The 56,101-nt window shown below is 72.0% G+C and carries 32 protein-coding genes, 1 other RNA gene and 48 pseudogenes; 40 read left to right on the top strand and 41 right to left on the bottom strand.

All coding sequences use genetic code 11. The features are described 5' to 3' along the window. Nucleotides 1-302: 302 nt before the first annotated feature. The 6 genes and pseudogenes from UK94_RS69625 to UK94_RS69595 form a co-directional block, all read left to right on the top strand. Nucleotides 303-815: DNA methyltransferase (locus UK94_RS69625; RefSeq protein WP_235490524.1), on the top strand; the 513-nt coding region annotated here is incomplete at its 3' end. 374 nt (nucleotides 816-1,189) lie between these two features. Next, a pseudogene (locus UK94_RS69620) lies at nucleotides 1,190-1,634 on the top strand (recombinase); the annotation flags it as partial. 34 nt (nucleotides 1,635-1,668) lie between these two features. Beyond that, nucleotides 1,669-1,876, top strand: a pseudogene (locus UK94_RS69610) (recombinase); the annotation flags it as partial. Beyond that, on the top strand, nucleotides 1,873-2,076 hold the full coding sequence (locus UK94_RS29330) for a hypothetical protein (protein ID WP_055752375.1): 204 nt from the start codon (nucleotides 1,873-1,875) through the stop codon (nucleotides 2,074-2,076). The pseudogene UK94_RS69610 and the gene UK94_RS29330, both read left to right, overlap by 4 nt. A gap of 382 nt (nucleotides 2,077-2,458) precedes the next feature. Continuing rightward, a pseudogene (locus tag UK94_RS69605) lies at nucleotides 2,459-2,654 on the top strand (recombinase family protein); the annotation flags it as partial. 24 nt (nucleotides 2,655-2,678) lie between these two features. Continuing rightward, nucleotides 2,679-3,674: pseudogene (locus tag UK94_RS69595) on the top strand (recombinase family protein); the annotation flags it as partial. A 462-nt stretch (nucleotides 3,675-4,136) separates the two neighbouring features. On the opposite strand, the gene ssrA reads toward UK94_RS69595, so the two are convergent. After that, nucleotides 4,137-4,507: a transfer-messenger RNA gene (gene ssrA / locus UK94_RS31905) on the bottom strand. Nucleotides 4,508-4,724: 217 nt separating this feature from the next. Between ssrA and UK94_RS75405 the strand changes: the two are divergent. The 3 genes and pseudogenes from UK94_RS75405 to UK94_RS29310 all read left to right on the top strand — a co-directional run. Further along, a pseudogene (locus tag UK94_RS75405) lies at nucleotides 4,725-4,771 on the top strand (hypothetical protein); the annotation flags it as partial. A 1-nt stretch (nucleotide 4,772) separates the two neighbouring features. Then, on the top strand, nucleotides 4,773-5,198 hold a 426-nt coding region (locus UK94_RS29315; protein WP_235490522.1), incomplete at its 5' end, for a VOC family protein. A 247-nt stretch (nucleotides 5,199-5,445) separates the two neighbouring features. Next, nucleotides 5,446-6,093, top strand: coding sequence for a YoaK family protein (locus UK94_RS29310; RefSeq protein WP_235490520.1), 648 nt, complete (start codon nucleotides 5,446-5,448; stop codon nucleotides 6,091-6,093). 177 nt (nucleotides 6,094-6,270) lie between these two features. On the opposite strand, the gene UK94_RS29305 is transcribed toward UK94_RS29310, so the two are convergent. From UK94_RS29305 to ftsE, 5 genes and pseudogenes are all read right to left on the bottom strand, one after another. Further along, nucleotides 6,271-7,644 carry a class I SAM-dependent methyltransferase gene (locus UK94_RS29305; RefSeq protein ID WP_011602561.1) on the bottom strand — a complete coding sequence of 458 codons (1,374 nt, stop codon included), beginning with the start codon at nucleotides 7,642-7,644 and terminating at the stop codon, nucleotides 6,271-6,273. 62 nt (nucleotides 7,645-7,706) lie between these two features. Then, nucleotides 7,707-7,995 (bottom strand): annotated as a pseudogene (locus UK94_RS69590) (SsrA-binding protein); the annotation flags it as partial. Between the two features lies 1 nt (nucleotide 7,996). Then, a partial coding sequence (locus tag UK94_RS69585) for an SsrA-binding protein (protein ID WP_235490519.1) occupies nucleotides 7,997-8,186 on the bottom strand: 190 nt, incomplete at its 3' end. 149 nt (nucleotides 8,187-8,335) lie between these two features. Next, nucleotides 8,336-9,191, bottom strand: an 856-nt coding sequence (ftsX, locus tag UK94_RS29295) for a permease-like cell division protein FtsX (protein WP_235490517.1), incomplete at its 3' end; no start/stop codon positions are given. Beyond that, a pseudogene (gene ftsE, locus UK94_RS29290) lies at nucleotides 9,191-10,043 on the bottom strand (cell division ATP-binding protein FtsE); the annotation flags it as partial. The gene ftsX and the pseudogene ftsE, both read right to left, overlap by 1 nt. A 324-nt stretch (nucleotides 10,044-10,367) precedes the next feature. On the opposite strand from ftsE, the gene UK94_RS29285 reads away from it, so the two are divergent. From UK94_RS29285 to UK94_RS69565, 5 genes and pseudogenes are all read left to right on the top strand, one after another. Further along, nucleotides 10,368-10,553, top strand: coding sequence for a hypothetical protein (locus UK94_RS29285; RefSeq protein ID WP_011602557.1), 186 nt, complete (start codon nucleotides 10,368-10,370; stop codon nucleotides 10,551-10,553). 267 nt (nucleotides 10,554-10,820) lie between these two features. Further along, nucleotides 10,821-11,250, top strand: a pseudogene (locus tag UK94_RS76630) (PQQ-dependent sugar dehydrogenase); the annotation flags it as partial. Nucleotide 11,251: 1 nt separating this feature from the next. Further along, a pseudogene (locus UK94_RS69575) lies at nucleotides 11,252-11,360 on the top strand (PQQ-dependent sugar dehydrogenase); the annotation flags it as partial. A 1-nt stretch (nucleotide 11,361) separates the two neighbouring features. Continuing rightward, nucleotides 11,362-11,448: pseudogene (locus UK94_RS69570) on the top strand (hypothetical protein); the annotation flags it as partial. Nucleotide 11,449: 1 nt separating this feature from the next. Beyond that, nucleotides 11,450-11,930, top strand: a 481-nt coding sequence (locus tag UK94_RS69565; protein WP_235490515.1) for a PQQ-dependent sugar dehydrogenase, incomplete at its 5' end; no start/stop codon positions are given. A 45-nt stretch (nucleotides 11,931-11,975) separates the two neighbouring features. Here the strand turns inward: UK94_RS69565 and UK94_RS29275 are convergent. The 9 genes and pseudogenes from UK94_RS29275 to UK94_RS69535 form a co-directional block, all read right to left on the bottom strand. Next, nucleotides 11,976-13,004 (bottom strand): hypothetical protein, encoded by a 1,029-nt coding sequence (locus UK94_RS29275; RefSeq protein WP_011602555.1) that lies wholly within the window; start codon nucleotides 13,002-13,004, stop codon nucleotides 11,976-11,978. A 308-nt stretch (nucleotides 13,005-13,312) separates the two neighbouring features. Continuing rightward, nucleotides 13,313-13,707: pseudogene (locus UK94_RS69560) on the bottom strand (SAM-dependent methyltransferase); the annotation flags it as partial. Nucleotide 13,708: 1 nt separating this feature from the next. Continuing rightward, nucleotides 13,709-14,143, bottom strand: a 435-nt coding sequence (gene cobA / locus UK94_RS69555) for a uroporphyrinogen-III C-methyltransferase (RefSeq protein WP_235490534.1), incomplete at its 3' end; no start/stop codon positions are given. 237 nt (nucleotides 14,144-14,380) lie between these two features. After that, a pseudogene (gene nirD, locus UK94_RS29265) lies at nucleotides 14,381-14,648 on the bottom strand (nitrite reductase small subunit NirD); the annotation flags it as partial. Nucleotide 14,649: 1 nt separating this feature from the next. Further along, a pseudogene (locus UK94_RS75400) lies at nucleotides 14,650-14,722 on the bottom strand (nitrite reductase (NAD(P)H) small subunit); the annotation flags it as partial. Continuing rightward, nucleotides 14,719-15,521, bottom strand: a pseudogene (locus tag UK94_RS69550) (nitrite reductase (NAD(P)H)); the annotation flags it as partial. The pseudogenes UK94_RS69550 and UK94_RS75400, both read right to left, overlap by 4 nt. Nucleotide 15,522: 1 nt before the next feature. Further along, nucleotides 15,523-15,895: pseudogene (locus UK94_RS69545) on the bottom strand (nitrite reductase (NAD(P)H)); the annotation flags it as partial. 1 nt (nucleotide 15,896) lies between these two features. Beyond that, nucleotides 15,897-17,295, bottom strand: a pseudogene (locus tag UK94_RS69540) (FAD-dependent oxidoreductase); the annotation flags it as partial. Between the two features lies 1 nt (nucleotide 17,296). Continuing rightward, nucleotides 17,297-17,379: hypothetical protein (locus UK94_RS69535; protein ID WP_235490532.1), on the bottom strand; the 83-nt coding region annotated here is incomplete at its 3' end. Nucleotides 17,380-17,761: 382 nt separating this feature from the next. Between UK94_RS69535 and UK94_RS69530 the strand changes: the two are divergent. The 4 genes and pseudogenes from UK94_RS69530 to UK94_RS75395 form a co-directional block, all read left to right on the top strand. Next, nucleotides 17,762-18,292: pseudogene (locus UK94_RS69530) on the top strand (uroporphyrinogen-III synthase); the annotation flags it as partial. A gap of 1 nt (nucleotide 18,293) precedes the next feature. Further along, nucleotides 18,294-18,432: pseudogene (locus UK94_RS69525) on the top strand (uroporphyrinogen-III synthase); the annotation flags it as partial. Nucleotide 18,433: 1 nt separating this feature from the next. Beyond that, a pseudogene (locus tag UK94_RS69520) lies at nucleotides 18,434-18,823 on the top strand (winged helix-turn-helix domain-containing protein); the annotation flags it as partial. A gap of 1 nt (nucleotide 18,824) precedes the next feature. Continuing rightward, the coding region (locus UK94_RS75395; RefSeq protein WP_268761708.1) for a hypothetical protein at nucleotides 18,825-18,880 on the top strand (56 nt) is incomplete at its 5' end. Nucleotides 18,881-19,083: 203 nt separating this feature from the next. On the opposite strand, the pseudogene UK94_RS69515 reads toward UK94_RS75395, so the two are convergent. The 5 genes and pseudogenes from UK94_RS69515 to UK94_RS29245 form a co-directional block, all read right to left on the bottom strand. Continuing rightward, nucleotides 19,084-19,399 (bottom strand): annotated as a pseudogene (locus UK94_RS69515) (polysaccharide deacetylase family protein); the annotation flags it as partial. A 1-nt stretch (nucleotide 19,400) separates the two neighbouring features. Next, nucleotides 19,401-19,489: pseudogene (locus tag UK94_RS69510) on the bottom strand (polysaccharide deacetylase family protein); the annotation flags it as partial. Nucleotide 19,490: 1 nt separating this feature from the next. Further along, nucleotides 19,491-19,920: polysaccharide deacetylase family protein (locus UK94_RS69505; protein WP_235490513.1), on the bottom strand; the 430-nt coding region annotated here is incomplete at its 3' end. Between the two features lie 569 nt (nucleotides 19,921-20,489). After that, nucleotides 20,490-20,771, bottom strand: a pseudogene (locus UK94_RS69500) (peptide chain release factor-like protein); the annotation flags it as partial. Nucleotide 20,772: 1 nt separating this feature from the next. Further along, a partial coding sequence (locus tag UK94_RS29245) for a PCRF domain-containing protein (RefSeq protein ID WP_235490511.1) occupies nucleotides 20,773-21,590 on the bottom strand: 818 nt, incomplete at its 3' end. 780 nt (nucleotides 21,591-22,370) lie between these two features. Here UK94_RS29245 and UK94_RS69495 point away from each other — a divergent pair. Further along, a pseudogene (locus UK94_RS69495) lies at nucleotides 22,371-22,903 on the top strand (hypothetical protein); the annotation flags it as partial. Between the two features lies 1 nt (nucleotide 22,904). Next, nucleotides 22,905-23,489: pseudogene (locus UK94_RS69490) on the top strand (hypothetical protein); the annotation flags it as partial. On the opposite strand, the pseudogene UK94_RS29235 reads toward UK94_RS69490, so the two are convergent. After that, nucleotides 23,431-23,847, bottom strand: a pseudogene (locus UK94_RS29235) (pilus assembly protein TadG-related protein); the annotation flags it as partial. The pseudogenes UK94_RS69490 and UK94_RS29235 overlap by 59 nt on opposite strands. Nucleotides 23,848-24,085: 238 nt before the next feature. Here UK94_RS29235 and UK94_RS69485 point away from each other — a divergent pair. Then, nucleotides 24,086-24,448, top strand: a pseudogene (locus UK94_RS69485) (protein kinase); the annotation flags it as partial. A gap of 1 nt (nucleotide 24,449) precedes the next feature. Then, nucleotides 24,450-25,633, top strand: a 1,184-nt coding sequence (locus tag UK94_RS29230) for a protein kinase (RefSeq protein ID WP_235490509.1), incomplete at its 5' end; no start/stop codon positions are given. 235 nt (nucleotides 25,634-25,868) lie between these two features. Here UK94_RS29230 and UK94_RS75390 read toward each other — a convergent pair. From UK94_RS75390 to UK94_RS75385, 4 pseudogenes are all read right to left on the bottom strand, one after another. Beyond that, a pseudogene (locus tag UK94_RS75390) lies at nucleotides 25,869-25,925 on the bottom strand (hypothetical protein); the annotation flags it as partial. Nucleotide 25,926: 1 nt separating this feature from the next. Next, a pseudogene (locus UK94_RS69480) lies at nucleotides 25,927-26,184 on the bottom strand (TetR/AcrR family transcriptional regulator); the annotation flags it as partial. A 1-nt stretch (nucleotide 26,185) separates the two neighbouring features. After that, nucleotides 26,186-26,400: pseudogene (locus UK94_RS69475) on the bottom strand (TetR/AcrR family transcriptional regulator C-terminal domain-containing protein); the annotation flags it as partial. Between the two features lies 1 nt (nucleotide 26,401). Beyond that, nucleotides 26,402-26,567: pseudogene (locus UK94_RS75385) on the bottom strand (TetR family transcriptional regulator); the annotation flags it as partial. 314 nt (nucleotides 26,568-26,881) lie between these two features. Here UK94_RS75385 and UK94_RS29220 point away from each other — a divergent pair. The 3 genes and pseudogenes from UK94_RS29220 to UK94_RS29215 all read left to right on the top strand — a co-directional run. Beyond that, nucleotides 26,882-27,895 carry an ATP-binding cassette domain-containing protein gene (locus UK94_RS29220; RefSeq protein WP_011602543.1) on the top strand — a complete coding sequence of 338 codons (1,014 nt, stop codon included), beginning with the start codon at nucleotides 26,882-26,884 and terminating at the stop codon, nucleotides 27,893-27,895. Nucleotides 27,896-27,971: 76 nt separating this feature from the next. Beyond that, nucleotides 27,972-28,093: pseudogene (locus UK94_RS75380) on the top strand (ABC transporter permease); the annotation flags it as partial. Nucleotide 28,094: 1 nt separating this feature from the next. Further along, nucleotides 28,095-28,697: ABC transporter permease (locus UK94_RS29215; RefSeq protein ID WP_235490507.1), on the top strand; the 603-nt coding region annotated here is incomplete at its 5' end. 140 nt (nucleotides 28,698-28,837) lie between these two features. On the opposite strand, the gene UK94_RS34180 is transcribed toward UK94_RS29215, so the two are convergent. The 7 genes and pseudogenes from UK94_RS34180 to UK94_RS29195 form a co-directional block, all read right to left on the bottom strand. Continuing rightward, complete coding sequence (locus UK94_RS34180; protein ID WP_193790323.1) at nucleotides 28,838-29,191, bottom strand: hypothetical protein; 354 nt, start codon at nucleotides 29,189-29,191, stop codon at nucleotides 28,838-28,840. A gap of 311 nt (nucleotides 29,192-29,502) precedes the next feature. Next, nucleotides 29,503-29,728: pseudogene (locus UK94_RS69460) on the bottom strand (TAXI family TRAP transporter solute-binding subunit); the annotation flags it as partial. 1 nt (nucleotide 29,729) lies between these two features. Continuing rightward, a pseudogene (locus tag UK94_RS69455) lies at nucleotides 29,730-29,962 on the bottom strand (C4-dicarboxylate ABC transporter substrate-binding protein); the annotation flags it as partial. 1 nt (nucleotide 29,963) lies between these two features. Further along, a pseudogene (locus UK94_RS69450) lies at nucleotides 29,964-30,182 on the bottom strand (TAXI family TRAP transporter solute-binding subunit); the annotation flags it as partial. Between the two features lies 1 nt (nucleotide 30,183). Beyond that, nucleotides 30,184-30,438, bottom strand: a pseudogene (locus UK94_RS69445) (C4-dicarboxylate ABC transporter substrate-binding protein); the annotation flags it as partial. Next, complete coding sequence (locus UK94_RS69440; RefSeq protein WP_268761706.1) at nucleotides 30,435-31,472, bottom strand: HAMP domain-containing sensor histidine kinase; 1,038 nt, start codon at nucleotides 31,470-31,472, stop codon at nucleotides 30,435-30,437. The pseudogene UK94_RS69445 and the gene UK94_RS69440, both read right to left, overlap by 4 nt. A 538-nt stretch (nucleotides 31,473-32,010) precedes the next feature. Continuing rightward, nucleotides 32,011-32,673: a response regulator transcription factor gene (locus tag UK94_RS29195; protein ID WP_011602538.1), complete on the bottom strand. Its 663-nt coding sequence runs from the start codon at nucleotides 32,671-32,673 to the stop codon at nucleotides 32,011-32,013. 2,003 nt (nucleotides 32,674-34,676) lie between these two features. Between UK94_RS29195 and UK94_RS76625 the strand changes: the two are divergent. The 6 genes and pseudogenes from UK94_RS76625 to UK94_RS29185 all read left to right on the top strand — a co-directional run. Beyond that, a pseudogene (locus tag UK94_RS76625) lies at nucleotides 34,677-35,278 on the top strand (hypothetical protein); the annotation flags it as partial. Nucleotide 35,279: 1 nt separating this feature from the next. After that, a pseudogene (locus UK94_RS75375) lies at nucleotides 35,280-36,150 on the top strand (hypothetical protein); the annotation flags it as partial. Between the two features lie 339 nt (nucleotides 36,151-36,489). Next, nucleotides 36,490-36,650 (top strand): annotated as a pseudogene (locus UK94_RS69425) (WD40 repeat domain-containing protein); the annotation flags it as partial. Nucleotides 36,651-36,725: 75 nt separating this feature from the next. Beyond that, nucleotides 36,726-36,910, top strand: a pseudogene (locus UK94_RS69420) (hypothetical protein); the annotation flags it as partial. Between the two features lies 1 nt (nucleotide 36,911). Beyond that, a partial coding sequence (locus UK94_RS69415) for a hypothetical protein (RefSeq protein ID WP_235490505.1) occupies nucleotides 36,912-37,127 on the top strand: 216 nt, incomplete at its 5' end. Nucleotides 37,128-37,330: 203 nt separating this feature from the next. Next, a pseudogene (locus UK94_RS29185) lies at nucleotides 37,331-39,314 on the top strand (protein kinase); the annotation flags it as partial. Between the two features lie 1,457 nt (nucleotides 39,315-40,771). Here UK94_RS29185 and UK94_RS29175 read toward each other — a convergent pair. The 5 genes and pseudogenes from UK94_RS29175 to UK94_RS69395 form a co-directional block, all read right to left on the bottom strand. After that, entirely contained in the window at nucleotides 40,772-41,065 is a 294-nt protein-coding gene (locus UK94_RS29175; RefSeq protein ID WP_055752358.1) for a hypothetical protein, read from the bottom strand. A gap of 439 nt (nucleotides 41,066-41,504) precedes the next feature. Next, nucleotides 41,505-42,059 (bottom strand): annotated as a pseudogene (locus tag UK94_RS69410) (RCC1 repeat- and reductase domain-containing protein); the annotation flags it as partial. A 1-nt stretch (nucleotide 42,060) separates the two neighbouring features. After that, nucleotides 42,061-42,335 (bottom strand): annotated as a pseudogene (locus UK94_RS69405) (RCC1 repeat- and reductase domain-containing protein); the annotation flags it as partial. A 1-nt stretch (nucleotide 42,336) separates the two neighbouring features. Then, nucleotides 42,337-42,452, bottom strand: a pseudogene (locus UK94_RS69400) (RCC1 domain-containing protein); the annotation flags it as partial. A 1-nt stretch (nucleotide 42,453) separates the two neighbouring features. Next, a pseudogene (locus UK94_RS69395) lies at nucleotides 42,454-42,674 on the bottom strand (RCC1 domain-containing protein); the annotation flags it as partial. A 2,131-nt stretch (nucleotides 42,675-44,805) separates the two neighbouring features. Between UK94_RS69395 and UK94_RS75370 the strand changes: the two are divergent. Together UK94_RS75370 and UK94_RS69385 are read left to right on the top strand one after the other, a co-directional pair. Continuing rightward, nucleotides 44,806-45,657, top strand: a pseudogene (locus UK94_RS75370) (aminoglycoside phosphotransferase family protein); the annotation flags it as partial. Between the two features lies 1 nt (nucleotide 45,658). Further along, nucleotides 45,659-46,463, top strand: a pseudogene (locus tag UK94_RS69385) (aminoglycoside phosphotransferase family protein); the annotation flags it as partial. Between the two features lie 219 nt (nucleotides 46,464-46,682). Here the strand turns inward: UK94_RS69385 and UK94_RS29160 are convergent. The 3 genes from UK94_RS29160 to UK94_RS69380 all read right to left on the bottom strand — a co-directional run. Next, nucleotides 46,683-46,876 (bottom strand): 4-oxalocrotonate tautomerase family protein (locus UK94_RS29160; protein WP_235490502.1); only part of this gene is annotated, 194 nt, incomplete at its 3' end. Nucleotides 46,877-47,051: 175 nt separating this feature from the next. Further along, a complete protein-coding gene (locus UK94_RS29155) occupies nucleotides 47,052-47,318 on the bottom strand; it encodes a hypothetical protein (RefSeq protein ID WP_055752355.1) in 267 nt (88 codons plus the stop codon). A gap of 396 nt (nucleotides 47,319-47,714) precedes the next feature. Continuing rightward, a partial coding sequence (locus UK94_RS69380) for a hypothetical protein (protein ID WP_235490499.1) occupies nucleotides 47,715-47,927 on the bottom strand: 213 nt, incomplete at its 3' end. 938 nt (nucleotides 47,928-48,865) lie between these two features. On the opposite strand from UK94_RS69380, the gene UK94_RS69375 reads away from it, so the two are divergent. The 7 genes and pseudogenes from UK94_RS69375 to UK94_RS29095 form a co-directional block, all read left to right on the top strand. Continuing rightward, the coding region (locus UK94_RS69375; RefSeq protein WP_235490496.1) for an AAA family ATPase at nucleotides 48,866-49,693 on the top strand (828 nt) is incomplete at its 5' end. Continuing rightward, complete coding sequence (locus tag UK94_RS29140) at nucleotides 49,690-50,073, top strand: hypothetical protein (protein ID WP_055752353.1); 384 nt, start codon at nucleotides 49,690-49,692, stop codon at nucleotides 50,071-50,073. The genes UK94_RS69375 and UK94_RS29140, both read left to right, overlap by 4 nt. A 76-nt stretch (nucleotides 50,074-50,149) precedes the next feature. Next, entirely contained in the window at nucleotides 50,150-50,284 is a 135-nt protein-coding gene (locus UK94_RS75365; protein WP_268761705.1) for a hypothetical protein, read from the top strand. A gap of 1,479 nt (nucleotides 50,285-51,763) precedes the next feature. Continuing rightward, nucleotides 51,764-52,462 (top strand): hypothetical protein, encoded by a 699-nt coding sequence (locus tag UK94_RS29115; RefSeq protein ID WP_055752348.1) that lies wholly within the window; start codon nucleotides 51,764-51,766, stop codon nucleotides 52,460-52,462. Then, complete coding sequence (locus UK94_RS34175; RefSeq protein ID WP_157734492.1) at nucleotides 52,459-52,617, top strand: hypothetical protein; 159 nt, start codon at nucleotides 52,459-52,461, stop codon at nucleotides 52,615-52,617. Before UK94_RS29115 ends, UK94_RS34175 begins: the two co-directional genes overlap by 4 nt. A 1,924-nt stretch (nucleotides 52,618-54,541) precedes the next feature. Beyond that, nucleotides 54,542-54,783, top strand: a pseudogene (locus tag UK94_RS69370) (pentapeptide repeat-containing protein); the annotation flags it as partial. Nucleotides 54,784-54,910: 127 nt separating this feature from the next. Continuing rightward, nucleotides 54,911-55,583: pseudogene (locus UK94_RS29095) on the top strand (pentapeptide repeat-containing protein); the annotation flags it as partial. Between the two features lie 200 nt (nucleotides 55,584-55,783). Here UK94_RS29095 and UK94_RS29090 read toward each other — a convergent pair. After that, a partial coding sequence (locus tag UK94_RS29090) for a GNAT family N-acetyltransferase (RefSeq protein WP_157734491.1) occupies nucleotides 55,784-56,101 on the bottom strand: 318 nt, incomplete at its 5' end.

Here is a 56,101-nt window from a genome sequence, read left to right as displayed (position 1 = left end):
CACGAACCCCGCGAGCACGTCCGTCTCGAACGTCGCCAACTCCTCAGCGGACGCCGCCGACTGCCGCGCGTCCCGAATATCGCGTACCACCGCGAGCGCCAATCCGAGCACCTCACCTTCACGCAGACAGCGGAGAACGCAACCCACGTGAGGAACCTTCAAGAAGTCCGAGGCCGCGTCAACACGGCACGCAGGCCCGCCAAGAGCCAGAACCACCTGGACCACAGCACCTACGGCTACCCGCCGCAGATGAACCCCAGCGATGTCGGACTACCGGTGCCGCCGACGGGGGGCGCGGCCCGATGACCGCCGACGGCGAGACGTGGCGCGGCGACGCGCGGTGGGCGACGGTCTGGCACACCGGCCGGCACAACACTGCCACCCACCAGACCGGGCGACCGCCGGCCGATGCGCCGCACGGCGACGCGGCGGTGTCAGCGGCGGTCGCCGCCCACGCGATCGCGGCCTACAGCCGGCCCGGCGACACGGTGTGCGACCCGGACTGCGGGCGGGGAACGGTCGTGGCCGAAGCCGTGCACGCCCGCCGCCACGGCATCGGCATCACCACCGACCCCGAGCGGTGGGAGACCGCCCGCGCCGCGCTCACCCTGGCGAAGGCCCGCGGCGCCCGCGGCGACGGGATGATCCTCGACGCGCTGCCCGACGGCGAGTCCTGGACCGGACTCGGACCGATCGACCTGGTCCTGACCGCGATCGGACCGGCCGACCCTGCCGAGCCGACCGGTCCGGCCAGGGACCGGCTACGCGCACGGCTGGCCGCCTACCGGGACCTGCCCCGGCCCGGCGGCCACCTCNTCGTCATCNCCGCCTACCACATCGGCGGCGGGNTGGACCTGGCCAGCCAGGTCGCCGCCGCCGGCCGGGACGTCGGCTGGCGGCCGGTGCAGCGTGCCGTCGCGCTCACCGCCGTCCCCTACACCCGGGCCCTCGGCACCCACCGCCCGCACGGGCGGCCACGCGCCTACCCGGTCCACCAGGACGTGATCGTCTTCCGTGCCGACGGCCAACCAGTCCGGCGACCGCGCCCACCGGACCCGCCGCTCCCCCCGGCGCCGCACGCCGCGCTCGACGCCTCGCACCGCCCGGCCGCCTAGCACTCCCGTGCCGGCCGGGCCCGTGCGCGCACCGCACCGCCGCGGCCGGCCCCACCTTCTGGTTGGAGCCCCGCATGTCTGACCTGCTGCCCATCCCCGCGCTGCCCCCCGCCCCGCCCGTGCCGCAGCGCCGGCCTGGCTGGTGGTGGCGGCTCACCCACCTCCGCGCCGCCCGGCAGGCGCGGCTGCTCGCCGCCCACCACGTCTGGACCACCGAACGCGCCCGCGCCGCCCAGATCGACCTCGTCCGCGCCGGCTTCCACCTCGGACCGATCCCCTTCGGCTACCAGGCCCACCGGGTCACCGTCCCCGACGCCGATGGCCAGCTCCGCCGCCGTGTCCGCCTCGTCCTCGACCCCGGACCCGCGACCGTTATCGCGACGATCTACCGGTGGCGGGTCGACGACCGGCTCAGCCCTCTGTCCATCGCCATCCGCCTGCACGGTCTCGGGAACCTGTTCTTCGCCCTGGTCGACCCGGCGACCGGACTCCCGCGGCCGTGGACCTCGACCGCGATCANCCGCGTGCTGGCCAACCCCGTCTACACCGGTGNCACCGTCTGGGGCCGCACCCACGCCGGCCAGCCCGTCTCGCCCGAACACTGGATCATTTGCCAGCACGCCCACCAACCGATCATTGACGGGCGGACGTTCTTCCGCGCACAGCTCCTCGCCACCCCCGGGACCGCAATCCTCAGCCCGCATCTGCCGCCCTGGGAGTTCCCCGCCGACCCCCGTCGCCCCGAAACGGGAACGGAATGAGCCGCACGCCCGCCGCGGACGATTCCGAGCCGCTTTCCACTGGACGGCGGGACGTGGCTCGCCAGGTCGAAATCGAACGGATCGAGACCGTCGACATGACCGCCGAAGAATACGACGCGGCGGTGTCCGCTCTGGCGGAACTCGTCCTACAGTGGGAGAGGAACGGAGCGCCGAACACGGCTCCGAAAAAAGCGGCCTGAAACCTACACCGACCCTCCCTTCAGGTGGGCCGCCGTCAACCCATCCGAAAAAGGAGCGTCGGTATGCCGCGCCCATTTCCCACCCGACAGTCCCCCGAGAAGGCGGCGATGAACACCGTTGCCGGTGCCGTGCCGGTCGTCCTCTACGTCCGGCACGGCACCGGCGACGGATGCCAATCCATAGCGGCACAGCAGGAGAAGGCCCTGGCCTTCCTCGCGACACGTGCCACGAACGTCCAGATCTGCGACCCGGCCGGCGACACCGGCAGCCGGTTTCCGGCACGGCCAGCCCGCCGCCGAGGAATCCGGCGCCGCCGACGCCACGAATAGCCCGCCCGTCTCAGCAGAAACGCGTCCAGGGGGAAGGAAAGGAACAGCCGCCATGCCGCGCTCGACCGCGCGCCGCACCACCACGAAACGAACCCAGCAGGCCGTCCTCGAACCGCTCGACACCGTAAGAGTCGGGATCTACCTACGCCGCTCCACCGACGACGAGAACCAGCCCTACACCATCGAAGCCCAGGAAGAACGGCTGCGTTCCTACGTCGACTCCCAACCCAACTGGGTCGTGGCCCTGCNGTTCGCCGACGACGCCTCCGGCNCCACCATCGAACGCAAGGACCTCCAGCGGGCCCTGTCCGCCGCCCGCAATGGGCTCATCGACGTCCTGCTCGTCTACCGCGTCGACCGGCTCTCCCGCAGCCTGCGTGACACCGTCCACTTGCTCGAAGAACTCGACCAGGCCGGGGTGGTGTTCCGCTCGGCCACCGAGCCGTTCGATACCGCCACGCCCATCGGCCGCATGCTGCTCCAGATGCTGGCGATGTTCGCCCAGTTCGAGCGCGACATGATCATCGACCGGGTCATCGCCGGGATGGAACGCAAAGCCGCCAAGGGCCTGTGGAAAGGCGGCCGGCGCCCGTTCGGCTACCAGGTCGACAAGACCGCCAAGAAACTGATCATCGACGAGACCGAAGCCGCGATCGTCCGGCTGATCTTCGACCGGTACGTCCGCGACCGCCTCGGGACGAAGAGCATCGCGAACGTCCTGAACAACCGCGGCCTGCGCACCACCGTCGGCGGCCCCTGGTCCGGCCACAAGATCCTGCGCATGCTCGACAACCGGATCTACCTCGGCGAGCTGACCTTCCGCGAGATCACCGTCGAAGACACCCACGACCCGATCATCAGCGAGGAGACGTTCGACGCCGCCCAGAAGATCCTCACCGAACGCAGCGAGGAAACCTCACGCCGGGCCTCCAACCCCTCCGACTACTACCTGACCGGCCGGATGCGCTGCCCCCAATGCGGCACAGCCCTCATCGGCACCCGCGCCACCGGCCGCAACCACACCTACCGCTACTACACCTGCCACACCCGCAACCGCTACAACCGCCGCGAGTGCAACGCCCCCCGCCTCGACGCCGACGCCGTCGACTACGCCGTACTCACCGCGCTCGCCAGCTTCTACCGCGACCACCAGCACCTCATCGCCGACGCCGTCACCAAAGCCCAGCGCCACCACCGCGACGCCCGCTCCGACCGCACCGACGAACTCACCATCATCGAAACCGAACTCACCCAGACCGACCAGGCCANCGATCGCTACCTGGGCGCCTTCGAGCGCGGTACCCTCGACGAGGAGATCCTCGCCACCCGGCTCGAAGCCCTGCGCACCAAGCAGAAGCAGCTCCGCCAGAGGCAGGCCGAACTCACCGAAGAACTCGACGACGAACCGGCCATGCCGGCCCGCTCCACCCTCCGCACGATCGTCAAGCACATCGAGACAATCATCGAAACCGGCGACGACCTCCGCCGCAAGGCCCTCATCGAAGCCCTCATCGCCGAAGTGAAGATCACCGGGCCGGACCGGCTCGTACCGATCTTCAAAATTCCTGGGGCCAACGCTTCCAGGGACGCCGCCAACGTAGAGACTGGAGAAGACACAGATCGACCCAAGTCGACCCGACCAGCGACGCCCGCCGCCCCCCGCGGGGGCGCCGCAGCCGTCCTACCAGCCACAACGCCCCCGAAGGGAGCGGTTCGCGCAATGCCTACATTGGTGGAGGTGGCGGGAATCGAACCCGCGTCCTCCGGCACCGACACAGGGCTTCTCCGGGCGGAGCCTGCTACTTGTTTCTCAGCCCCGTCGGACCCACAGGCAAGCCGACGTAGGCTCAGTCGCTGTTTGATTTTCCAACTGGCCCCGCGACCGGGTCAGTCGGTGATCCTCCTAGCGACGTCAGATCCTGGGCCGGAGGCACTCCCAGGCTGACGGTTACCTAGTCCCTACGCCGCGAGGGCGTACAGGGGGGTAACAGGCTGCGTCTTGTTGGCAGCTATTTTTTTGAACGGATCGTTAACGAGATAACCGTTCATCCTCGGCCCGCTTCCCCTGCCTCGACGTCCGAAGTCGAAACCGATCACCCCCAGGTACGGTTGTCTTGCCTACCGTCTCATGCTACCGCAGGACGCGGGCGATCGGAGCGATGCGCCGCGGCCGGCGGACCCGGTCCGCGTCGGCNGCGGAGGGCGTCGGCGCCCGGCCCGACAGACGCGGAATCGAGGAGCGAAGGCGGGCATGCCGGGCCCCGCGTGGTAGTTGTACGTACAACGGCATCCCGTCCGCCAGCCCCGGGGAGACCACTGTGGAGATCAAGGAACTGGGACATCTCGTCCTCTACGTCCGCAACATNGAACGTTCGGTCGCGTTCTACCGGGACGTCCTCGGCTGGCGGCAGGTGTTCCCGGACCCGGCGGCCTCCGCCGACGGTCCGCTGCGGGTGCCCGCGGCCGGCTTCTCCGCCGGCCGCACGCATCACGAACTGCTGCTCATCGAGGTCGGCGAGGACGCGGCGGCGGTGCCGGCCGGCCGGCGGATCGGGCTCTACCACTTCGGGCTGAAGGTCGGCGACACCGACGACGAGTTGCGCGAGGTCCTCGCCCGCATCCGGGAGGCTGGCGTCGACATCGTCGGGGCGTCGGATCACACGATCACCCACAGCCTCTACATCCTCGACCCGGACGGCAACGAGATCGAGCTCTACATCGACGTGGCGGGCGTCGACTGGCAGTCGCAGCCGCACCTGATCGCCGCCCCGATCCGCCCCCTGCGCCTGTAACGGCACCCGTCGCCGGCACCGCGAGCCGCACCCCACCTCCCCGCGGCCCCCGCCTCCCCCGCGGCCCCCTCGCTGCGGCACCCACCGGCTCGGGTGGTCGTCCGGTGGCCAAGGGTTGCGAGGCCCGCGACTCGGCATCGGTGACACTGAGCCGATGACGCCGTCGACGCCACCCCTGCCGTCGGCCGGTCCCCCGCCCCCGCCCCCGCGGCCGCCCGCGCCGTCGACGGGGTGGGATCGGCGGGAGGTGGCGTTGCTGCTCGCGATGGCGAGCCTGACGGGGCTGGTCGACGCGACCAGCTTCCTCGGGCTCGGCCGGGTGTTCGTGGCGAACATGACCGGCAACGTCGTGTTGCTCGCGTTCGCGCTGGCGGGGGCGCCCGGGTTGTCCGCGGACCTGTCCGCACTCGCGTTGACCGGCTTCCTGACCGGCGCGGTCCTCGCCGGGCGGACCGGCAGGGCCCCGGGGCTGCGCCAGGGGCGCGGACCCCGCTGGCTGACGGTCGCGCTGGCCCTCCAGACCGGGCTGATCATCGCGGCGCTGGCCGCCGCCTCGGTCACCGGCGACACGGACCGGCCTTATGCGATCATCGTGCCGCTGGCCGGCGCCATGGGGCTGCAGCACGCGACGGCACGGCGGGTGGCTGTCCCGGAGGTCCCGACCAATGTGCTGACCACTACCCTCACGGGGCTGGTCATCGACTCACGGCTGGCCGGCGGCCCCGGCTTCCACGCCCCGCGCCGGTTGGCCGCGCCCCTGGCCATGTTCATCGGCGCGCTGGTCGGCGGCGCGCTTCTGCTGCACGTCGACCGGATCGTGCCGCTCGCCCTGGCCGCCGCCATCGCCGCCGGCTGTCTCACCGCCGCCGCCGCGGGCCTGCTCATCGCGCCTTGACGATCCGCTCCACGCCCAACCGATCGTCGATGGTCGACCCGGCTCCGCACCCGCCTTCGGGCTTCCTCCGCGAGGACCGCCTCATCACCAGCCGGACCTCCGGCTGTCGTCCCGCGGCCAGATTGCGGTCAGATCGTGNCGAGGGCTGTGACGCACAGGTTGGGACCGGAATCGGGTTCATTCGATGACGGACGGGCGCGGCGGGGTGTGGTCGTCCGCAGGCCAGTTCGTGCAGAGGAAGGCCCAGGGCTCGTCCCGCACCCTGGTCATCACCAGGGTGATGGCCGGACCGCCGGCGACCAGATCGCGGCGGCGTGGCAGCAGGCGGCGGCGCAGCTCGTCGACGTCGCCCGCGAGCCCACGACGACGGATCTCCAACGCTCCGATCCCGCGCCCGCGTAGCTCGGCGGCGAGCCGGCGGACATCGAACGGCAGACTCGCGGAGATCTGCAGCAGCCGGGCGAACGGGGTGGCGACGGGCGTGTCCGAACTGAGGAAGGCGATCATCGGGTCGAGCTGCCAGGCACCGAGCTGGCGCGCGAGCTCGCCTACCAGGCCGGCCCGGGTCACGGCCGGGCTCGGGTCGTAGAGGTACCGCCCAGGGGCGGCGACCGGGCCATCGGGCTCCGCCGGGTCCGCAACGCCCACCAGGCTGACCGGCCCGTCGGGGAAGGCGATGCCGGCCTCAGCCGACCCGAGCGCCGCGAGATGCGCCGGCGACCCGAGATGCGCCCCCGACGCGGGGTGCGCCGACGATGCGGGGTGAAGCACGGTCGCGCGGCGCTCGGTCGTGGCCAGCGCCGGGGAGAACAACACGGCCTCCTTGAGGTCGCGGCCGTCGGCGACGAACTCGATCTCCCAACCCTGCGGGACCTGGTCTGTCGCGAGGCCCGGGGCCGCCTTCACCGCCACCGCCGCGACTCGGTCGGCGAGGGCGAAGCACCAGGGCAGCGGCGGCTCGCTGGCCCGCGAGGCCAGCCGGCGGTCCCCGGTGCGCCGGGCCGGGTCGACGAAAACTCCGTCGTAGCCGGTCAGGTCGGCCGCGCGGACGTCGGCGAGCAGCGTGTCGACCCGGTGCGCCCCGTGGACTGCGACGTTCAGCGCCGCCATCCGCAGGTGGACCGGGTCCCGGTCGACGAGCAGGATCTCCCGGCCCGGGGCCAGGGCGAGGGCGTCCCCGCCGATCCCGGTGCACAGGTCGGCCAGGCGGCTGCGGCCGGCGAACCGCGCCGCCCGGTGTTCGGCCGCGGCCTGGGAGGACGCCTGCTCCAGCCCGGCACGGGTGAAGAACATCTCCTCGGCACGGGCGAACTTGGCCGCCGCCCGATGCCGCAGCTCCGCCTGCGTGAAGGCGGCGGCGACCAGCTCGGCGGGCACACCCTCGGCCCGCAGCCGCGCGCCGACGGCGAGCTCCCGCGCCGCGCTCCCGCCGGACCCGCCCCTACCGGACCCGCCCGTGCCAGACGTGCTCCGGCCGGGACCGCCTGCCCCGGAGCCGCTCCCGCCGGGGCCGTCACCGCCGGTGTACACCGCGGCAGCGGCGGCGAGCACCGCGCCGCCGTCGGCGGTCAGCAGGGCGTCGAGCTGGGCCAGGCGCTCGGTATCGGTGCCGGTCAGCGGTAGCGGCCCTTGACGCGGCGGCCCATCTCCCGGCTGATCTCGCGGGCGGCATCCCGCTCGGCGAGGGCGTGCCGCTTGTCGTAGGACTTGCGACCGCGGGCCAGGGCGATCTCGATCTTTGCGCGGCCATCCTTCCAGTAGAGGGCGAGCGGCACGAGGGTGAGGCCGCCCTCCTGGGTCTGGCCGATCAGCTTCTCGATCTCGGCCCGGTGCAGCAGCATCTTGCGCTTGCGCCGCGGGGCGTGGTTCGTCCAGGTCCCCTCGGTGTACTCGGGGATGTGCNCGTTGTGCAGCCAGATCTCGCCGTCGCTGACCTGGGCGAACCCGTCGACCAGGGAGGCCCGCCCGGCCCGCAGCGCCTTGACCTCGGTGCCGCGCAGCACGAGCCCGGCCTCGTACGTGTCGAGGATGTCGTAGTCATGCCGGGCACGCTTGTTCTGCGCGATGGACTTGCGCCCCGTCTCCTTCGGCACCGTCTGCGACCCTCTTCCCACTTGCCACACGTTCGCNCGAACGTCCCCGAACCTACGTCCTGGCTGCGCCCCACGCCCGCACGGCGCTGGGCCGGCAGCCATCCACCATTGTATCGATCATGCGGGGGCGGCTCAGACGCGCAGGTGGNGGCGCAGTGCGATCGACGCCATCACCGCGGCGGCCACCACGCCGGCGGCGAGGACCACGACCGCCGACTCCCAGACCGCGGACCAGCCGAACAGCGGGAACATCGTCTGCCGCGCGAACTGGCCGTCGACCAGGAACACCTTCGCCGCGACCAGCACGCCGGCGGCGAGCAGCCCACCGGCCAGCCCCGCGACGGCGCTCTCCAGCACGAACGGCGCCCGGATCGTCCCGTTCGATGCCCCGACCAGCTTCATGATCGCCGTCTCCCGGCGGCGGCCGTGCGCGGAGATCCGGATCATCGTGTAGATCAGCGCGAACGAGGCGAGCGCCTGCACGGCGGCCAGGGTGAAGGCGCCGACGGTGAAGGCGTCGAGGAAGCGGTAGAGCGGATCGAGCAGGGCACGCTGGTCCCGGACCGCCTCCACCCCGTCGAGCCCGGTGTAGGTGACGACGATGTCGCGCGACGCCCGAGGATCGGCCAGGGTCAGCCGCAGGGCCGCGGGCAGATCCTCGGGGCCGACCCCGGCGACGACGTCGGGCGAGCCCCGGAAGTCGCGGCGGAACCGCTCGTACACCTGCTTCTTCGTCTCGTAGTGCACACCGACGATCAGCGGGTCACGGCGCATCTCCGCCTCCAGTGCGGACCGCTCGGCGGGGGTGATGCCGTCGGAGAGGTCGACGACGACCTCGATCTGGTCGAGCAGGAAGCCGTCGATGGTGTGCACCTGGGCCCGCAGCAGCAGGCCCGCGCCGAGCATCGCCAGGCAGATCGTCACCGTGACGATCACCGCCCCGGTCATCGCGAGGTTGCGGCGCAGCCCCGTCCACAGCAACGAGGCCAGCGGGCCCGGGCGCATCAGCCGACCGGGCCGTTGCGCGTCGGCGCCGCCCACGGGCTGCGGGGGCCGCCGTCGGGCGCCCCCCCGGTCGGCTGGGCGGGCACCACCATCGCAGGCACCACCATCGCAGGCACCAGCGGCGCTGGCTCGGACGGCGCTGGCTCGGACGGCGCTGGCTCGGACGGCGGCAGGGGCTGCGGCGCGGTCTGGTCGTAGCGGCCGTCGGCCTCGTCGCGGATCAGTGCGCCGTCGCCGAGCTCGAGCACCCGGCGCCGCATCGCGTCGACCAGGGACGCGTTGTGGGTGGCCATGACGACGGTCGTGCCGGCGCGGTGGACGGCGTCGAGCAGGCTCATGATCTCGATGCTGGTGGCCGGGTCGAGGTTCCCGGTCGGCTCGTCGGCCAGCAGCACCCGCGGCCGACCGACGAACGCCCGGGCGATCGCGACCCGTTGCTGCTCGCCGCCGGACAGCTCGTCGGGATAGCGGTCCGCCTTCTCCCCCAAGCCGACCAGCTCCAGCACTTCGGGGACGACGCTGCGCACGACATGTCGGGGACGGCCGACCACGTCGAGGGCGAACGCGACATTGGCCGCCACGGTCCGGTTCGGCAGCAGCCGGAAGTCCTGGAACACGCAGCCGACGATCCGGCGCAGCTGCGGAACCCGCCGATCCGGAATCCGGGCGACGTCCCGGCCGGCGACGACGACCTGCCCGCTGGTCGCGCGGTCCTCCCGCAGCAGCAGCCGCAGCAGCGTCGACTTGCCGGATCCGGACGGCCCCACCAGGAACACGAACTCTCCGGCACCGATTTCGGCGCTGACGTCGATCAGGGCGGGCCGGGCGCCGTTGGGGTACCACTTGCTCACCNAGCTCAGGACGATCACCGCACATCCTCACGTCGAGCACCAGGTCATCTACATTCCGTGACAGAGATGGTAGGACGTGACCGGAGCCGCACGGCGCCGCACGCGAGGGCGAGCCGCGCCAGCCCGGCTACCCACCGTCCGTCGGCAGGGCGAAGGGGCGCCCGCGGGCGTACCGTAAGAGGGAGTCGATCGTCCGGATCCCGTTCCGGNGGGCGAGCGGGGGACGACCGNCACGGCGCCGGGCCCGGCTCCCCGGAGGGACTGTGGGGACGATCCCTCAGATCCGCGGTCGACGTGCCGCGGCGGGAAGCGGGAAGGAGGCGGCATGGGCAGCGAGGATCTGGTCTGCGCGCGCTGCTCGGGTCTGGTGATCGAGGGTCGGTGCCCCACCTGCCGCGCGTCGCGCGAGTACCTGCGCCGGAACTCCGTCACGATCTCCCCGCAGCTCATTCTCGCGATCATTGCGATCGTCATGATGCTCGCGGCCCTGGCCGTCCGCCACGCCACCTGAACCTGAGGCCCGGGCGGGCCACGACACGTCCACCTTCCGGCCATGGCGCACCCTCGTCCGAAGGCGGCCGGGCCGGGCGCCCAGGTGACCCGGCGATCGTTGGCCTTGAGGAAGTCCGGGCGTACTGTCTCCGTCGATGCCCGCAACCTGCCGCCTGGAGCGTCGATGGTCCCAGCTGTGCCCGTCCGGCGCCCCGGGCGAGTCGGNCCACGCCGCGGTGGCCGAGAGTGGTTGCGCCGGCTGATCCTGCTCACCACGGCACTCGCCGTGGCCGCGGTCGGGGTGGTCGCGTGCGGCGGTGGCTCCCAGCCCTCCGCCGCCGGTGCGTCCGCCCTCGCGGCGCCGGCCGCAGGTCCGTCGGCCGGTGATGCGGCGAGCACCCGTCCGGGGGCGACCGGTGCAGGGGCCGCGGCAGGGCTGCGCACCGTGGTCACGGGGCTCGCCGCGCCGTGGGACGTCGCCTTCCTGCCGTCCGGCGAGGCTCTGATCAGCGAACGCGACAGCGGGCGGATCCTGCGGCTGCCGGCGGGCGGCGGGCGGGCGACCGAGGTGACGAGGCTGCCCGGCGTGGTCCACCACGGCGAGTCGGGGCTGCTGGGGCTCGCGGTCTCCCCGGCCTTCGCGACCGACCGGCTCGTGTACGCCTACTACACCTCGGCCACCGACAACCGGATCGTGCGCTTCCGGCTGTCCGGCGNCCACGCCGAGGCGCCCACCCCGATCCTCACCGGGCTCGCCGACGCCACGTTCCACAACGGCGGCCGGATTCGGTTCGGACCCGACGGCCTGCTCTACGCCAGCGTCGGGNACGCCACGGTGCGCACGCGCGCGCAGGACCGGTCGAGTCTCAACGGCAAGATCCTGCGGATGCGACCCGACGGCGGCGTCCCGCCGGNCAACCCGTTCCCCGGCTCCCTCGTCTACAGCCTCGGCCATCGCAACGTCCAGGGCCTCGCCTGGGACTCCGCCGGCCGACTATGGGCGTCCGAGTTCGGCCAGGACCGGCTCGACGAGATCAACCTGATCGTTGCGGGCGGGAACTACGGCTGGCCCGGCGTCGAGGGCGCCGGCGACACCGACGGCGGCCGGTTGCGCAACCCGCTGGTCACCTGGCCCACCGCGCAGGCGTCCCCGAGCGGGATCGCCATCCGCGGCAACACCCTCTACGTGGCGGCGCTGCGCGGGCAGCGGCTGTGGGAGCTCACCCTGGCCGGGGCGAGTGTGCAGGGCCGACCGCGGGCGCTGTTCACCGGCGAGCTGGGCCGGCTGCGCGCGGCGGTGGCCGCTCCCGACGGCTCGGTGTGGCTGCTCACCAACAACACCGACGGCCGCGGCGCCCCGAAGCAGGGCGACGACCGCATCGTCGCCCTGCGCTAGCCGCCGCGGCATCGTCGAGCCGGCGACCCCGGCACGCGGGGCCACTCAGCGGCTGCCGAACAGCTCTCGGTAACGCTTCGAGGAGTTCGGATTCAGATCCGGTCGATACAGCGACGACCGGACGTTCGCCGGCTCGGAGGTGTTGAAGTAGGCCTCGTAGGCCAGGTCCGCCGCATGCGCCACGAACGTCTCGTGCATCTTGCCGATGTAGAAGGGGTTGTCCTTCCCACCGCCGTTCGACCAGGCCACCCCCCACTCCGGGACGGCGAACTTCTTCCCGTGATCACGGGCGAACCGGATCACCGTGCACAGCCCGGACCGCTGGTGGCACTGCAGGTCCCAGCTTTTCTGGTCGACCGACGGGGGGTAGAAGTCGTACGCGTCGATGCTGACGACGTCGACGTACCGGTCACCCGGATACGCATCCCACACGTCCCGCCCGCTACCAGGCAGCCTGTCGGCGTGGGCGTTCATGTTCCAGTCGATTCTGACTTCCGGCGCGGTCGACCGGATCGCGGTCACCGTTCGACGGAAGCATGTCTTCCAGGTCTCGACGTCGCGCACGTGCCAGTAGTTGAAGGCGCCGTTGAACTCCCAGCCGAGGCGGACGTAGGCGTCGGCCCGACCGAACTTCGTCAGCGTCTCGCCGAAGGTGCGCCAGTAGCCGTCGTAGGCGCCGCCGGCGCAGGTGGCCTCGTCGCCGTCCTCGGGGAACGGCGGCTGCGCGATCGACAGTGCGCCGGGGAACCTGTCCCGGGTGAAGGCCGCCGTCGGCCAGTCCGCCGAGACAAGGTTGTACCAGTCCTTGCGGCTGGTGAAGACGACCGCCAGCCCGATCCCGCGGCCGGTGAACGTGGACCAGGCGTTCACGTCGGCCGGGTAGTTGCCATTGGTGCCAGACACCCAGTGCACTCCCGCCGGCTTCGGCTCCGGCGCCGGTTCCGACGAGCCGGAGCAGGCACCGAGCCCCTCGGCCAGCAGCCCGAGGATCAGCAGCCCGAGGATCAGCGGCAGCGGCGGGCGCGGCCGGCGGAAGCGCCGGTCGCGGCCCCGCAGATGCGGGCCTGGCGCCACTGCCCGGCCGCCCCGCGCGCAGAGGATCCGGGAGCAGGGTCCCCCCGTCGGGCAGGAGGACCTCCCGCAGATGATCATCTGACGGCCCCCCGTGTGGTCTCCACGACCGCACACCCCCCTCGATCGGAAGCGGCCCACGTCCTGCTGGCCGCGCCCCGGCACACCACCTCGAAGGGTAAACCCTAACGTAAGGGTCAATTTCCGGCTTGTCCGGATCCCCGATGATCACCCTTACCCGGCGGGACGCCGGGCTCGGACAGAGGCTGCCCCGTCCCGGGGGTGGACCGGCAAGCTGGACGAGGCGGCGGTCAGCTCCGCTCGTCGGCCGGGTGGATCAGGCCGGGTGGATCAGCCGGGTGGTCCGCACCGCGCCGGGCCGACCTGACGCCGACGATCTGTTCGCGCAGGCCCACCACGTCGCCCACGACGATGACGGCGGGCGAGCCGATGCCGGCCTCGGCGGCCTGCTCGGCGATGTCCGACAGCGCGCCGGTCAGGACGACCTCGTCGGCGGTGCCCCCGGCGTGGATGACCGCGGCCGGCGTGTCCGGGCGCCGGCCGCGCTTGACCAGCTCCCGGCTGATCCCCGCCAGCGCCGCCACCCCCATCAGCACGACGACCGTCCCCGGCCCGGTGGCCAGCGCGTCCCAGTCGACGGTGGAGCCGGGATGGGAGGGATCGACGTGCCCGCTGACGAAGGACANGTCCTGCGTGATGCCACGGTGGGTGACCGGGATGCCGGCGAGCGCCGGGACGGCGACCGCGCTCGTCACCCCGGGGACGATCTCGCACGGCAGTCCGGCCGCGGCGCAGGCCAGGGCCTCCTCGCCGCCGCGGCCGAAGACGAACGGGTCGCCGCCCTTGAGCCGCACGACTCCGAGTCCGCGCCGGCCACGGTCGACGATCACCGTGTTGATCTCGTCCTGGGTCAGGTTGTGGCCATGCGGGGCCTTGCCGGCGTCGATGATCTCGGCGTCGGGGCGGGTCTCGGCCAGCAGCTCGCGGGGGGCGAGGCGGTCGACCACCACGACGTCCGCGATCCGCAGCAGACGCAGGCCGCGCACGGTGATGAGATCCGCCCGGCCGGGCCCGCCGCCGACGAGCGCCACCCAACCCTCGGAGGGTCTGTCCACGCCGATCACCTCCGTCGCTGTCGCCCTGCCGGGCCCGTCTCGGCTGCCGGCGCGCGAGCCCCGGGCGCGACGACTCTCCCAGTGTGCGGCCTGACCAGCCCGTTCGGGGCGGATCGCGCGGTCCGTCTGGACCTGCCCAGGCCGGACGGACGCGACCAGACCGGATGCGGCCAGACCGGACGTGCTCAGACCGGCAGGCCCAGGTCGGCAGGCCCAGACCGGGCAGGCCCAGACCGGGCAGGCTCAGCCATCGCGCCGGTCCGCCGCCGGGCCGACAAGGACGCGACCGGCCCGCACCTCGACCGGGTGGACCGGGATGCACACGCCCTCGGCGTCCAGGCAGACACCGGTGACCAGGTCGAACGCCTGCTTGTGCAGCGGGGAGAAGACGACGGCGCGCTCGCCACGGGATCCGACGAGACCGCGGCAGAGCACGTTGGCCCGGGAGATCGGGTCGGTGTTCCCGACCGCGACGACCGGCCCGTCGCTGAGCCGGAACACGGCGACCTGCNCGCCGTCGACGAGCGCGCCGGCCCCCCGGTCCGGGGTGAGATCCTCCAGGGCACAGACATCGGTCCAGTTCACGCTGACCTCCAGGTGGTCTCGGCGGGGTCCGGCAGAGCGAGTGCCGGCGTCGCGGCGGGGGCGGGGGCGGCGGCGGACTCGGGCGGGCCGGGCTGGCGCACGACCGGCAGGGTCGTCCCGGCGATCAGCGCCACCCGCTCGGCGTCGCGGGCCGGCCGGGGCTGGCCACGGTCGAGCACGTGGAGGATGTCCGGGTCGGGCGTGTCGGGGGCGTTGACGAACGAGGTGAACCGGCGCAGCGCCACCGGATCGGCCAGCGTCGCCTTCCATTCGTCCTGGTAGGTGTCGACGTGGTGCTCCATGGCCGCGTCCAGCTCGGCGCAGATGCCCAGCGAGTCCTCGACGATCACCTCGCGGACGTGCGCCAGGCCGCCGTCGAGGCCCTCCACCCACGGCGCGGTGCGCTGCAGGCGGTCGGCGGTGCGCACATAGAACATGAGGAACCGGTCGATGTAGCGCACGAGGGTCTCGGTGTCGAGGTCGGCGGCGAACAGCTCCGCGTGCCGCGGCCGGTGACCGCCGTTGCCGCCCAGGTAGAGGTTCCAGCCGAGCTCCGTGGCGATCACGCCGACGTCCTTGGAACGCGCCTCGGCGCATTCGCGGGCACAGCCGGAAACCGCCATCTTGATCTTGTGGGGGGAGCGCAGCCCGCGGTAGCGCAGCTCCAGGTCGATGGCGAGGGTGGTGGAGTCCTGCACGCCGTAGCGGCACCAGGTCTCCCCCACGCAGGACTTCACCGTGCGCAGCGACTTGCCGTAGGCGTGCCCGGACTCCAGCCCGGCATCGGTGAGCCGCTTCCNGATCTTCGGCAGGTCCTCGGCACGGGCGCCGAGCAGGTCGATGCGCTGACCACCAGTGATCTTGGTGTAGAGGTGGAAGTCGCGGGCCACCTCGCCGATGAGGATGAGCGCCTCGGGGGTGACCTCGCCGCCCGGCAGCCGGGGGATGACCGAATACGTCCCGTCCTTCTGCATGTTCGCCAGCAGGTGGTCGTTGGTGTCCTGCAGCGCGGCCCGCTCGCCGTCGAGGATGTAGCCGTTGTGGATCGAGGCGAGGATCGACGCGACCACCGGCCGGCAGACCTCGCAGCCCCGGCCCCGCCCGTGCTCGCCGATGAGCTGGGAGAACGTCGTGATCCCGCGGACGCGGACGAGCTCGAACAGCTCGGCCCGGNTGTGGTCGAAGTGCTCGCACAGGGCCGTGGAGACCGCGATGCCGGCGGCGGCGAGCTGCTGGCCGAGGATCGTCTTCAGCATCGGCACGCAGCTTCCGCAGCTCGTGCCCGCGTTCGTGCAGCCCTTGAGGCCGGCGACGTCGGTCAGCCCGTGGTCGCCGATCGCCGCGCAGATCTGGCCGTGGGTGACGTTGTTGCAGGAGCAGATCTGCGCCTCGGCGGGCAGCGCCACGCCGGCACCGTCGCCGTCGCCGGCCGGCAGGATCAGCCGCGCCGGGTCGTCCGGGACCGCACCGGCGGCGCCGACCAGCGCCCGCAGGGTGCCGTACTCGCCGGCGTCGCCGACGAGGATGCCGCCGAGCACGCTGGCCGCATCGTCGGAGAGCACCAGCTTCTTGTAGACCCCGGTGACCGGGTCCGCGAAGGTGATCGGCAGCGCACCGGGCGTCGCGGCGAAGGCGTCGCCGAAGCTCGCCACGTCCACGCCGAGCAGCTTGAGCTTGGTGGACAGGTCCGCGCCGGTGAAGGTCGCCGCGCCGCCGAGGAGCCGGTCGGCGACGACCTCGGCCATCGCGTAGCCGGGGGCGACCAGCCCGTAGACCCGCCCGCCGGCCGCCGCACACTCGCCGATCGCGTAGACGTGCTCGTCGCCGGTGCGGCAGCCCTCGTCGACGACGACGCCGCCCCGCTCGCCGACGGGCAGGCCGCACGCGCGGGCCAGCTCGTCGCGGGGGCGGATACCCGCGGAGAACACGACGACGTCGGCGTCAAGGCCGGCCAGGCCCTCGGGGTGGCGACCGAAGACGAGCCGGGCGACCCGGCCGTCGGCGTCGGCCTCGATCCGCTCGGTGGCGGTGTCGGTGTGCACGCCGATCCCGAGCCCGGTGATGTGGGCGCGCAGCGTCTGGCCGCCGGCATCGTCGACCTGCGCGGGCATCAGCCGGGGGGCGAACTCGACGACGTGGGTGGTCAGGCCCAGGCTGCGCAGGGCGTTCGCCGCCTCCAGGCCGAGCAGGCCGCCGCCGATGACGACGCCGGTGCCGGTGCGGCTCGACCGCGCCGACGCGCTGATCGCGTCCAGGTCCTCGATGGTGCGGTACACGTGGCAGCCGGCGGCCTCGCGCCCGGGGACCGGCGGCACGAACGGCGAGGAGCCGGTGGCGAGCACCAGGGCGTCGTACCGGTAGCTGTGCCCGGGGGCGGTGCGCACCGTGCGGGTGGCCCGGTCGACGGCGACGACGGGTTCACCGAGCCGGACCCGCAGCCGGGGATGGTCGAGGAAACCGGCCGCGACCAGGCTCAGGTCGTCCGCCGTCGACCCGGTGAAGTACGCCGACAGGCCGACCCGGTCGTAGGCCGGCCGTGGCTCCTCGGCCAGGACGGTGACGTCCCAGACCTGNCCGGCGTCCCGTTCCCGCAGCGCCTCGCACAGCCGGTGGCCGACCATGCCGTGACCGACGACCACCAGCGACCGAGCAGACATCCGCGCACCACCCATGTCCCATATCCGATCCAGGGATCCGCCACCGTCGGAGGGAACCCGCTACGGTGGCTGACCGTACGAGCGGTGGATGTCGCCGCCGACTCAGGTCGACGTCGTCGCGGAAACAAGGCACGCACCCTCGGCCGCGGCCCGATGTGAGACTCCGTCGGCCCGGACCGGACAGGCCTCACAGGACCGAAACGACGCCGGTTAACCGCGCCGTTGCCAACCGGTAAGCGCCCGGACATCGGGGTGCCTGATCCTTCCAGGGACCTGAGATCGGCGTGGGTCCACAGGCCAGGAGGTCGTCATCTTGCCAACCCCCAGTTCCGCGCGGCCCNAATCCGGCGAGATCGCCGACGGTGCGTCGGTGACGGAACGGATGCCGGTGACGGAGCTGCCTCCGCTGCTCGGGTTCACCGTCGGGATCACTGCGGCCCGGCGCCGCGAGGAGCTCGCCAGCCTGCTCGAACGGCGAGGCGCCCGGGTGGTGCAGGCACCGGCGCTGCGCATCGTCCCGCTTGCCGACGACGGGAAGCTGCTCGCCGCCACCCGGGCCTGCCTCACCGAGCGCCTCGACGTCGTGATCGCCACGACCGCGATCGGCTTCCGTGGCTGGCTGGAAGCCGCCGAGGGCTGGGGTCTCGGCGACGGTCTGCGCGACCGCCTGGCGCAGGCCCGGCTGTTCACCCGCGGGCCGAAGGTGACCGGCGCGGTCCGGGCGGCGGGGCTGACCGAGTGCTGGTCGCCCCACTCGGAGTCGGGCGCGGAGCTCATGGCCCATCTCCTCGGCACCGACCTCGCCGGCCTGCGCATCGCCGTGCAGCTGCACGGCGAACCGCTGCCGGACATGGTCGAGGGGTTGCGCGCCGCCGGGGCGGAGGTGGTCGAGATCCCGGTGTACCGGTGGGAGNCGCCCGAGGACCTGCGCCCGGTCGGGCGGATGGTGGAGCTGATCGTCACCGGCGGGGTGTCCGCGGTGACCTTCACCAGCGCGCCGGCCGTGCTGAGCCTGCTGGGGACCGCGCGGGAGGCCGGCCGTCTCGACGAGACNCTGGCCGCGCTGCGCGCCGACGTGCTGGCCGCCTGCGTGGGACCGGTGTGCGCCGCGCCCCTCGTCCGCGCGGGGATCCCCGTCGTGACGCCGGAGCGTTACCGTCTGGGGGCGCTGGTGCGCACGCTGTCCGACGAGCTGCCGCGCCGGCGGGTGCGCACCGTCGAGGCCGCCGGGCACGTACTGCGGGTGCAGGGCGCGGCGGTGATCGTCAACGGGGAGCCGGTGATGCTGGCGCCGAAGACGGCGGCGGTGCTCGACGCACTCGCCGAGCGTCCCGGCCGGGTGCTGTCCCGCGCGGAGCTGCTGCGCCGCACGGGCACCGCGGGGCTGACGGACGAGCACGCGGTGGAGATGACCGTCGCCCGCCTGCGCACAGCGCTCGGCCCGNCCGGCCGCGCAGTGGAGACCGTCATCAAGCGGGGCTACCGGCTGGCGATCGCCTGAGCCGGAGCGCGACCTTCTCCGATTCCTCTGCCTGACCACCGTCGCCCCGACGTCATCGGACGCCCCCGCCGGACGACGCCATCCGACAACAAGGGACAACAGCGCACGACAGCGTCGGACACCTCGTCCGACGACGTCATCCGGGAATGGTGGCGCGCGCCTGCGCACGGGCGCGTTTTCGCCGCGCCGTTGCGGACCCGCGGTCAGCCGTCCCGGCCGAGCCGCCAGCGCGCCGCGCGATATGCCCGCCAGCCGGACCGCAACCCGCGCCGGGCACTCGTGAGCGCATCGCGGTGCCCGAGGGAAACCAGGCGCAGGATGTCGGCCGCCCCGGCCGCCCGGTCCACCACCAGCCGGCTGATGCCGAAACGGGACTGGGTCGGCTGATGCAGCCGGTAACCGACCTCGCAGGCCGAATCGAATCCCGCCGCCGCGACCACGTGCCGAACCGACGCGCAGTGGTATCCGAAGGGGTAGGAAAAGCTGTCCGGGCTGCGCCCGGTCTTCTCCTCGATCATGNGCCGGCTGGCGGTCACGTCATAGCGGGCCAGCGCCGTGGGCACCACGTCCAGTTCGAGATGGCGATGACCGTGCGAGCCCAGTTCGATGNCCTCCCCCGCGAGGTCGGCCAGGTCGGACCAGCCCAGCAGGGGGAGATTTCGTTCGGTGTAGTCGTCCAACCAGGTGGCGCGCCGGCCGGCGTAGGCGGTCGGGATGTAGAGGGTGGCCCCGGCGTCGGCCGTCTGCAGGGCCGGCAGGGCCGTCGTCACGAAGTCCTCGAAGCCGTCGTCGAAGGTGATGGCCACCTGCCGGCGGTGCGGATGCGCGAGCGCGTCGGTGAGCCCGGTGAGGTGGTAACCGCTGGCCGCGAGCGCGCCGAGCTGCTCGGCGAACAGGCCCGGCGGGACCTCCCAGCGCCGGAAGTCGGCACTCACGGAGTCACCCACGCTGTGGTACATCAGGACGGGCAGGGGCATCGGAGGCGCTTCGTCCAGCACGCCGGAGGCGGCACCGGGCAGCGCGGTCGCCAGGGTGGTCACCTCGTTCCCGTACCCGCGACGATCGCCGTCATGCCCGGATCGAGCCGGAAATTTCCGTGCATATACCTGTGTGCATTCATCTGCAGGGACACAGGCCGTACTCCCTCCGCGACGACGGTGCGCAATCGTGGACGAACAGGTGACACGGGCGAACATCCCATCGAGTGAAGTAGTGCGCGAACCAGCTCAGGAGGCCGAAACTAAAACATCGAACGGTCCGCGAACTACCCGGGACTCTACACGCGCATACCGGGCGTGCCAATGGCATCGGGAGATCCGCCGGAGACGTCACCCAGGGGTGGTCTACACGGTCCCGACCCACTCGCCGGACGGTCCGGATCAGGCCGCCGGCCGGATCACTGCCATTTCACCGGGCGTTCACCGCGGATACGGTCGAATTCAAAATCGTCCGGTAAATCGGGGGAACACGGATGGGTAGCCCCGCGGAAGGCATGAACGACAAACGTGAAGGCCGCCGGCCACGGCGGAGAACAGGTCTTTCGATCGATCGATCCGCGCAGGCGCGGAGAACCGACGCCGAACAGCACCGGGCGACGGGGCTGGCGCCCTCACGCCTGGTTCTCGACGGCCCGCCGCCACCGAATCTCGGCATCGATGAAATTGTCGAGCTCGCCGTCGAGCACACCGCCGGTGTTCGAGGTCTCGGTGTCGGTACGCAGGTCCTTCACGAGCTGGTAGGGGTGCAGGACGTAGTTGCGGATCTGCGATCCGAAGGAGACGTCCTGAGGGCCGCCGGTGATGCGCTGCTTGGCCGCGGCCTCCTCGGCGCGACGCCGCTCCAGGAGCTTCGCCTGCAACACGATCATCGCGGCGGCCTTGTTCTGGAGCTGNCTGCGCTCGTTCTGGCAGGTGACCACGATGTTGGTGGGCAGGTGGGTGATACGGACCGCCGAGTCGGTCGTGTTGACCCCCTGGCCGCCCGGGCCGGAGGACCGGAAGATGTCGATCCGCAGGTCCTTGTCGTCGATGTCGACGTGGTCGGACAGCTCGACGACCGGGGTCACCTCGACACCGGCGAAGGAGGTCTGCCGCCGGTTCTGGTTGTCGAACGGCGAGATGCGCACGAGCCGGTGCACTCCGTGCTCGCTGCGCAGCGTCCCGTAGGCATAGGGGGCCTTGACCTGGAAGGTGGCGGATTTCAGGCCCGCCTCCTCGGCCTCGGAGGTGTCGAAGACCTCGGTGGGGTAGCCGTGGCGCTCGGCCCAGCGCAGGTACATCCGCAGCAGCATCGCCGTCCAGTCGGCGGCGTCGACGCCGCCGGCACCCGCGGAGAGCTGCACGATCGCGTCCCGCTCGTCGAACTCGCCGGACAGCAGCGTGCGCACCTCCAGCGCGGAGATGTCGCCGTTGAGCGCCGGCAGATCGGCCGCAGCCTCGGCAAGCAGGTCGTCGTCGCCGAGATCCGCGGCGGCGGCGATGTCGTCGAGCCGGCGGCGCAGCCCCTCCACGCGGGAGATGTCGCCGCGGGTCGACGACAGGCGCCGGGTGACGACCTGCGCCCGGTCCTGGTCAGACCACAGGTCGGGGTCCGCGGCCTGCCGCTCCAGCTCCTCGGCGCGACGGCGCAGCCCCTCCACGTCGAGAACGGACTCGATGCCGCTCAGCGTGGCATCGAGCTGCTTGATCTCCTCGGACAGGTCGACGGCCATGGTGTTCACCTTACCGGCGCCTCCCGCGACCACGGGCAGGACTGATCTTGACCCGACGCGCGACGGACCACAGCGGCCGGGCTGGCCGTCCCCCGGCGCGGGGCCGACCGGGGCGGCGGGAGGTCGTCCGCCTACGAACCAACCGGCCGCCGAGGACGGTCGGCGGCCACGTCCGACACCGTCCNCCGCCGTCGCGCCGACACCGGGCTGCGGTCGTGAAAAGCCACGTCGATGAAACATGNAAAGGCATGGAGACATCAGCCTGAAACACGGGATGCGGGCTCGCGAATATCCGGCCAACCGACACCCGCACCGCGGACAATCCGAACGGTAACCGCACCACCTACCCGGGCAGGCCACCGCCCGGACGTCGATCGACGCCAATCCACGAAGAGACCTGTCCCACATCGCTGAGCGCACACGATCCCGCGCGTTCGTCGCCCCCGAACGATATCTTTGACCGCGGCGCTTCGCCGGCGAATTCGCCGGGCATCTGGCTCCGCGGGGCAACGTGGTCCCGCCGNCTGCCGGGCTGCCACCAGGTCATGGTCAGGAGACCAACGAACACGGACACACGGTTAATGCGGGCCGCCAGGGGGCGGAACAGTCAGTGCCGGGCCGCGTGACAGGGAAAGCGAGGGAGGCCGCCATGGGAACCCAGCTCAGTCAGCAGACCGACCGGGGCGCGCAGTTAGACCTGGCGGTTCACCGTCCCGTCGCGCTTCGCCGGCAGGCAGACGGCGGCGCGATCACCCCCACCCGAGCACGAAGGGTGCCACCGTGTCCGAAGCCTCGAACCGGCGGTCCGTCCTGGTCGCTACCGGCCTCGCGGCGGTGGGCTCCATGAGCCTGGGAGCCGACGCCGCCGCGGACGCCGCCGGACTGCATGACGCCTGCGCCGCCGCGCTGGACGCTGCGGTGGACGCCTATGAGACCACCGATCTCGGCGCGACCGCCGCCGCCCTCGTCCCCCTCGAACGCACGACCAGGACGGTGCCGCGCGAGCACCGGCTGCGCGGGCGGGCCGCCCTGGACTGGATGCGCCTGCACGCCGCCGTGACGACCGCCGCGGCGGCCGTGGCCTACGACCGCGGCCAGCACGCCGACGCCGCCACCCGGGCGGACCGCGCCGCCGCCCTCGCCCGCGCCGCCGGCGACGGACCACTCGCCGCGCGGGCGCTGGCCCTGCGCGCACGGATGGTCCGCCCGCACAGCCCGGCGGTCGCCCTGCAGATCGCCGGGGTGGCCGCGCGGATCGCCGGGTTCAGCCCCACCCGCGCGCTCATCGCCGGCAAGGTCGTCACGAGCGCCTGNGCGGCCACCGGCGACACCCCCGGAGTACGCGACGCGGTGGCCCGTGCCTGGCAGACGATGGAACGCCTCGGCGACGACGACTTCGGCTCCCCCGGGTTCGCCCTGGAGACGTACTCCCCGGCGGACCTCGCGTTGGCCTGTGCCGAGGCGCTGACCACCGTGGGCGCCGCGGACGAGGCCACGCCGCACCTGGAGCGGGCCGAGACGCTCATCGCCGGCTCCGGCCAGACCGGAATGGTGGTCTCGGTCCGGATGGCGCAGGCCCGCGCCGCGCTCGCCCGGGAGATCCCCGACCGGGACGAGGCCGCCGCCTACGCCGGCCAGGCGGTGACCCTGTCGGCGGACCGGCCGGCGCAGTGGCTGGCCCGGCTCGTGCGTGACGTCTCCGAGCTGGCCGACCTGCGCACCGGGCAGGGCCTGGACGATCTCGTCGACGCCACCACGCCCTGGCTGCGCGAGAGCTGGGAGGCCGACCGGGATCCCCAGCGGCCGGCGGCGCGTTTCGGCGCCCCCGGCCCGAGCGGCGTCATGGTGCAGCGGGCTGGCGGACCACCGACTGTGCCTGTGCCCCGGCCCGCACGGTGACCGGCCCGACCCCGAGGTAGCCCACGACCGGCAGGTCGACCAGGCGCGAACCCTCCACCTCCACCGTCGTCGCGTCGACGAGGTTGGAGGTGAGGGTCGTGCGGCCGCTCGGGTCGGACTGCTGCTGGTACTGCGCGACGGTCGCGTTGATGTCCGCGAGCGGGAGTTCCTGGAAGGCGTCCCTCGCCGTGTAGATCGCGTTCTCGTCGATGCGCTGCGCGGCCGCGAGCGCCGCGCCGTCCGCGGCCGAGGCGACCGACCGGCGAGCCAGGTAGACGGCGGACACGTCGGTCACGACGACAACCAGCATCGCGGCGACCATCAGGTAGCCGAGCGTGAGGATGAGGATCGTCCCGCCNTCGGCGCCGCCGGTCGCGGCCCGCTCACCGGTCGCGGCCCGCTCACCGATGCCGGCCCGCTCACCGGTCGCCGGGTTCCGCCGCAGGTCACCAGGCATGTGCTTCTCCCCGTCCGGGATCGCCGGGCACCCCGCACCGGCGTCCTTCGCCGATCCGCCGCCCGGCATCCCCGCATTATAGGAGAATGCGCCACGTACGGATCATGCGGCGCGCATACCTCCCCGGGGGGGAAGGATCATGACTGAAGGGTCACCGGGGGCGCTCGTCGCGGAGCGTTTCCGGCTGGTCGAGATGCTCGGCCGGGGCGGGTTCGGGACCGTGTGGCGGGCATTCGACGAAAAGCTGCGGGCGGACGTCGCCCTGAAGGGAATTCGGCGCCCAGCCGACCTGTCCGAGGCCGAACGGGACGAGATCGAGACCCGGCTGGAAAGAGAATGCCAGATCTCCGCCGCGCTGCGGAAATGCCCGCATGTCGTCACGACCCTCGATGTCGTCCGGGATGTGGATGACGATCCGTGGATTGTCATGGACTATTACCCTTCCCAGTCGTTACGGGCGGTGCTCGACCGGGAGGGGCGGCTGGCGCTGGCCGAGACCGCGNCCATCGGAACGTGTGTACTGGCGGCCCTTGTGGCCACGCACGCGGCGGGGGTCGTGCACCGCGACGTCACCCCGGCGAACATCCTGCTGGGTACGGACGGCTCGGCGCGGCTGACCGACTTCGGGGCGGCGTTGCGCACGACCGATCAGCGGATCACCGTCGGCGCTCTCGGCGTGCCCGGCTTCGTCGCGCCGGAGGTGCTGACCGGGCGCTCCCCGCAGCCCGTCGCCGACGTGTTCGCGCTCGGGGTCACGCTGTTCACCGCCGCCGAGGGCCGGCCGCCTTTCGACTCCGTGACCTGGGCCGAGGCCGCGTCGGCCCAGCCCGGACGGGCGGCGGCGACGACGGCCCGGTCCGGCCCGCTCGGCCCGCTGTTCGACCGGATGCTCATGCCCGACCCGGCCGCGCGGCCCACCGCGGAACAGGCGCTCGCCGCGATCTGGGAGTTCCTCGACGGCGCCGCCGGCGACGTGACCGCAGACCCGTTCGCCACGGAGACCCTCGACAGCACAGAGACCCTCGACAGCACAGAGGACCTCGGCCGGGCGGAAGACCCGGATGGAACGGACGGAACGGACGACCTCGACGGAACGGGGGCCGCGGAAGACCTCGGCTTCACGGAAGACCCTGCCGGGACGGGCGAGCTCGATAGGAGGGAGGCCACGAAAGGGCGGGCGCTGCAGGGGCTGGGCGAGGGTGCGGCGAGTTTTCCCGAGCGGCGCCTGTCGCGGGTCGTGCTGCTCGCGGTGGGCCTGATCCTGCTGTTCGCGTCCGGAATCGTGCCTGCCGGTCTCGGCGGTGGTTTCAACCTCTGGGATCCCTGGCATCTGCTCTCGGTCGCGGTGCCGGTCGTCGCCGCGTTCGCGTTGTTCTGGCGGGCCGCGCAGCCCACGGGACATCTCGCGATCGACGCGGATCGGATCTCGACGGAACGCGGGTGGTACCACTTCACCATTCACTGGAGCCGGATTGACACGGCTCGGGTGGCAGCCGGAAAGCTCGCCGTCACCCTGGTGGAAGGGGACATACCCGTACAGACTTCCCAGTACGAGCGGATCTGGCCGCTGCCGCGCTACAACGCCCGCACCGGCGTGCTCACCGTCTGCCGGCTCTCCCGTTTCCGGGGCGCCACCCCGGCGGCGGTCTCCGCGGCTCTCGACGCCACCGCCTGGCCGCACGTCTGACGATCAACCCTCAAGGCAGCGGCGTCACGATTCCGCCGGTCGAGTCGCTCACCGTCGGAGGCCCGCTCCAGCACGGCGACGACCTCGCTGCGACCGCGGTCCCGGTCGCGGAACAGCGACACCGCCCCGTCGGACCTTGAAGTTCGATCATCGAAAACAACATCGACGCAGCTCATGGCGCAACTATCCATGATCGCGTGACGCATCTGCCGGCCTGGGGCGTCTGCCGGGACCTTCAGGGCGTGGCGAGGCGGTCGACGAGCACGGCGATGCCGTCAAGCAGGCGGGCGAGNCCGAAGTCGAACTCGCCGTCCATGTCGTCGTCATCGTCGAGCGAGCCGGAATCGATCGCGCGTTGCAACGAGGGGAACACCGCGGGATCGATGAGCCGCGAGAGTAGCGCGCCGTAGCCCGGCATCATCTTCTCCCCGCCGGAGGCCGCTTTCAGGTCGGCAGACAGCGTGGCCTCGTTGCGGACGAAACCGCTCAGCAGCAGCACCGAGGACAGTTTCTGCTGCTCCGTCAGGGGGGTGTGCGCCAGGCATCGCAGGNCGTCGTCCATCCAGGCGACCATGTTCGGGCCGAGCGGCGGGGTGCTGATCGGGACGCGCAGGGCCCAGGGATGACGGTCGTACGCCGCCCGCGCGCCCTGCGCCCAGCGACTCAGACCCGCCCGCCAGCCGTCGTCGGGCTCGCGCGGGCCGGGCGGGCTGCCCATCGCAGCGTCCACCATCAGCAGCAGCAGTTCGTCCTTGGCGGCGACGTACNGGTAGAGCGACATGGTCGCGGCGCCGAGCTCCGCGGCGACGCGGCTCATCGACAGCGCGCCGATGCCGTCGGCCTGGGCGACGTCGACCGCCGCGGCGACGATGCGCTCCAGGCTGAGCCCTCGGCGGGGTCCGCGGCTCGGCCGCTCCCTGATCCCCCAGAGCATCTCGACGGCCGGCGGAAGGGCGAAGACGCCGGGCGCCTGCGGCCTGGCGCCCACAGCGGAGGCCGCGGGCACGCTGCCCGAGCCCGAGGGCACGCCGGCGGATGCCGCGGGCGCGACGCCGGATGCCGCGGGCGCGCTGGCCGGGTCGCCTCCCGGTCCGGGGCTGCCGGCCATCGTCACCTCCGCGCACGTCAGGGATCCGACAGCCGCCCTTCGCCGCACCGCCGTTGACGCCATCCTAGATCTGCGTACCATCTACGCTATTCAACGTACGTCATACGCAGTTCGACCTCGCGGCGAGGAGTACCCTCACGATGTCCACTGACCTGGCGATCGAGGCCGTCGGGCTGGCCAAGTCCTACGGCTCGACCTCCGTGCTCGACCATGTCGACCTGCGGGTGTCCCGCGGCGGCGTGTTCGCGCTGCTCGGCCCGAACGGCGCGGGCAAGACCACCACCGTGCGGATCCTGGGCACGCTCACGCGCGCCGACGCCGGCCGCGTCCGGGTCGCCGGCCACGACGTCGGCACCCAGCGTCGCGAGGTCCGGCGGCGGATCAGTCTGACCGGCCAGTACGCGGCCCTCGACGAGGCGCAGACCGGCGAGCAGAACCTGCGGATGATGGGCCGGCTGCTGCACCTGCCGCCCCACCTGGCCCGCCGGCGCGCCGCGGAGCTGCTGGAACGGTTCGACCTGACCGCCGCCGGCCGGCGCCGGGTCGAGACCTACTCCGGCGGGATGCGCCGCCGGCTGGACTTGGCGGCAAGCCTCGTCGGCGAGCCAGAGATCATCTTCCTGGACGAGCCGACGACCGGGCTGGACCCGCGCAGCCGGGCCGCGATGTGGGAGATCGTCAGCGAGCTTGCGACCGCCGGCGTCACCGTCTTCCTCACCACGCAGTACCTGGACGAGGCCGACCGGCTCGCCGACCGCATCGCGGTCGTCGACGGCGGGCGGGTGGTCGCCGAGGGGTCCGCGGCGCAGCTCAAGGAGCAGGTCGGCGGGCGCCGCCTCGACGTGGAACTGACGGCCGCCGCCGGGCCCGAGGCGTTCGCGACGGTCGTGCACCAGCTCGGCTCGCGCGCCGTCACCGCCGATCCGGCCCGGCGCACCCTCGGCATCGCCACCGACGGCACGGCGGCCCACGTGCGCGCCCTACTCGACGAGATCGACGCCGGCCGTGACCGCGTCGCCCGCTTCGACGTGCACGGCACCACCCTGGACGACGTCTTCCTCGCCCTCACCGCCCGCCCGGCGCCCACTGAGACCCGCCCGACGCCCACCGAGATCCGCCCGACCGCCATCGAGAAGGGAAGCACTCGTGTCTGAGCTGACCTTGGCCCAAGCGACCGTCCGCCCCACGCCCCGGCCGGCGTTCGTCGACGCCGCCGGCCACGCGGCGACGATGATCGGCCGCAGCCTGCGGCTGTCCGCGCGCAGCGTCGACGGCATGATCACCGCACTCGCACTCCCGATCATGCTGATGCTGATGTTCGTCTACCTGTTCGGCGGGGCGCTGCGGACCGGNATCGACTACGTGGACTACGTCGTGCCCGGCGTGCTGCTGGTCTGCGCCGGCTTCGGGGCGGCGACCACCGCTGTCACCGTAACCAGCGATCTGACCACCGGCGTGATCGACCGGTTCCGATCGATGGACGTCTCCGGCGCCGCGCTGATCTCGGGGCACGTGGTGGCGAGCGTGGTGCGCAACCTCGTCTCCACCGCGCTGGTGGTCGCCGTGGCCCTCGCGATCGGCTTCCGCCCGTCCGCCGGGGTCGGCGGCTGGCTGGTGGCCGGGGGCGTGCTGGCGCTGTTCGTGCTGGCGCTGTCCTGGCTGTCGGCGACGATCGGGATCGTCGCCGGTTCACCGGAGGCGGCGAACGGGTTCACCTTCTTCGTCAGCTTCCTGGCCTACCCGAGCAGCGCGTTCGTCCCGGTCGACACGATGCCGTCCTGGCTGCGGGGCTTCGCTCGCGACCAGCCGGTGAACACCGTGGTCGAGACGACCCGCGCGGCGCTCACCGGCGAGCCGGTCGGCTCCATCGCCTGGCACGCGGTGGCGTGGAGCCTGGGCATCATCGCGGTGTCAGTCGTGGCTTCGAGCGTGTTGTTCAACCGCCGGATCCGCTGACGGGCAGCTCGGCGACCGCCCAGGCCGCCGCCGGGCCCGTCACGGGGCCCGGGGGTGGCCCTTAGCCTGGTCGCGGATCGCCCGCGTTGGTCAGGTCGCCCGGTCGAGCGGCGCGGGCGCCGGCGCCTGGGCGGCGCGNTTCACCTGTCCGCCGCGTTGCCGGCGGACGGATGGGCTGCACCATTTCCACCCGCGTTGGCCGCGTTGCCAGAGAAGGGGGCGGACGGATGCGTCACACCCTTCCCGCCCGCGTTGGCCGCGTTGCCAGCGTTCGGCGGCGGCGGGTTGGTCAGCGCGAGAAAGTTCAGCCAGTCCTGCAGTTCGTGGGTGGACAGCCAGTCGACCAGCGCGGCCAGGGACGCGTTGTCCGCGTCGCTTGCATTGCCTGCGTTGCCGGACTCCGTCCCGGCGCTGGCCGGCGTCGCCACTCCCGCCACCGCCGCCGCCGAGAGCGTGAACGCGAGCCCCAGGCCCGCCAGACGTGATTTGCGCACGTGAACGTCCAACCTTTCCGAGTAGGCATCGAAGGGTGAACAACCGGCTCAACGCTGCATAAAGACTTCCTCCCGCTGCCTGACTGAGGACCCTCCGAGGCGCTGGAGCGCCCCGAGTCTCCCATGGGGGAGGTTACTACGTCTCGGGTATTACGTGACGTTCTGTCGTGGAACTCAGCACGGCTCACCCTCGGTGCCGACGTGGTGTGAGGCATCCGAACGGCATGGACGTGGGCGGGCGCGCCCGGTGCCCGTCTACTCACACCGCCCGGGCCGCGGACAGCCGCTCGCCGCGCGGCGCCCAGGCCGGGCTATCCCCGCAGCGCCCGATAGGTCTCGGCGGCGGCCGGGTGCAGCGGCAGCGGCTCGGTGTTGATGAGGTTGCCGACGTCGAGGTACTGGGTGCCCCGGGCCTGCTTCGGCACGAGCTGCCCGGCGTGCTCGACCAGCACCCGCACGGTGTTGCGGACCACCCGATCCGGGCAGTGCGGCCCGGTGACCAGCAGGTTCGGAACGCCGACCGTATGCACGGCGCCCNCCGCCCGGTAGGTGCCGGCGGGCAGGGCGACCTCGTTGTAGTACCGGCCGTAGCGGCGGCGCAGTTCGGGGACGTAGGCGCCGAGCTCCAGCAGCCGGATGCCCCACTCCCGGTCCGCCTGGGCCAGGACCTCCGTCGGAACGCCGCCCGACCACAGCATGGCGTCGATCATGTCCTCGCGCAGCGCGCCCACGGCGTCCTTGAGGGACAGGTGGCGCGCCTGGCCGAGCATCNCCCCCGCCGTGGCGAACAGGCGCTCGCCGAACAGTGCGGCGCCGGAGCCGTTGGCACCCAGCGACACGGCCCGGCCGGCCAGGTCGGGCACGGCCCGCACCGGACTGTCGGCGCGCACGACGAGCTGCATGTAGTTCTCGTAGACCCGGCCGAGCGCGGAGAGCCGCACCGGGCGGCCGAAGGCGGGCAGACCCTTCTGCGCGGCATCGAGGGCGTCGGNGAGGGCGAGCCCGAGGTCCGCCGTGCCGGCCGAGACGCTGCGGATGTTCTGCACGCTGCCGAGCGTCGGAACCACCTGGGCGTGCAGCAACGGGCGGAGCAGGTTCGCGAACTCGATGTAGAAGCCGTCGGGTTCCCCGGCCGCGATCGAGACCGTGGGGTCGTCCGACGAGCAGCCGCCGGCACTGGCGACGGTGACGGCGGTGGCCCCGACTGCCAGGGTGCCGAGCAGCACCGCGCGGCGAGAGGCGGTCACGAGGCGGCTCCGGGCGTCGTCGCCCTCGCCGGGTCGTCGCGCCGTCGGGCCCGGCGGCGCTGGGACCTGGGCAGCCAGATCGTCGGCATCGTGTCGGCCCCGCCTGACCGCGAGAAGCCGGGCAACCCCGAGCCGCGCCCGCCGTTCGCCGGCGTGCCCGCGGGCGCGGAGTCGGCCGGCGGGGACGTGGGCCGCTCCCCGACGGGCAGCTCGGCGGCCACGGACAGCCCGTGCGGCGTCACCGTCTCCAGGATGAGTCGCCCGCCGTTGTTGGTCACCAGCCGCTCGGCGATCGCCAGGCCGAGCCCGGAGCCGGACAGGTCGTGGTTGCCGCGGCGGAACCGTTCGGTCAGGTGCGGCAGCTCGCCGGGCGGCACGCCGACGCCGTCGTCGGCCACGGTCACCCGGCCCCGCCCAGACGGCCAGCGGGCGGTCACCGTCACGGTCACCGTGCTGCCGGGGGCGTACTTGATGGCGTTGTCTATCAGCACGTCGACGATCTGCTCCAGGTCGGTGTCGGCGCACAGCAGCGGGATGGGTTCCGCCGGGACGCGATCGACCAGCGTCACGTCCCGGGCGGCGGCGGCGGGCAGCCAGAAGTCGATCCGCTCGAGCACCGTCGCGCTCGCGTCGCAGGCGGCCGGAGTCGCGGGATGGGCGGCGAGCTCGGTCGCGGCCGCGTCGGCGACCGCGAGCGCGCGCATGCCGTCGAGCAGGACCTGCAGCCGCCCGGCCTGGGCGACCATGGAGGCATAGGTGTCGCGCGCCTCGTCCGGCAACGAGCCGGCCAGCATGTCCATCCGCAGCCGCATCGCCATCAGCGGGTTGCGCAGCTGGTGAGAGGTGTCGTCGATGAGCGCCCGCTGACGGCGCGCGGAGTCGGCGACCGCGTCCGACATCCGGTTGAACGACGTGAGCAGCGTGCGTACCTCCGACGGCCCCTGCTGCGGCGGCACGTGCGCCGCCACCACCCCCTTGCCGACCGCCCGCAGGCCGTGCTCGAGCTGGGTGATGGGTCGCAGCACCCAACGCACGATCAGCAGGATCACCGTCGCGAACACCGCGGCGACGGCGAGCACGCCGAGCAGGACGTGCCCCCACACCCGCCCGACGTCCGCCGCGGCGCGGTCCCGGCTCGACACCAGCACCACCGCACCGCTCACCTCGACGCCGTTGCCCACCGGCCGGGCGAACAGGACCCGCCCGGACGACCAGGGCCGGATGTCGGGCAGGCTGGCCTGGCGCTGGTTGCGCAGCGCCGCGTCGATCGCCTGGGCGACCTGCCCGCCGCTTGCGAGGTCGCCGAGGTCGCCGCGGGAGACGATGGGATGGCCCGCCGCGTCGACGACGGCCACGGCGTCGCCGTAGAGGTCGGCGTGCGCGTCAATTTCCGGTTCGAGCTGGTCGGAGNCGGTGAGCGCGAGCTCGGCGAACCGGTTGATGTCGGCGGTGCGCCGGCTGACGAACCGGTCGGAGCGTTCCGCGGAGGTGGTGTAGAGCAGCGGAACGGCGAACGCGGCGAGCGCACCGAGACCGGCCACGATGAGGACGATCAGCAGCCGCCGGCGCATCTCAGTCGCCCAGCCGGTAGCCGAAGCCGCGGATGTTGTGCAGCGGGCTGGGCCGGCCAAGCTTCTTGCGCAGCTTCGACAGGTGCACGTCGAACGTCCGCGACACTGCCACGTAGGCGTCGCCCCACACCTCGTCGAGCAACTGCTCGCGGCTGACGGCCGCGCCCGCCTTGCGGGCGAGCACGGCGAGGATCTCGAACTCGATCCGCGTCAGCACGACCTCCTCGCCGGCGACCGTCACCAGATGGGTGTCGAGGTCGATGGCGATGTCGTTGACCTGCACTCGCCCGACCGGGGTGGCACCGCCGCGCTCGGTGCGGCGCAGGATGGCCTCCATGCGGGCGAGCAGCTCGTCCATCCGCACCGGCTTGATCAGGTAATCGTCGGCGCCGAGACGCAGGCCGCGCACGATGTCGCGCTCGTGGGTGCCCATCGCGGTCAGGACGAGGACCGGGGTCGCGGCCAGCCGGCGCAGGCGACGCAGCACCTCCAGCCCGCTGATGTCCGGCAGCCCGAGGTCAAGGAGCAGCAGGTCAGCGTTGCGATGACGGAGCAGGGCGTCCGCTCCCCGGGTCACCCACTCGACCGGGTGGCCGCGCGCGTCCAGGACGTCCTTGATCGCGCCGCCGACGCCGTGGTCGTCCTCGACCAGCAACACACGCATTGTCAGCCCCGATCTTCAAGCCCCGACTGGTGAGGTCTCCTCCATCGATACGTGGATCAGCAACGACACCAGCAGGCAGGCCCCCGGGTAGTAGCCCGAAAACGGCTTCTGGGCGGCACGTTCGGGCCGGTTGGACACGTTCGGCGGCGATGCGGCCCCGGCGACACGTCGTTCGACGATTCCTCGCCGCCGGCGCCGGACCCGCCCGGCTTCGGNCACCCGGCATCGAGCGATGGCATCCCGACCGCCCTTCTGGATCACGGCCACCGAGGGCGATCGGTTGNGCCCGCGGTCTGCCGGTGGTGTCGCCTGGACGACCGGGCGCCGTGTGGTTCACAGCGTCACGCCATGATGGCGCGTGGTCACCCATTCCGTCCGTTCTGCACCTAAGTCGGTGATTTGTGTCATCAGCCACACCCTCTGGCCCTGACCGGTCGAGCGGCGAGGAGTCCGGGCAGGCGCGGGGCGTCGTCCCCGCGGTTCCCGCGATCCCCGCGGTTCCCGCGCAGCCCGGCGAGACGCGCGGGTCGGCGCCCGTCGATCCGGAGCCGGTACCCACCCGCGTCCTCGACGGTCCCGCGGCCTCACCGCCGCCCCCCCGGGTTGTACCGCCCGTCCCGCCGCCGGGCCGAGCCGGTCCGGACTCCTCGCGCGAGCCTCCCGCCCCCGGTGGCATCGACGATCCGGCCGGGGGTACCGGCTGCCCCTATCCGGGCCTCGCCGGGTTCGACGCCGCCAGCGAGCGGTGGTTTTTCGGCCGGGAGCGAATGGTCATCGACCTGGTCGTCCAGGTGCGGACGCGGCTGACCGCGGGCGGTCCGCTGGTCCTGGTGGGAGCATCCGGATCGGGAAAGTCGTCGCTGTTGCGCGCGGGTCTGCTGCCGGTGTTGGCCCGCGGGGCGGTCCCAGGGTCGGACACGTGGCCGCAGGTGCTGATGACACCGGGTGAGCATCCCGTGCGAAGCCTGCTCGATCAGATCGCGGGGGTCGGGATCGCGGCGGCGGTGTCGGGTACGGACGCCGAGCTCCCCCAGCGGCTCACCGAGATCCTCGCGTCCCACCCCGGCGGAGGGGTGGTGATCGCCGTCGACCAGTTCGAGGAGATCTTCACCAGCTGCGACGATCCTTCCGAACGGGAGACCTTCGTCCGGGCTCTGTGCGCGGCGGCGGCAGCCCGCGACGACCGGGGTCCGGCGGCCGTGGTCGTCCTCGGTCTGCGGGCCGATTTCTATGCCCGCTGCGCGGCCTACCCAGAGCTGGTCGAGGCGCTCCAGACGGGCCAGGTGGTGGTCGGCCCGATGACGGCCGGGGAGATCCGCGACATCGTCGTCAAACCGGCGCGGACGGTGGGCGTCGACGTGGAACCCGGTCTGGTCGAGCTGCTGCTGCGCGACCTGGGAGCGGCGACGGCGACCTCCGCCCAGGGCGCCGTGAGCGGGGCGGGAGTCGTGGCCGATCCCGGCTCGCTGCCGTTGCTCGCCCACGCCCTGCGCTCGACCTGGTTCGCTCGGGAATCGTCGCTCGGCGGGAACTCGTCGCCGCTGACGGTGGGGGCCTATCTGCGGATCGGTGGCCTGACCGGCGCGATCGCGCAGACGGCCGAGGGCGCCTACACGGGGTTGGCGGCCGGCGCGCAGCAGGCTGCCCGTCCGCTGCTCATGCGGATGGTCCGCCTGGGCGAGGGTGAGCAGGACAGCAGGCGGCGGGTGCGACGGGCGGACCTGCTCGCCGCGGTGCCCGCGCGCGAGGCCGAGGCCGTGCTCGACGCGCTGGTCGCGGCCAGGCTCGTCGAAGCCGACACCGAAGGCGACGGCGACAGNCTGCAGATCGCGCACGAGGCCCTGCTGCGATCGTGGCCGCGGCTGCGGGAGTGGATGGNCGTCGACCGGGCCGCCGCGATCGCGTTGCAGCAGCTCGGCGACGCTGCCGAGACGTGGGATCGTGGCGCGCGCGATCCGTCGTACCTGTTCGGTGGGACCCGGTTGGCGGCGGCCCGGGAATGGGTGGAGTCGCAACCGGACCAGGCGCCCCTCTCCCCGGTCGCCCGGGCCTTCTACGACGAGAGCCTGCGCGTCGATCTCGCCGCGCAGCAGGCGGCGGTCCGGCGGACCCGTCGGCTGCGGCGACTCGTCGCCGTCACGACCGTCCTCGCGCTGGTGGCGGCGTCGCTGGCAGGGCTCGCCTACCGGCAGGGCCGCACGGCGGCGGCCGCCCGCGACCGCGCGTTGTCCCAGCGGATCGCGAACCAGGCCGACCTTGTCCGAGGGCCGAATCCGGCGATCGCGGCGCAGCTCAGCCTGGTCGCCTACCGGAAGGCCGACACGCCGGAGGCACGGGGCAGCGTGCTGTCGTCGTTCAACGGCGGTTCCGGAGTGCCGACCCGCTACCTGTTCCACCGCAACGCCGTGGGGGCGGTGACCTACAGCCCGAACGGGAAACTGATCGCGACGGGCAGTGACGACTGGGCCACGGCCATCTGGGACGCGGCCGATCCGCGCAGGTCGACGCCGCTCGCCGTCCTGCCGGGCCCGCGCGACGGCGGCCACACGCGGGCGGTGAAGTCGGTGGCTTTCAGCCGCGACTCGACCCTGCTCGCCACCGGCAGNGGCGACCGGACCGCCAAGATCTGGGACGTCTCGACACCGAGCCGTCCCCGCCTTCTGGCGACCCTGCCGGAGGCCACCGGGGATGTGTACGGGTTGGCGTTCAGCCCCGCCGCGGACCGGCTCGCCGTCGGCGGTTACGGCAACTCGGCGCGGATCTACGACGTCTCCGACCCGGCCCGACCGACCCTGCAGGGTGCGCTACTGATCAACAATCGGGAACCCCTGCACCGGGGGCCGATCGACGCCCTCGCCTTCAGCCCGGACGGCACCTTTCTCGCCGCCGGCGACGATGCCGCCTCCGCGGTGCTGTGGTGGGTGGGCCCCGGGTTGCGCATCGGCCCGGTCGGCCTGCTCAACGCCCCCGCCGGCGACCCCACGTCGCCCAGGGTCGGCGCGATCCGGGCCGTGGCGTTCGGTCCCGACGGCCACAGCGTCTACACCGCCGGTGCCGCGGGCCGCATCCGGGTGTTCAGCGGGCCGAACCTGCTGCACCTGACCCACACCGCGACCCTGGGCGTCGGCAACGACCCGATGACCACGCTCGCCGTTGCCCCGAGGGGCGGTCTGGTCGCCGCCGGCGGCAACCTGTTCGACGGCGTCCCGCTGTACGACCCGGCCGCCACCACGTCCAGCACCGCATTCACCGATACCTCGGACGGGGAGAGGCCCCTCACCTTCCTCGACGAGGGCGCGGTGACCTGGACCGTCGCCTTCAGCCCCGACGGGCGCCATCTCGCCAGCGGATCCGCCGACGGCGCCCTGCGCGTCTGGGAGATCCCTGGGCCCGCGCTCATCGGCCGCCACGGCGAGCAGCAGTCGTCCGAGGTCAACCCGCGCACCGGTGACGTCGTCACGGTGTCCTACCGGGCGGNGGAACTCTGGAACATCGCCGACCCGTACCATCCCGCGTCACTGTCGGCCATCACCGACGATCTGGCCGACGACGGNGACGTCACGAACGGCGCGGCGTTCCGTCCCGACGGTCAGTTGCTGGCCGTCGGGACGGCCAAGCGGGTCTGCCTCTACGACATCACCGACCCGCGGCGACCATCCATGATCAGCACCTTTGCCGGACCGGTCGGCGGGGTGTTCACGCTCCGCTTCAGCCCGGACGGCCGAACCCTCGTCCTCGGCGGCTTGGGCGCGCCACCAGCGTCGAGCTTCTCCACCGAGCTGCAGACCTGGGACGTGCGCGACCCGCGGCATCCGNCCAGGCTCGCCGCCGTCACCGCCCACCGCGACAACGTCCGTGACATCAAGTTCAGCCAGGACGGCCGGATCATGGTGTCCGTCGCCGATCGCAGTGTGCGACTGTGGGACGTCCGCGACCCGCGCCGGATCGTCCCCCAAGCGACGTTGCCGGACTTCCCCNGCGAGGCGCTGCGCGCTGNGTTCTCCCCGGACGGCCGAACTCTCGCGGTCGGCGGTGGCGGCCCCCACGCCACCCTGTGGAACGTCGCCGACCCGTCCCGACCGGCGCTGATCACCTCGCTGTCCGGCCACGTCAGTCAGGTGAACACCGTCACGTTCAGCCCCGACGGCCGCACGTTGGTGACCGGCAGCCTGGACAACTCGGTGCGGGTCTGGGACGTCCAGCGCCTGGCGCATCCGAAGCTGGTCGAACGATTGAGNCNCTCCGGCGGAACCGACACCGGGATCGGAACGATCGACTTCTCCCGGGACGGGTCGACCCTGATCGGCACGGTGTTCTCCCAGCCCGCGACGCTGTGGGACCTGGACGTGAAGCGGGTCGCGCAACGCGTCTGCACCCAGGCGGGAGTCGGCATCACCAGGGCGGAGTGGGCACGCTTCCTGCCAGACCAGGCCTACGATCCGCCGTGTGACTGACCTGGCCTTTGCGACAATCCAGCCTTTCGCGAAAATTCCCCTGTTCGCGCCGTTCGCGCCGTCCCCTTCGGACCGGCGCGAACGGGGGACGCACGGTCTAGGCACCGGCCGGCGGAGGGCGGGCGGGCGGCGGGCACACGGACGGCGGTGCCGGCGTGTCGGGCCGGCCGCGTGAACCTCGACCGCGCGAATCTGGAGGCGGNCCTCCCCGGCTACACGGTCACCCGGCTCATCGCCGGCGGCGGGTTCGGGCTCGTCTTCGCCGGCCAGCACCTGCGCCTGGACCGACCGGTGGCCATCAAGATCCTGCTCCCGGGAGCGGACGGCGCGGCTGCGGCCCGCGACACCTTCGCCGCCGAGGCGCGCCTGCTGGAACGCCTTGCCCACCCCCACATCGTGCGGGTGCATGACTTCGTCGAACGCGACGATCTTTCTATGATCATCATGGAGTACTGTGGCGGGGGGACGCTGCGCCGGTGGGTACGGCACCGACCGACGGTCGTGACCGTGGTCGGCATCGGGCTCGCCGTCGCCGCCGCGCTCGACCTGGCGCACCGCCAACAGGTGATCCACCGCGACATCAAGCCGGAGAACGTCCTGTTCGCCGGCGACGGAACCCCGAAGGTCTCCGACTTCGGCATCGCCAAGATCGTGGCCTTCAGCGGCAACCCCACGAACACCGTGATCGGCACCCCCGCCTACATGGCTCCGGAACAGTTCACCGGCACGGCCCTGCGGCCGGCGACCGACCTGTACTCCCTCGGCATCGTTCTCTACGAGCTGCTCTCGGGCCGCACCCCGTACTCCGGCCGGGGCATCGCCACCTACCTCACCCAACGGCACCTGCACGAACCGCCGCCGCCGTTGGGCGCCCCCACCCCGCCCGCGATCGCCTCGGTCGTGATGCGAGCCCTCGACGCCGATCCGGCCCGCCGGCCTCCCACGGCCGCGGACTTCGCGAACGACCTCGTCACCGCCACGACCCGCGTGTTCGGACCAGGCTGGTTACAGGGCTGCACCATCCCTCTCCATCTTCCCGACGAGATCCGCGCGTCGGCAGGTCGTGGTGGCCGGACAGCCACCGCCCCGCCGTCGGTACCGCAGGGCCGGCCCACCGCGCCGCGCCGGCCCGCCGTCCCGGACGCCGTCGAGACGGTCGGGTACACGGCGACAGACAGCCCCCCGGAGTCGGGTACGCCGGCAGACGACGTCCCCGCAGCGGCGCAGGCACCAGCCACTGTCCGCGCACCGTCCCCCACCGATCCGGCTCCCCCCGCCCCGGCTCCCCCCGCCCCGGTGGCGGACTCGCCGCCCGGACGCGGAACCCCCCCGGCCGGCGGCACGCGCGGATGGTGGCCGAGCCGACGCAGGTCGACGCGGAAGCCGGCCGCCCGATCGGCCGGGCGGCCGGTCGACTACCGGATCGACAGCCCGTTCGGCGTGGCCGTGGCCCCGGACAGGGCGCTGATCGTCTCCCAGCCGCTCCTGCACCGCATCAGCAGGGTCGACCCGGAGTTCCTCCTCGACCTGGCCCCTACCGGCGTGCCTCCCCACGGCCGAGGCGGGGGCCTGAGCGTCGTCGCCGGCACCGGGAAGGCTGGCCGCACCGGCGACGGCGGCCCCGCGTCCGACGCCGAACTGGACAGTCCCGCCGGCATCGCCGTGGGGCCGGACGGGTCCCTGCTCATCACCGACAGCCTCAACGATCGGCTCTGCCGGGTCTCACCCGAGGGCCGGATCGAGACCGTGACCGTCGTGTCCGGTCTGCGTCGCCCGAGGTCGGTGACGGTGGACGGGGACGGTGTCATCCATCTCGCCGATACCGGCAACCACCGGGTCTGGCGGCTCGACCCGGACGGCACGGCCCGGGTCGTCGCCGGCTCCGGCACCCCTGGGCACTCCGGGGACGGAGGTCTGGCGATCCACGCCTCGCTGAGGGGCCCGCAGGCGGTCGCCGTCGACGCCCAGGGCCGACTGCTCGTCGCGGACCAGGAGCACCGCCGCGTGCGGCGGGTCGACGCCGCCGGACGGATCGAGACCATCGCCGGCACCGCCTACGGGGGTCGCCCGGCGACGGCCGGCGGGCCGGCGCGCGCCACGGATATCGGCGCGCCGACCAGCCTGGCCGTCGGCCCCGACGGCATCGTCTACGTCGTCGATTCTGCGAACAACCAGGTACTCGCCCTGNAGGGCGACAGCACCCTGCGCGTGCTCGCCAGCAGGTCCGGACCGGTGGTGGTGGCCGATCCGCGCCAGGTGGCCGTCGGGCCGGACGGGACCGTGTACATCGCGCAGCCGGGTCGCCACCGCATCACGATCATTCCTGGATGACGGTTGCGCGGGCCCCTACCGGTGGCGGCCCGAGGTGAACATCCAGGCCAGGTGGGCGCCCGGCATGTCGCGGACGGCGCGGACGACCGGGGCCAGCCGATCCGGGTCACGCTGGTCGAGGTGTGCCCTGGCCGCCGGGCTCCGCGTGTCGGCGGGAAGGGCACGTGAGGCGGCAAGGGCGCGCTCGGTGTGGAAGGCGCGTTCGGCGTCGTCGAGAGCGCGCAGCCGTCGGGTTATCTGCGCCTGTACCTGTTCGAGCGCGGTGAGTTCGTCNCACCCCGTGGCGCGCTGGAGCACGATGACGTAATTGGTGGTCTCGCCGAGGGCGGCTTCCCGCGGCAGGGACACCACGTCGTTGGTCCAGGCAATGATGTCACTCGACGCCGCGCACAGCTCGGTCCAGCTCTCCGTGGCGGCGAGGTCCGGGGGGATTTCCGTCCGGTAGACGACTTCCACCAGGTCGTACATGAACATGGCGTTGTCGTTCCGGCGCAACGCCGGGTATTCCTCCGGGGTCGCCACCGTGCCGCCCTGCCGGTGGGCGATCTGGGTGAGGAAGGCGTCGCGGTGGTCGTGGATGTGCTGGAGGATGCGGCGGCGCCACGGTGCGGACATTCCCCGGGCGGTGCGGGGCCACAGGTCGGCCAGGGCGGTCACCGAGGGAGGCGCGGTGGCGGGCGCGGGTTGACCCTCGACGATCGAGGTGATCGACGCATAGGTCTCACGCACGATCGCGGCGTCGCGGCCCATGGGCCCTTCGTCCTGCTCGTCATCGAGGTGGAACAGCCACACCACCCACTGGGCGAAGAGCTCGACGTCGTCCTGCCGGGCGTCGGGCAGGCTCCGGGCGGCCGCGAGATGGAATCCGGCGGCGTCCAACCGGGCGCGCGCGGCGGCATCGGTGGCCAGGCCGAACTCGGCGGCCCAGGACAGAAGGTTTTCGCCGATGCGGTCGGCCGCGGGATGCAGCCGCTCGGGAATGCGGATCCCAAAATCGGGTCTGGGCACGCCGGCGGGACAGAGCTGACACATGATGGCCTCGGTGCAGGGAGGGGGCGGAGTCCGCCGACTGACGTGCCTACATGGCGAAGACGACGTTGCGGTAGGGCGAGCCGAAGTACACCGGAGACCAGCCCATGCGCCGTCGAAAGCAGGCGGGCCAGAACCGTCTATCCGGAATTATGGCGCCGCCAGGTGGCGCGGAGGAGGCATTCGGCCGAACTTCCAGGCACCTGCGACTGTGAAAGGCGACTCAACTCCGACTCTGGCTCCGGCGTGGATCTCGTCAAATCACCACTCACCGCAGTCGGCGATCAGGCGAGCAACCGGGGTTCGTCTCCGAGGCCGACCGCCTCGCTCGTGGCCCGGGTCTCGCTCGCAGCCCGGGTGAGGCGGATGAACCCTTCGGCACCCCGAACACTGCGTAGGCAGCCGTCTGCCATGTCCGCAACCAGGGCCTCGCCGTTGTTGCCCCAGGCGACGACCGGCACCTGGCAGACGAGCTTCTCCCCGTCACGCGTGCTGGCGGGCAGCCCGCCCACGATGTTCTTGTCGCCGCCTTCGAAGTTGGGCCTGAACAAGGCGGTGTAGCCGTGGGCGGGGATCATCGTGAGTCCTCCCAGTGGGTCTTGGTCTCGGCGGGGCCAGGGGTGGGGAGCGGCGAGCGGTCACGGCTCGGGCGGCCCTGCGGCACGCACCCACCGCAACGCCCGACGGGTGAGGACACGTTCCCGCAGGCGTGCCCGCCGTGCCGGCCCGGCTCGCCGCGGTGACGCCAGACGCTGGTGACGCCGCGGATGGGGACGTGCCGCGGCCCCGGCCGGCGAGGATGCCGAGCCGGGGCCGCGGGGATCGGGCGGGGTCAGGTTCCCCGCCCGTCGTCGATCAGGTTCTGTGGCGTCGTCGTGGGTGGCGGTGGCTGCAGTCCGCGGTCCGTTCCCACGAAGGGGGCCAGGGCGGTCGGGTCCGTGATCTGGCGGTCGGCCCCGGTCATCTGATCGAGGTGTTGACGAGCGTGTACCCGCTGAAGCCACCACCGGCGATGGNGTCGGCCCGGGCGATGCCGCTGACCTGGACGGGACGCAGGCTGAAGGCGGGAGTGGTGGTGCCGTTGCCGAGCTGCCCGAAGAAGTTGCTACCCCAGGCCCACACGGTGCCGTCCCGGCGCAGCGCGTACCCGCTGAAGCTGCCCGCGGAGATCGCGGTGACCCCGACGAGGCCGGTGCTGCCGCTGACCTGGACGGGTACCAGGGAGGTGTCGTCGGTGCCGTTGCCAAGCTGCCCGGTGTTGTTGAGGCCCCAGGCCCAGGCGGTGCCGTCCCCGCGCAGCGCGTACCCGCTGTTACCCTCGCTGCTGGCGGCGATGGCGGTCACCCCGGTGAGGTTGCGGATCACGACCGGTACCGTGCTGGACACGGTGGTACCGTTGCCCAGCTGCCCTTCGTCGTTCGCGCCCCAGGCCCAGACGGTGCCGTCCCGGCGCAGCGCGTACCCGGTCTCCTGGCCGCCGGCGATCGCGATCACTGCGCTGAGGCCGGTGACCCGAACGGGGAACGGGCTGTTGGCGGTGGTGCCGTTGCCGAGCTGCCCCTCGTCGTTGTCNCCCCAGGCCCAGACGGTGCCGTCCTGGCGCACCGCGTACGCGGTCGTGCCCCCGCCGGCGATGGCGACGACCCGGGACAGGCCGAGGACCCGGACGGGTACCCGGCTGTTGGTGATCGTGCCGTTGCCCAGCTGCCCGTAGTTGTTGTAGCCCCAGGCCCAGACGGTGCCGTCCTGGCGCAGCGCATACCCGTTGACGGCGCCGCCGGCGAGGGCGACGACCCGGGTCAGGCCGCTGACCCGGACGGGCACCGTGCTGTTCGTGATCCTGCCATTNCCCAACTGCCCGTAGGCGTTGTAACCCCAGGACCAGGCGGTGCCGTCCCGGCGCACCGCGTACGCGGCGTACCTGCCCGCGGCGACGCCGACCACGTCGGTCAGGCCGGTCAGGCCNCTGACCCGGACCGGCACCGCGCTGTTGGTGATCGTGCCGTTGCCCAGCTGCCCGAGGCCGTTGTAACCCCAGGACCATTCGGTGCCGGATCCCGCGACGGCTAGGTGCTGCCTGGAGGGCGTCCCCCGTGCGGGGGCCGCTGTGGCCGCTGCCGGCAGGGCCACGATGCCGGCGGCGGCCAGCGCCACCGCCCCCGTCCCCAGCCGTCCTCGACGAAGCATGTCCGCTCCTCAGAACCATAGGTGCCGTCATCGACACCCGATGGACACGAAGAGTAATCACGCGGAGCCACTACGCCGTTATCTGCGTGATATATTCGTTGCGCTGCGTGTTGCTCACACTCCTGGACATACGGCCGCCGAGCGCTGGCGTGAATGCGCGGCCGACCGGCAAAGGTCCGACCCACCCCCGGCGGATCGCCCGGGTAGGCCGATCCGCGCCTTCACTGACGCCGGCCGACGGNCCATCGCTGCGCGGACGACGGGGAGCCCGCAGCGATCGGGACCGGTCGAGCGCGGGAATCAACCGGCATGCCGGCCACGACTATGATTGCATCGTCCTCGGTGGCATTGCGGTCTGTGATGGTCGGAGGTTTACATGGCGCCAGCGCCACGTTTTCGTCGGGTGGCGGCCCTGCAGCGTCCTTTCGTCGACCGCGAACCGGTACTGGCGGCTTTCACCGAGGAAATGGCGCGCATCGGCGCGGGACCGCGCGTGTTCAATGCGATCGGTGTCGGCGGCATCGGCAAGTCGCGCCTGCTGCGTGAGTTGACCGACCGGGCCGCGAGCCAGGGCCGCACCGCCTCCCTCGACCTTCAGATTCACTCGATGCGCCAGCAGGAGGAGGCGCTGGCGGTGCTCCGTAACGAGCTGGGATCCCAGGGCGTTCCTTTCGACCGGTTCGACATCGCCTATGCCGTGCTCTGGCAGCGGCTCCACCCGCATCTCCGGCTGAACCGGTCGGACCTGGCCTTCGTCGACGACAGTTCGATCCTGACCGACATCGTCGACGCGGTGGCCGGGCTGCCGGTGTTCGGCACCGCCCGCGGACTGGTCAGGCTGCTGGAACGCGGCACGTCCGACGTGNGCCGCCGGATGCGTCTGCGCCGCGACCCGACACTCGCGACACTCGACGACCTGCCGATCAGCGAACTCGCCGACGCCGTCACCTACCTGTTCGCCGAGGACCTGCGGGCCGCCAGCCAGGACAGGCCGTACGTCATCGTCATCGACAGCCACGAGGCGCTGGTACCCAGCCCGGTGCGCTCGGGGCGGACCCAGCTCGCGGACGCGTGGCTGCGCGACCTCGTGGCGCAGCTCGACCGCGGCCTGGTCGTCATCGCCAGCCGAGAGCCCCTNCGCTGGGAGCTCACCGATCCCGACTGGGACGGCCTGATCCGGGTGAGCGACATCGGTGGGCTGCCGATGGAAGCCCGGCTGGAACTCCTCGACGCCGGCGGGATCGCGGATCCGTTCCAGCGCCGGACGATCGCCGACGCCAGCGCCGGGCTCCCCTTCTACCTGAATCTGGCCGTCGACACGCACCAGCAGACCGGCGGGCGGGTCAGCGGCGACCTGGTCTCCCAGCAGGAGATCCTGGCACGTTTCCTGCAACACGTCGCACCGGAGGAAATCCGGTCCCTGGAGGTTCTGAGCCCGGCGCGGATCTTCGACTACGGAATCTTCCAGCTCCTGGCCAGCACCTTCAACCTCCCCGCGCACCGGATCGCCTGGGAATCCCTGACGGCGTATTCCTTCGTCTATCCGGCGAACACCGCGCTGCGTTTCCACCAGCTCATGGCGTCCGCGCTGCGCGAGCGCCTGTCCGCCACCACCACCGCGGACATTCACGCGCTGTTGCGGGGGTTGTGGGAGAACCGCGCCGATCTGGCGACGGGCCGCGACAGCGGCAGCCTGTCCGCCCGAGCCCTGCGCGAGGCCGCTTACCACGNGCTGCAGGGTCACCACGCCGGCGGCACCGCGATCCTCGACTATGCGGACCGGGCCGTGCGCGGCGGCGGGCACGGTGCCGCCCGCGGCATCACCGACGACCTGCGCACCCAACTGCCCCATCAGCCCGCCGGCAGGGACCTTCCCGAGGCGTTGCGATGCCTCGACGCGGAGGCCGCGGTCCGCCTCGGCGACGCCGCCACTGTCATCGCCCTCACCCCCGGGCCCATCACCACGCTCGCCGTCGACACCGTCGTCGGAGCGCGGCTCGCCGTCGCCGCCGGGAACGGTCGACGCATCGCCGGTGAGACCAGCGCGGCGCTCACCATCTTCACCCATGTCTGGGACCGGGCCACCGGATCGCCGCGGCGGACCGCGGGCCTGTGGGCGGCCGACCTCCACATGGCGCAGGGCAGGTTCCGCGACTGCGAGACCCTCGCCGCCGAGCTCGACGAGTCCTGCCCGGCCGAGGACGCCGAGTTCTGCGGTGACGTGGCCCGGCTGAGACACCTCGCCCACCGGTTCGCCTTCGACTTCGACGCCGCCGCCCGCTTCCTCGACGAGGCCGCCGCCCGCTACGCCGAAGCCGGCAGCGTCCTGGGCGCGGCCAACATCCAGACCAACCGGGCCGAGCTCCTCGCCTTCACCCGACCTGCCGAGGCGATCATCGAGGCCGGGCAGGCCATCGAGATCCAACGGGAGATCGGCGCCCACCACGAACTCGGCAAGGCGTATACCGCCCTCGCCGTCGGGCAGCTGCGCTGCGGTCAGCTCGACGAGGCCGAGAACTCTCTTCGAGCCGCCTGCGACGCCCTGGACGGAGTCGGCTACCGGTCCGGACGGGCCCGCGCCGAGTTCTACCGGGCGGCCGTCCATGCCCGCCGCGGCCGGCTCGACGAGGCGGTCACCGCCCTGCGCTGGGCTGTCCACGAGCTGGAAGCGGCCGACGTCTACCCGACCATCATCGTCAGCGCGGCGCACGCCCTGGCAGTCCTCGGCGTCGACGACGACCGGGTGACCGCCGCCGCCCGGCGGGCACGGGCGGGTATCCAGCCGTTCGGCACCCACGCCGATCTCGACGCCCGCATCCGCGACTTCGTCACCGACCTCCTCGACGGGTACGCCTGGCAGCCCGACGAGCTGTACCGGCAGGCGATCGGCCGCCCCGACGCCGCGTCCGGCTTCTACAACCACAACATCCGGATGGGCACCCCCACCGGCGACGTGATCGTCCGCATCCCGATCCCCGGCAGCNACATCATGGATCTGATGATCTGGCCGGAGGCCGACGTGCTGCGGGCCATCCGCGGGACCGTCACCCACGCCCCCCGCCTGCTCTACGCCCGCACCCAGCCCCGCTACCAGATCGTCGAGTTCCTCCGCGGCCAGCTCCTCGACAACGCCGCCCCCCGCGGCACCCGTGTGCCCGGGCACCTCCTCGACGACGTCGTCGAACTGTTCGGCCAGCTTGGCCTCGTCCCGCGGGAGCACCTCCCGAGCCTTGCCACCGACTGGCCCGAAGACCGCCGGACCGCCGACTTCGCCCGCCGACTGTCCGCCGTCACCGCCGGCGTGCACTCCCGTTTCCTGCCCGAGTTCGGTGACCTGTACACCCGGTTCGGAATACCCGCCGACGCCCTCGCCCCCATCGAACAACGATGGGCGACCCTGCACCCCCGGCCCTTCCGGCTGCTACATACCGACATTCACCGCAAGAACATCATCGTCTCCGACGGGCGCGCCCACTTCCTCGACTGGGAACTCGCCCTCTGGGGTGACCCCGTCTACGACCTCGCCGTCCACCTTCACAAGATGAGCTACCAGCCCGACGAATCCATCGCCGTCGTCACCGGGTGGAGCACGGTCGTGGGCGGCGCCGCCGCCGAGGGATGGCAACCCGACCTCGACACCTACCTCGCCCACGAGCGGGTGAAATCCGCCATCGTCGACACCGTCCGCTACACCAAGCTCATCGCCGACGGAAACCTCACCCCCGACAGCCGCAACACCTTCATCGACAAACTCGTCGGCAAACTCGCCGCCGCCCACGCCGTCCTCGGNCACCACCCCGGCATCGACCACGCCACCGCCACCATCCATATCCAGCAATGGATCGACCGGCGCAGATAGGGGGGTGTCACGGTCAACGATAGGGGGGTGTCACGGTCAACGACGAGTCGCACCTGCCCATCAGGCGTCGATTCCGACCAAGATGTTCGGAATTCCTCGGCGAGTAGTCGGCGGCTTCTCAGGTGCTCCCGCTGACCTGGAGTTTCTNNACGTCCTCGGCGGTCATGCACCGTCCTCCGATGCCCCAGTCCCCGCTGCGGACCTCCTCGACGACGACATGGGTCACCGATCGCATCGCCTCGCCCTCGATGCCGACCATGACCTCGGTCAACTTGGTGATCATCTCCTGCTTCTGCTGTGGGGTGAATACGCCCTCGATCACTTTCACGTCGACGAACGGCATGTCCGTTACCTCCAACGCTGTACCCCTGACCCCAGCCGCCGTCCGGCAGCCGGGCTGACCACGGTGTACCCAGGCAGGCCGACGAAAGTCAGGAGTCTTCCTGTCGCGGGTCGTTACGNGCCTGCGAACGCTGTGCCGGTGTCGCGGGGGCCCAGTGTTTCGTCCCCCATGCGGATCAGGAGGCTCCGACGAGGAACGAGTACGTGCTGGCACTCACCAACCAGCGGCCGTCGACGCGGACGGCTTCCGCCTGCCGCCTGATCTCGTACCCCCAGCGCGCGCCGAGCTCCGGGTCGGTGTGGGTGATGATGACGGTCGCCTTGGCCCGGTCGCCAGCGATCAGCGTGATGGTCCCCAGCCGTACCTTGAGATTGCCGATGACACCTGGATAACGCTGAATGAAACGCAGTCCGCATGATGTTGTAAAACCACGCGATCCCACGTAACCCCGTGAACGCAGGAAATCCCTGCTAGGGCTGGGCTTCTCGCCTGTCCGCGCGGAACTGGTCGATGACGACGGTGAACTGGCCGTTGACCGCTCAACGAGCGTTGTGCCAGGTCAGCGACCTGGCCGCTCTCCCGCGGTCCNCAATCCGTCCGCATGATCTTGCAAGTCCGTAGACGTCCATGNCGCGTCCACGATCCGGCGCGTCCGGTCCGCCGAGTCCGGGAACAGGTGGGAGTACGTCCGCAACGTCTCCGCCGGGTCGTTTCCGAGTCGGGCCGCCACCACGGTCACGGACTCCCCGCCATCGATCAGCGTCGACGCATAGTGATGACGGAGATCATGGAAGGTCGTGTCGGCCGGGACGGTCGGAAGCTCCGACGACGTCGTCCNCCTAGCCTTGCGGTCCCGTTTCCGCTCGGCGGCCGCCGCGTTCACCGCCTCGACGGCATCCGCGAACGCGAGGTGAACCATCCGCGCGGAGATCGGCTCCCCCTTCGCGGTCTCCCCGCGGTGGAGCAGGGTGCCCAGCATCTCCCCCGCAGTCAGGACCGGGCCCTCCGGCTGGGCCGCCCGCTGCGAACCCGCGAATCCGAGGCCGCCCACGAGCGCGCCCGGCGTGACGCAGCGATTGCCCGGATGGGGCGGGTGGGCGCGTGACCGACGCAGGTCCGATCGACCCGGCTGTCATCCGGGCTGAACGGGACATCCTCGGCGTAATGATGATGCGCCCCGGCAGCGTCGAGGTGGTCTGCAACATCGTTGCCGCCGAGGACTACGCGCGGCCTGCGCACCAGGAGATTCACCGGGCGATCTGGGCCCTGTTCACTGCCGGCGAGCCCATCGACCGGACGTCGGTCGCGGCCCGGCTGAGAGCCACCCCCACGGTCCGGGGACGTCACGGCCAGCATCAGACGGTGCTCGACGCCGTCGGGAGCATGACCTACCTCGATGACCTGGCAGGCGCCTACACGACAGCGGGCAGCGCGGGATACCACGCCCGCATCGTCGCGGCGGCCAGTGAACGCCGGCGATGGGCCGAAGGACTGAACCGGCAACTCGAGCGTGTGGCGAATCCGGCTGTCGACATGNCGGACGTCAAGGCCGACCTGCGGACCGCCCTCGACCGGGACTTCGGACCGGACCGCGGCAAGGCGGGGCGCCGCGCACGGGTCACCTGGGGGACGAAGATCGAACCCGAACCACCCTGGTGGGCGTGGGAGGACGACGGCCGGGACCTCCCCGAGGACAAGCTCGCGTCGTTGCGGGTGCCGGTGCCGTTCGGCCGTTTGCCGGTCGGGGCGCTGGCGATCGCCGCCGGCCGCGAGGNCACGGGCAAGAGCTCGTTCGGGATTTGGCTGGCCGCCCACATCACCCGGGGCACGCTGCCCGGNGCGTACTTCGGCACCCCGCGCCGCGTCTTCTACGTGGCCGTCGAAGACAGCTGGAAGCACACCTTGATGCCCCGGATGATCGCGGCCGGGGTTGACCGGTCGAGGGTTGGCCGGTTCGACGTGGTGGTTGATGAGGATACCGAGCTGACNCTGTCCCTGCCGGCAGACCTCGACCTGCTCGAGGCCGAGATGGTCCGCCATGACGTCGCGTTGCTGGTCGTCGATCCGCTGATGTCGGTCATCGGCTCCAACATCGACACGCACAAGGAGCGCGACACCCGGACCGCCCTCGACCCGCTGGCGAGGCTGGCGGACCGCACCGGTGCGGTGGTGCTCGGCATCGCCCACTTCAGCAAGGCGTCCGGTAGCGACGCCTCGTCACTTATCACCGGGTCCGGCGCGTTCAAGAACGTCGCTCGGAGCATCTTCGGGTTCGCCCGGGACCAGGAAGACGGAAGCAGGGTCTTCAGCCAGGTGAAGAACAGCCTCGGGCGGGACCACCACGACCTTCCGTCGCTCTCCTACGAGATCAGCGATGTCGTGGTCGAAACCGCGAAGGGCGACGCCCACGTCGGCAGGTTCCATTTCAGCGGCCTGTCCGAGCAGTCGGTGCATGAGGCGCTCAGCGGCTCGAGGCCGGGCTACTCCGCCCGTGACGCGGAGACGTGGCTGACCGAGTACCTGACGGAGGCCGGAGGCACCGCGCCATCAAAGGAGATCAAGGAAGCAGCGAAGGAAGAGGGCATCTCCAACAAGATTCTTCGCAAGGCGCGGGAGTCACTGAAAGTAGTCATCGAACAGAGCGGGTTCCCGAAAGTATCGACGTGGTCACTCGCCTCGGCTCCAGTCATGCCCAGTGGTGCCCACTCGGGCCCCCCGCCACAACTGACACGACTGGGCACGACTGGGGGCGCGGGCATGACTGCATCCCAGGACACGGCCGCGCTCACGGCCACGGAAAGTAGCGATGCCGCATGATCGCCAACGCTGACCGGGCTGCTCTCGCCGGCGAGAGCGAGGCCCAAATTGCCGCCCGGATCGCCGAGGCCGCCCGCCGCGCCGATGCCCGCCGCGCCGCCGAGCTGAAGAAGCGCACCGCCCGTGACGCCGGACTCGTCCGCCGTCACGCACGCAAGATCAACCGACTCGAAAGGACCCCGCCCATGACCACCGCGACCCCGACGGCGGCCGACCCGCCGACCGCCCGCACCCTGATCGACACCGGGGCGTGCGCCGCCGGCTGCATGCTGGCCGTCTCCCCGCCCCGCACCTGCCGGTGCGGATGCTCCGGCCAGCACCACGGCGCACTCGGCCCCACCCCCGTGCCCACCCTCGACCCGGCCCGGGCCGCCGCATGAGCGCCCCCCGGACCGCCCGGCCCTGGACCGGCAGGCCCCGGCCCGACGGCGACACCGAGGCCACCGCCCGGGCGCCGTGGCGGGGCATGCGCTCCCCGGCCGCCTGGACCTGCCCGTCGTGCCGGACCCCGTCATGCCGGACCCCGCCGTGCTCGGCGAGCTCCTCGCCCGCCATGCCACCGGCTGCCCGTCCTCACGGCCGGTGGCGTGATGGCCGCCTGGGGTCCGTCCCCGCTGGGCCGAGAGGACCCCTCGTGACCACCGAGCCCGACTCGCCCAGCGACCCCCAGCAGCAGGCCGCCGAGGAGCGGCTCGCCGATATCAAGGNGCGCCTCCGCGAGTTCCAGAAGGCAGAACGCGCCCGGCGGATCCGCACCGGCACCCTCCGACCCCGAACCCACGCCGAAATCACGGCCCACCTCGATGCCCTCGACGAACGCGACGCCCGTATCCAACGCCGAGTCCGAAAGGCGGCCCGACCCCCTACCGACAACCATGACCGGCCAGCCCAGCCGGACCGGTCGTTCACAGCTCCCCGCGCGTGACGCGCGCGCGAGGCAGGTGATCACATGCCCTCGAAGTCGCCGAAGCCGCCGCCGCTCACAGAGCATGAGAGGGCCGTGATCCTCGCCATGGTCGCGGACGGGCTCGGTTGCCGCGAGGTCGCCCGGGAGGTCGGCCGGTCCCCGGCGATGGTCTCGCGAGTCGCCCGCCGGGCAGGTCTCACGTTTCCGCGAGCGAGCTGGACCGCCTCGGCCGCGGCCGCTCGGCGGAACGACCTCGCGTGGCAACGGACCCTCCGCGAGGAAGCGATCATGCGGCAGATCGATCGGCACTTCCAGGCCCAGGGTGACCTGCGCACGGCGCCGAGCGCCCACGTCCTTGNTGAGGCGCTCGCCGTCGGGTTGACGGTCGACCAGCTTGTCTGCATTTACTACCAAACCCAGCGCTACTGGGAACGACCTTGATCACAAGAGAGGGAGTTGGTGTGATTTTCACCGACCCGNCCGACGTTGCCGGCCGCCGGGTGGCCGACGTTCTCCGCCGCCACGGGTGGACCCCATTCCCACAGGCGGCATCGGCCCGGCATCCCGCTCGGACACGGGTCGGGGAGCCGCAGGTCCTCGCGGTACGTGGAGGCCGGATCCTCGCCGTGTGGGTGCGGACCTCCTTGCCGAGGCCAAGCCGGCTGCCCGACCTCGACCGCTTCGGCCCGCACGTCGAGACCTTCCTGATCGCTGGCCCGGGCGACCTACGTTCCCTCCGCGACCGGCTCTTGGCTGTCCAAGAGGCGGAGGGAGCGTGAGCCTCGACGTCACCGCGCTGTCCGAGGCGCTCGAGCGGNCCATGTCCGCGGTCCCTGTGCCTACGCAGCTTGCGGGCGCGGTCCGTGATCTTCTGCTGGCCGGCCTGGGCGCGCGGATGCGGACGGATGGCGGGGGCCGGGTGCCGCCCGGTCTCGTCGACCTCATGCGAGCGCTGGACGACGCTGCGACTGGCCGCCTCCGACCGACATTCCCGGGGGAACACACGTTCGGCCGGCAGTCGATGGTGGAAGAGATCGGCGCGCCGGAATTCGCACGCCGCGCCGGTCTGCCCCGCCAGACCGTCACCCGGCTCTGCCGGACCGGCGTGCTACCGGCCCGCCGCGTCGGCCGCGTCTGGCTCATCACAACGAACGTGGAGCCCGATGTCCCCCCAGCCCACGACACCGCCGACCCCGGCGGATGACCTCCGCCACCTCGACGCCACCGCCCTATCCGCGGCCATCGCGGAAGCCGAACAGGCCGCCGCTGAAGCCGAGCAGATCGCCGAGGCCGCCGCGGCACGCCCCGTCGGCACCATCGACGAACAGGCCGAACAGGAAGCACTCGGCGCCTTCGCGCGGGCCCGCGCCCGCGTCCTGCACACACGCGGCGACCAGGCACGACGGGAGCAGGCTCGCAGGGCCCGCCTGCAGGTGATCGCCGACGCGATCGACAACCGGCCGGCCGACCACCAGCGGGTCTTCGACCGCGCCGAGCAGATCGCACTCTGCCTCCGGCAGATCGTCGAGGTTGTCGAGGCCCGAAACGGTTTCGTCGCCGAGACCACCGCCGCGATGCGCGACGTCGGGATCCGCCCCGGCCATCTCGCCGAGTCCTCCGCGGCTGTCCTGCACCTGTGGTGCCCACCCCCGGGATACGGCCGGACGGTCGGCCATGAGACCCGCCGGGTTGACGCCGTCGACCTCGACGAGCTGCTCACGCTCGTGCTCCGCCGGGCGCTGCCGGCCCTTCCGAAGGGCTGGCATGCCCCCAGCCTGCCAGACACACCGCGCACCGCGGACCTCCGCCAGGTCATCGCCGGGAAATTCGCGGAGCGCCCTGACCTCCGGGAGGACGCATGACCAGCCCGTGGCTTCCCGACCCTGGCCAACAGTGGGCCGAGGCCGACCTGGCCGACGCGGTGGCCGCCGAGGCCAGCAAGGAGATTACCGCCGCGCATCGCCGCGGCGACCTGTCTGATCTTCTTGCCCGCGCCAACCCGGACCGCGTCGAGTAGGCGGCTCTCATCTCATGCGAACGCCAAACACGTCCCACCCCGTCCCGTCGCCGGCGGACCTGGTCGCCCGGACCGAGGTCCCCATCCGGTGGCCGGCGATCTCGGAGAGGATGGCACGCCGGCTCACCGCCGAGCGGCGTATCCCGACCTGGATGATCGGCCGGCGGGTGTTCGTATCGGCCACCGATATCGAGGAGTACATCGCTTCGTGTCACCGGCCTGCGGCACCGCCGATCCACACCGCGTAGCTTCCCGGTATGAGTAGCGATGACCTCGTGATCCGTTTGGAGCCGCGGAGCGAGTTCGCGATGGTCTACTTCCGGGTGCCACGAACGCTTTCAGGCGAGATGGATCAGGCCCTCCGTGACGTCGGTGCTGAACCTGCTCGGATCGCAGAGTTCGGGCTCGGGCCCGTGGATGTCGCTCTCGGCGTGCTCGCGGCTCCGGGTATATGGCAGACGGTTCGTGCGGGGATCGAGGCCATCGGCGCCCGCCATAAGACCAAGACCTTCCGTCTCCAACTGTCTGGTGACGAGTCGATCGAGGTCGATGGTCATTCCGCAGAGGAGACCGAACGCCTACTCAAGGCTGCGGGTGATCTGTACGAGCGCAGGGCCGCGGAGTGGCGCCGCCTCTCCGGCNGAGACAGCGGCGAAGGTACGGATTCCGCTGGCTCGTGACCCGGGCACGCTGCGTGGGTCACGGCGGGAGACTGCGGGGNTCTACGGTCCCCCACAGCTACAACAGAACCGTGATTCTGTTGTAGCTTCTGATCATGCTTACCGAGCCCGTCGCACCGTCCATCGACGTTGCCCTCGCCGAGATCATCGAGCCGAGCTCGCTCATGCCAGCCGTCGGAGAGAACCCGTGGCCCACGCTCGTCGCGCTCTGGCTCGACTCCGGGTTCGCGGCGAAGACGCGGGAGGCGTACGGCCGCGGGGTTGCCGAGTGGACGAGGGCCTGCGCCGGTTGGGACGTCCATCCGCTCGCCGCGCGCCGGCAGCACCTCGACCGGTGGGCCCGCGAGCTGGAATCCGCCGGGCAGGCATCCACCACGATCGCCCGGAAGCTGTCCTCGGTCGCCTCGGTCTACAGCTACGCCGCCGACGAGGGTGTCATCGCCGCCTCGCCGGCCGCGCGGGTCCGCCGGCCGAAGACCACCGACCGCCACCAGGCCCCCGGCATGTCCCTCGACGAAGCGCGGGCGTTCCTCGCCGCGGCGGCCGCGGACGGGCCGCGCACCGAGGCGCTCATGGGGCTGCTGCTGCGGAACGGCCTGCGGGTGTCCGAGGCGATCGGCTTGGACGTGGCCGACCTGGACACCGAACGCGGGCACCGGATCATCCGCATGGTCGGCAAGGGAGCGAAGGCCGCGGTCATCGTGCTCGCCCCGGCCACCGNCCATGCCCTTGACGTCTACCTCGACGGCCGCGCCGACGGCCCGCTGTTCGCCACGTCGACCGGGCGGCGCCTGGACCGGCCGGCGGTGTGGCGCAAGGTCCGCCAGCTCGGTCAGCTGGCCGGCCTGCCGCAGACCCGGCTGTCGCCCCACTCAATGCGCGCCACCGCCATCACGCTCCTGCTCGACGCCGGCGCGAGCCTGCGCGACGCCCAGGACTTCGCGCGGCACGCCGACCCGCGCACCACCCGCGGCTACGACCGGGCCCGCGGCAACCTCGACCGGCACGGGACTTACGCGCTGTCCGCGTTCCTCGGCGAGTAGTCGGCCACCTGATGGGCCACGACATCGTGACGCCGAACGACATCGCGTATTGGAAATAAGGGCCGGCCCGGATGCCCACAACTGGGCCATTTTGGTTCGAATGTCGTTTAACGGTGTACAAACCTAGTCATGGTGGATGACGGGGGATCAGCGCGGCGTAGCGGCCGGCGGTGGCTATGCGTGATTGCCGGGCTCGCAGGNATTACGGCGATCGCGGCGGTGGTGGGGATCTGGCATCTGCCCGCGCGGATGTATCCGGGTACCGGTGACGGTGCGGTCCAGGCACGGGCGGCGTTGCAGGGCGGGCTGCTGACCGCGGCCGCCGCCCTGGTCGCCGTCGCCGGCGCGCTGATCGCCTTGGACGAGACCCGCCAGGCCAACGCCGAAACCCGGCGGGCGAACGAGGCCGCAGACGCCCGCGAGCGGGAGGCAAACAAGAACACNCACGTCCGGGAGCTGTTCACCCGCGCGGTGGACCAGCTCGGCTCGGATAACGACACGGTCCGCCTCGGTGGGATTTACGCGCTCGAGCGCATCGCCACCGACTCCCCGTCCGACCAGCGCACTGTCATGGAAGTCCTCTCCGCGTTCGTCCGGACGCGCAGCACCGACCCCGATCTACGCCGGGCAACGCCACCGAGCGGGGACAACAGCGTTCCGCCGGTGCGGCCTGCGGCCGACATCCGTGCCGCAGTCCAAGTTCTCGCTCGCCTCCCCCTCGATGAGGACATTCCCCGCGCTGATCTGACCGGCGCCGACCTCACCGGCCCCGCTAGCCTTGCCGGTCTCCAGTTCCCCGCCACAGCAAACCTCGCGGGAGTTGATCTTAGCCGGGCGGATCTTTCTGGAGCACGCCTGTCCGGAGTCAACCTGGCGGGTATTCGAGGTAGCGGCCGTGTGCCCGGCTATCCACTGCTCGAGGGTGCTCTGCTGGATGACGCGGTGCTCACCGACGCCGTGCTTGCCGGTGTCCGGCTCGAGAGCACGAGGCTGACCCGAGCCAACCTCGTCCGAGCCAAACTCGGTTATTCAACCCTCACGGGCGACATGACGGGTGCCGATCTGACCGACGCGGATCTGTGGAGGGCGAACGTTGAGGCCAACCTCCAGGACGCCATCCTGACTCGGACCCGCCTGTCCGAGGCGCGTCTCGATCGGTCTCTGAACCTGAGTCCCGAGCAGGTGAACGAGGCTCGTGGGGACAGCGGAACGCACCTGCCGGGGCACATAACCCCGCCGCCAGNCTGGCCCATCAATCCAAGACATCCCCGGTAAGCGGGCCGCCCGTACGGGAATGGGTGCAGATGTAGTCCCGGATGGGATACAGCGACCGGTATGGAGACCTTCCGTTTCCAGAGGCGGGCTTCGACCGGTACGCGCCGGCCGGTGTGGCGGATCCTGCGGGGCGGGCCCTCGTCACGCCGGCTGGCATCGCACTGGCGTCTACCCGTCGTCCTTGCAGTTCCTCCACTCGTCGCGGCTGATCGTATAGATGGAGTACTCGCCGCCCTGGATCGTTTCGGTGCGGTCGTAGGTGAGGCCGAGCTTGGTGGCGACCTTGATCGAGCCGGTGTTGTCGGCGGTCATGATGGAGATCAGGTCGTCTCGTTTGACGACGTCGAACGCGAACTCGAGCGCGGCGCGGCCCGCCTCGGTCGCCAGGCCCTGGTTCCATCGGTCGCGGCGGATGGTCCAGGCGATCTCGCAGCCGGGCCAGCCGAGCGCCTCGTACAGGCCGGCGCGGCCGAGGAGTTGCCCGGT

It is taken from the genome of Frankia sp. AvcI1 (assembly GCF_001420875.1).
Classification (GTDB): Bacteria; Actinomycetota; Actinomycetes; order Frankiales; family Frankiaceae; genus Frankia; species Frankia alni.
The sequence above is the reverse complement of the archived record's forward strand: the minus strand, read 5'-3'. Positions and strand labels throughout refer to the sequence as shown.

Excerpts from the sequence above, each read along its gene's own strand:
- UK94_RS29330 (WP_055752375.1), top strand. The coding sequence starts at position 1,873 with ATGAGCCGCACGCCCGCCGCGGACGATTCCGAGCCGCTTTCCACTGGA.
- UK94_RS29285 (WP_011602557.1), top strand. The coding sequence starts at position 10,368 with ATGGGCAGCGAGGATCTGGTCTGCGCGCGCTGCTCGGGTCTGGTGATC.
- UK94_RS29220 (WP_011602543.1), top strand. The coding sequence starts at position 26,882 with ATGTCCACTGACCTGGCGATCGAGGCCGTCGGGCTGGCCAAGTCCTAC.
- UK94_RS29195 (WP_011602538.1), bottom strand. The coding sequence starts at position 32,673 with ATGCGTGTGTTGCTGGTCGAGGACGACCACGGCGTCGGCGGCGCGATC.
- UK94_RS29175 (WP_055752358.1), bottom strand. The coding sequence starts at position 41,065 with ATGATCCCCGCCCACGGCTACACCGCCTTGTTCAGGCCCAACTTCGAA.
- UK94_RS29140 (WP_055752353.1), top strand. The coding sequence starts at position 49,690 with ATGATCGCCAACGCTGACCGGGCTGCTCTCGCCGGCGAGAGCGAGGCC.
- UK94_RS29115 (WP_055752348.1), top strand. The coding sequence starts at position 51,764 with ATGTCCCCCCAGCCCACGACACCGCCGACCCCGGCGGATGACCTCCGC.
- UK94_RS34175 (WP_157734492.1), top strand. The coding sequence starts at position 52,459 with ATGACCAGCCCGTGGCTTCCCGACCCTGGCCAACAGTGGGCCGAGGCC.